The 57,671-nt window shown below is 71.6% G+C and carries 46 protein-coding genes and 1 pseudogene (1 of these 47 running past the window's edge); 31 read left to right on the top strand and 16 right to left on the bottom strand.

Going from position 1 to position 57,671, the window contains the following annotated elements:
• Positions 1-55: 55 nt before the first annotated feature.
• Both RM704_RS32270 and holA read left to right on the top strand, forming a co-directional pair.
• Positions 56-301, top strand: coding sequence for a hypothetical protein (locus tag RM704_RS32270; RefSeq protein WP_033525845.1), 246 nt, complete (start codon positions 56-58; stop codon positions 299-301).
• A gap of 84 nt (positions 302-385) precedes the next feature.
• Positions 386-1,372, top strand: a complete 987-nt coding sequence (gene holA / locus RM704_RS32275) for a DNA polymerase III subunit delta (protein WP_192829594.1) — start codon at positions 386-388, stop codon at positions 1,370-1,372.
• Between the two features lie 367 nt (positions 1,373-1,739).
• On the opposite strand, the gene rpsT is transcribed toward holA, so the two are convergent.
• Complete coding sequence (gene rpsT, locus RM704_RS32280; RefSeq protein ID WP_033525839.1) at positions 1,740-2,006, bottom strand: 30S ribosomal protein S20; 267 nt, start codon at positions 2,004-2,006, stop codon at positions 1,740-1,742.
• 214 nt (positions 2,007-2,220) lie between these two features.
• Between rpsT and lepA the strand changes: the two genes are divergently transcribed.
• Positions 2,221-4,089: a translation elongation factor 4 gene (gene lepA, locus RM704_RS32285; protein ID WP_033525840.1), complete on the top strand. Its 1,869-nt coding sequence runs from the start codon at positions 2,221-2,223 to the stop codon at positions 4,087-4,089.
• 299 nt (positions 4,090-4,388) lie between these two features.
• The gene (locus RM704_RS32290; RefSeq protein WP_033525841.1) at positions 4,389-6,266 is read left to right on the top strand and encodes an AMP-dependent synthetase/ligase; all 1,878 of its coding nucleotides are present in this window, start codon (positions 4,389-4,391) and stop codon (positions 6,264-6,266) included.
• 84 nt (positions 6,267-6,350) lie between these two features.
• Here RM704_RS32290 and RM704_RS32295 read toward each other — a convergent pair whose 3' ends face one another.
• Complete coding sequence (locus tag RM704_RS32295; protein WP_033525842.1) at positions 6,351-6,923, bottom strand: response regulator; 573 nt, start codon at positions 6,921-6,923, stop codon at positions 6,351-6,353.
• Entirely contained in the window at positions 6,920-10,990 is a 4,071-nt protein-coding gene (locus tag RM704_RS32300; RefSeq protein ID WP_311591624.1) for a HAMP domain-containing protein, read from the bottom strand. Before RM704_RS32300 ends, RM704_RS32295 begins: the two co-directional genes overlap by 4 nt.
• 206 nt (positions 10,991-11,196) lie before the next feature.
• Between RM704_RS32300 and RM704_RS32305 the strand changes: the two genes are divergently transcribed.
• From RM704_RS32305 to RM704_RS32315, 3 genes are all read left to right on the top strand, one after another.
• Positions 11,197-14,073 carry a SpoIIE family protein phosphatase gene (locus RM704_RS32305; protein WP_037658051.1) on the top strand — a complete coding sequence of 959 codons (2,877 nt, stop codon included), beginning with the start codon at positions 11,197-11,199 and terminating at the stop codon, positions 14,071-14,073.
• 74 nt (positions 14,074-14,147) lie between these two features.
• Positions 14,148-15,380, top strand: coding sequence for a radical SAM family heme chaperone HemW (gene hemW / locus RM704_RS32310; protein ID WP_033530044.1), 1,233 nt, complete (start codon positions 14,148-14,150; stop codon positions 15,378-15,380).
• A 100-nt stretch (positions 15,381-15,480) separates the two neighbouring features.
• Positions 15,481-16,059, top strand: a complete 579-nt coding sequence (locus tag RM704_RS32315; protein ID WP_078937299.1) for a Uma2 family endonuclease — start codon at positions 15,481-15,483, stop codon at positions 16,057-16,059.
• Here RM704_RS32315 and RM704_RS32320 read toward each other — a convergent pair.
• Positions 16,028-16,852: a DUF3097 domain-containing protein gene (locus RM704_RS32320; protein ID WP_033530046.1), complete on the bottom strand. Its 825-nt coding sequence runs from the start codon at positions 16,850-16,852 to the stop codon at positions 16,028-16,030. The genes RM704_RS32315 and RM704_RS32320 overlap by 32 nt on opposite strands.
• 41 nt (positions 16,853-16,893) lie before the next feature.
• Positions 16,894-17,649 (bottom strand): MBL fold metallo-hydrolase, encoded by a 756-nt coding sequence (locus RM704_RS32325; protein WP_033530047.1) that lies wholly within the window; start codon positions 17,647-17,649, stop codon positions 16,894-16,896.
• A gap of 388 nt (positions 17,650-18,037) precedes the next feature.
• Between RM704_RS32325 and hrcA the strand changes: the two genes are divergently transcribed.
• The 10 genes from hrcA (at position 18,038) to RM704_RS32375 (ending at position 29,195) form a co-directional block, all read left to right on the top strand.
• Positions 18,038-19,054 (top strand): heat-inducible transcriptional repressor HrcA, encoded by a 1,017-nt coding sequence (hrcA, locus tag RM704_RS32330; RefSeq protein ID WP_033530048.1) that lies wholly within the window; start codon positions 18,038-18,040, stop codon positions 19,052-19,054.
• Positions 19,055-20,191 (top strand): molecular chaperone DnaJ, encoded by a 1,137-nt coding sequence (dnaJ, locus tag RM704_RS32335; protein ID WP_033530049.1) that lies wholly within the window; start codon positions 19,055-19,057, stop codon positions 20,189-20,191.
• A 173-nt stretch (positions 20,192-20,364) separates the two neighbouring features.
• On the top strand, positions 20,365-21,531 hold the full coding sequence (locus RM704_RS32340; protein ID WP_033530050.1) for a nitronate monooxygenase: 1,167 nt from the start codon (positions 20,365-20,367) through the stop codon (positions 21,529-21,531).
• Positions 21,528-22,277 (top strand): 16S rRNA (uracil(1498)-N(3))-methyltransferase, encoded by a 750-nt coding sequence (locus tag RM704_RS32345; RefSeq protein WP_033530051.1) that lies wholly within the window; start codon positions 21,528-21,530, stop codon positions 22,275-22,277. The genes RM704_RS32340 and RM704_RS32345 overlap by 4 nt, the downstream gene beginning before the upstream one ends.
• Before the next feature lie 46 nt (positions 22,278-22,323).
• Positions 22,324-22,716 carry a VOC family protein gene (locus RM704_RS32350; protein WP_033530052.1) on the top strand — a complete coding sequence of 131 codons (393 nt, stop codon included), beginning with the start codon at positions 22,324-22,326 and terminating at the stop codon, positions 22,714-22,716.
• A gap of 85 nt (positions 22,717-22,801) precedes the next feature.
• Positions 22,802-23,374, top strand: coding sequence for a hypothetical protein (locus RM704_RS32355; RefSeq protein ID WP_311591633.1), 573 nt, complete (start codon positions 22,802-22,804; stop codon positions 23,372-23,374).
• A gap of 84 nt (positions 23,375-23,458) precedes the next feature.
• The gene (locus tag RM704_RS32360; protein WP_033530053.1) at positions 23,459-26,686 is read left to right on the top strand and encodes a S41 family peptidase; all 3,228 of its coding nucleotides are present in this window, start codon (positions 23,459-23,461) and stop codon (positions 26,684-26,686) included.
• Between the two features lie 227 nt (positions 26,687-26,913).
• Positions 26,914-27,267, top strand: coding sequence for an HIT domain-containing protein (locus RM704_RS32365; protein WP_033530054.1), 354 nt, complete (start codon positions 26,914-26,916; stop codon positions 27,265-27,267).
• Between the two features lie 6 nt (positions 27,268-27,273).
• A complete protein-coding gene (locus tag RM704_RS32370; protein WP_033530055.1) occupies positions 27,274-28,182 on the top strand; it encodes a ribonuclease Z in 909 nt (302 codons plus the stop codon).
• 20 nt (positions 28,183-28,202) lie between these two features.
• A complete protein-coding gene (locus RM704_RS32375) occupies positions 28,203-29,195 on the top strand; it encodes an adenosine deaminase (RefSeq protein WP_033530056.1) in 993 nt (330 codons plus the stop codon).
• Positions 29,196-29,216: 21 nt separating this feature from the next.
• Here the strand turns inward: RM704_RS32375 and RM704_RS32380 are convergent, their stop codons facing one another.
• From RM704_RS32380 to RM704_RS32390, 3 genes are all read right to left on the bottom strand, one after another.
• Entirely contained in the window at positions 29,217-30,410 is a 1,194-nt protein-coding gene (locus RM704_RS32380) for an MFS transporter (protein WP_033530057.1), read from the bottom strand.
• A gap of 384 nt (positions 30,411-30,794) precedes the next feature.
• Positions 30,795-31,904: a carbohydrate kinase family protein gene (locus RM704_RS32385; protein ID WP_033530058.1), complete on the bottom strand. Its 1,110-nt coding sequence runs from the start codon at positions 31,902-31,904 to the stop codon at positions 30,795-30,797.
• 138 nt (positions 31,905-32,042) lie between these two features.
• Positions 32,043-33,374 (bottom strand): glucarate dehydratase family protein, encoded by a 1,332-nt coding sequence (locus RM704_RS32390; protein WP_052146289.1) that lies wholly within the window; start codon positions 33,372-33,374, stop codon positions 32,043-32,045.
• A gap of 111 nt (positions 33,375-33,485) precedes the next feature.
• On the opposite strand from RM704_RS32390, the pseudogene RM704_RS32395 reads away from it, so the two are divergent.
• The 6 genes and pseudogenes from RM704_RS32395 to RM704_RS32420 all read left to right on the top strand — a co-directional run bounded on the left by RM704_RS32395 (position 33,486) and on the right by RM704_RS32420 (position 37,989).
• Positions 33,486-34,132, top strand: a pseudogene (locus RM704_RS32395) (IclR family transcriptional regulator).
• Positions 34,133-34,337: 205 nt separating this feature from the next.
• Entirely contained in the window at positions 34,338-35,408 is a 1,071-nt protein-coding gene (locus RM704_RS32400; RefSeq protein WP_033530059.1) for a PhoH family protein, read from the top strand.
• 14 nt (positions 35,409-35,422) lie between these two features.
• Positions 35,423-35,920, top strand: a complete 498-nt coding sequence (gene ybeY, locus RM704_RS32405; protein WP_033530060.1) for an rRNA maturation RNase YbeY — start codon at positions 35,423-35,425, stop codon at positions 35,918-35,920.
• Complete coding sequence (locus tag RM704_RS32410) at positions 35,917-37,224, top strand: hemolysin family protein (RefSeq protein WP_033530061.1); 1,308 nt, start codon at positions 35,917-35,919, stop codon at positions 37,222-37,224. The genes ybeY and RM704_RS32410 overlap by 4 nt, the downstream gene beginning before the upstream one ends.
• The gene (locus RM704_RS32415) at positions 37,221-37,580 is read left to right on the top strand and encodes an MmcQ/YjbR family DNA-binding protein (RefSeq protein WP_033530062.1); all 360 of its coding nucleotides are present in this window, start codon (positions 37,221-37,223) and stop codon (positions 37,578-37,580) included. Before RM704_RS32410 ends, RM704_RS32415 begins: the two co-directional genes overlap by 4 nt.
• Positions 37,581-37,629: 49 nt before the next feature.
• On the top strand, positions 37,630-37,989 hold the full coding sequence (locus tag RM704_RS32420; protein ID WP_033530063.1) for a cytidine deaminase-like protein: 360 nt from the start codon (positions 37,630-37,632) through the stop codon (positions 37,987-37,989).
• Positions 37,990-38,014: 25 nt separating this feature from the next.
• Here RM704_RS32420 and RM704_RS32425 read toward each other — a convergent pair whose 3' ends face one another.
• Positions 38,015-39,589, bottom strand: coding sequence for a hypothetical protein (locus tag RM704_RS32425; protein ID WP_033530064.1), 1,575 nt, complete (start codon positions 39,587-39,589; stop codon positions 38,015-38,017).
• 427 nt (positions 39,590-40,016) lie between these two features.
• Between RM704_RS32425 and RM704_RS32430 the strand changes: the two genes are divergently transcribed.
• Entirely contained in the window at positions 40,017-40,493 is a 477-nt protein-coding gene (locus RM704_RS32430; RefSeq protein ID WP_033530065.1) for a hypothetical protein, read from the top strand.
• A 73-nt stretch (positions 40,494-40,566) separates the two neighbouring features.
• Here the strand turns inward: RM704_RS32430 and RM704_RS32435 are convergent, their stop codons facing one another.
• Together RM704_RS32435 and RM704_RS32440 are read right to left on the bottom strand one after the other, a co-directional pair.
• Positions 40,567-40,905: a P-II family nitrogen regulator gene (locus RM704_RS32435; protein ID WP_033530066.1), complete on the bottom strand. Its 339-nt coding sequence runs from the start codon at positions 40,903-40,905 to the stop codon at positions 40,567-40,569.
• Between the two features lie 3 nt (positions 40,906-40,908).
• On the bottom strand, positions 40,909-42,240 hold the full coding sequence (locus RM704_RS32440) for an ammonium transporter (RefSeq protein ID WP_033530123.1): 1,332 nt from the start codon (positions 42,238-42,240) through the stop codon (positions 40,909-40,911).
• Positions 42,241-42,394: 154 nt separating this feature from the next.
• Here RM704_RS32440 and era point away from each other — a divergent pair, with 154 nt between their 5' ends.
• Together era and RM704_RS32450 are read left to right on the top strand one after the other, a co-directional pair.
• The gene (gene era / locus RM704_RS32445) at positions 42,395-43,357 is read left to right on the top strand and encodes a GTPase Era (RefSeq protein WP_107072386.1); all 963 of its coding nucleotides are present in this window, start codon (positions 42,395-42,397) and stop codon (positions 43,355-43,357) included.
• A gap of 76 nt (positions 43,358-43,433) precedes the next feature.
• On the top strand, positions 43,434-44,159 hold the full coding sequence (locus tag RM704_RS32450; protein WP_033530068.1) for a bleomycin resistance protein: 726 nt from the start codon (positions 43,434-43,436) through the stop codon (positions 44,157-44,159).
• Positions 44,160-44,228: 69 nt separating this feature from the next.
• On the opposite strand, the gene RM704_RS32455 is transcribed toward RM704_RS32450, so the two are convergent.
• The 5 genes from RM704_RS32455 to RM704_RS32475 form a co-directional block, all read right to left on the bottom strand.
• Positions 44,229-46,169 (bottom strand): protein-arginine deiminase domain-containing protein, encoded by a 1,941-nt coding sequence (locus RM704_RS32455; RefSeq protein WP_033530069.1) that lies wholly within the window; start codon positions 46,167-46,169, stop codon positions 44,229-44,231.
• 212 nt (positions 46,170-46,381) lie between these two features.
• Positions 46,382-47,635 carry an MFS transporter gene (locus RM704_RS32460; RefSeq protein ID WP_033530070.1) on the bottom strand — a complete coding sequence of 418 codons (1,254 nt, stop codon included), beginning with the start codon at positions 47,633-47,635 and terminating at the stop codon, positions 46,382-46,384.
• Complete coding sequence (locus RM704_RS32465) at positions 47,632-48,966, bottom strand: GH1 family beta-glucosidase (RefSeq protein ID WP_033530071.1); 1,335 nt, start codon at positions 48,964-48,966, stop codon at positions 47,632-47,634. Before RM704_RS32465 ends, RM704_RS32460 begins: the two co-directional genes overlap by 4 nt.
• 88 nt (positions 48,967-49,054) lie before the next feature.
• Positions 49,055-49,321, bottom strand: a complete 267-nt coding sequence (locus RM704_RS32470) for a protealysin inhibitor emfourin (protein ID WP_033530072.1) — start codon at positions 49,319-49,321, stop codon at positions 49,055-49,057.
• A gap of 54 nt (positions 49,322-49,375) precedes the next feature.
• Positions 49,376-50,446: a M4 family metallopeptidase gene (locus tag RM704_RS32475; RefSeq protein ID WP_033530073.1), complete on the bottom strand. Its 1,071-nt coding sequence runs from the start codon at positions 50,444-50,446 to the stop codon at positions 49,376-49,378.
• Positions 50,447-50,833: 387 nt separating this feature from the next.
• Here RM704_RS32475 and leuA point away from each other — a divergent pair, with 387 nt between their 5' ends.
• The 5 genes from leuA to RM704_RS32500 form a co-directional block, all read left to right on the top strand.
• Entirely contained in the window at positions 50,834-52,555 is a 1,722-nt protein-coding gene (leuA, locus tag RM704_RS32480; protein ID WP_033530074.1) for a 2-isopropylmalate synthase, read from the top strand.
• A gap of 219 nt (positions 52,556-52,774) precedes the next feature.
• Positions 52,775-53,506 carry a tellurite resistance TerB family protein gene (locus RM704_RS32485; RefSeq protein ID WP_033530075.1) on the top strand — a complete coding sequence of 244 codons (732 nt, stop codon included), beginning with the start codon at positions 52,775-52,777 and terminating at the stop codon, positions 53,504-53,506.
• A 347-nt stretch (positions 53,507-53,853) separates the two neighbouring features.
• On the top strand, positions 53,854-55,947 hold the full coding sequence (locus RM704_RS32490; RefSeq protein WP_107072387.1) for an MMPL family transporter: 2,094 nt from the start codon (positions 53,854-53,856) through the stop codon (positions 55,945-55,947).
• Positions 55,948-56,015: 68 nt separating this feature from the next.
• Positions 56,016-57,383: a sensor histidine kinase gene (locus RM704_RS32495; RefSeq protein ID WP_063774505.1), complete on the top strand. Its 1,368-nt coding sequence runs from the start codon at positions 56,016-56,018 to the stop codon at positions 57,381-57,383.
• Positions 57,380-57,671 carry the 5' portion of a response regulator gene (locus RM704_RS32500; protein ID WP_033530077.1) on the top strand. The gene runs 389 nt beyond the window's last position, so only the first 292 of its 681 coding nucleotides appear in the window; its start codon is at positions 57,380-57,382; its stop codon lies off the right edge, out of view. Before RM704_RS32495 ends, RM704_RS32500 begins: the two co-directional genes overlap by 4 nt.

Genomic DNA, 57,671 nt, shown 5'->3' on the forward strand with positions numbered 1-57,671 from the left:
GAGGGGAGGGGGGAGGGGGGAGGGGGAGGAGACAGAGGTGACGGAAGATGGGGGCGTGAGTGATGTGAGGCATGTGTTGGTGTTGCCGGATCGCGACGCGGCCGAGGAGGTTGTCGACGCGTTGCGGGAGCGGTTCGGGCTGGATGAGGAGCCGCAGCTGGTGCGGGACGCGCTGGCCGGGGAGGACGACGCCGAGGACGCGCAGTGGCTGGTGGTGCTGCGGGACGAGCGGGAGCGGCTCGATCCGGGGGCGTTGGACGAGTTCGCGGGGGAGTGGGAGGGGTGGAGGGAGGAGCCGTAGGGCTGCCGCTCGGGGGTTCCATGTGCTGTGGGGGGCGGTCGGTGCGCGGTCGGGTTGTCAGTGGGCCGTGGGATGCTGTCCTGGATGGCCAAGAAGACTGTGAACGATGATCCCCTCGCCCCCGTGACGTTGGCCGTGGGGCAGGAGGAGTTGCTGCTCGATCGGGCTGTGCAGGTGGTGGTGGCCGCGGCGAAGGCCGCGGACGCCGACACGGATGTGCGGGATCTGGCGTCGGACCAGTTGCAGCCGGGCACGCTCGCCGAGCTGACGAGCCCCTCGCTCTTCGCCGAGCGCAAGGTCGTGGTCGTACGCAACGCGCAGGATCTGTCGGCCGACACGGTCAAGGACGTGAAGGCGTATCTGGGGGCTCCCGCCGAGGAGATCACCCTGGTGCTGCTGCACGCGGGCGGCGCCAAGGGCAAGGGGCTGCTGGACGCTGCGCGCAAGGCGGGGGCGCGGGAGGTGGCGTGCCCCAAGATGACGAAGCCGGGGGATCGGCTGGCGTTCGTGCGGGGTGAGTTCCGGACGCTCGGGCGGTCCGCGACGCCGGAGGCGTGCCAGGCGCTCGTCGACGCGATCGGGAGTGATCTGCGGGAGCTGGCGTCCGCGGCGTCGCAGTTGGTGGCGGACGTCGAGGGGACGATCGACGAGGCGGTGGTCGGGCGGTACTACACCGGGCGGGCCGAGGCGTCGAGCTTCGAGGTGGCCGATCGGGCCGTCGAGGGGCGGGCGGCGGAGGCGTTGGAGGCGCTGCGGTGGTCGCTGGCCACGGGGGTGGCGCCGGTGCTGATCACCAGTGCGCTCGCCCAGGGAGTGCGGGCGATCGGGAAGTTGTCGTCGGCGCGGGGCGGGCGGCCGGGGGATCTCGCGCGGGAGTTGGGGATGCCGCCGTGGAAGATCGATCGGGTGCGGCAGCAGATGCGGGGGTGGACGCCGGACGGGGTGGCCGTGGCGTTGCGGGCGGTCGCCGAGGCCGATGCCGGGGTTAAGGGCGGGGGGGACGATCCTGAGTACGCGTTGGAGAAGGCGGTTGTGGTGATCGCGCGGGCGGCTCGGTCGCGTCGGGGTTGAGAGGGTTGAGAAGGGTTGAGAGGGCGGGGCCGGTCGTGAGTGGGTCCATGCCGGAGCGTCGGGGCTGGTCGCGCCGTTCCCCGCGCCCCTGAAAGCGCGGTCGCCCCGAGCCGTGAGCGGCCCGCCTTCCGAGGCCACCCCCGAAAGCCCACTCCACCCCACTACACCCGGAAGCCCACCCTTCCCCACGCCGAAAGCCCCGCCGGTCGCCCCGGGGAAGGGGTGGGTGGCGGGGCTTTCGGGTCACGATGGGAGATCCGCACCCGCGTGGCGAACGCAGGCCGCGTGCGGATCCAGGGTGTCGGGTGGGAGCGGATGAGAGAGGGCCCGCTCTGGGTCCAGCCGACGATCAGATCAAAGGTGAAGCTCAGCCCTTGAGGGAAGCGACCTTGGAAGCAAGCGCCGACTTCTTGTTGGCGGCCTGGTTCTTGTGGATGACGCCCTTCGAGACGGCCTTGTCGAGCTGACGCGCGGCAGCGCGCTGGTACTCGGTGGCCTTCTCGACGTCACCCGCGGCAGCGGCCTCACGGGCCTTGCGGATCGCGGTCTTGAGCGACGACTTGACGGCCTTGTTGCGCAGGCGCGCCTTCTCGTTCGTCTTGTTCCGCTTGATCTGGGACTTGATGTTCGCCACGAATGAGCCTTTTCAGCTTGGTTTTCCTTGGGATGTGCCTCCTGCAGAGAGGGCATGAGACACAGCGGCCCACGTTACCAGCAGCTCTCGCGTGGGCCCAAACCGGTCGCAGCCCTCCACCCGTGGGACCATGGTGCCTACGTACAGCCCCGCCAGACCCGATCCGACCCGAGACCGCAGACGGCTGCGGACGCCTCAAGAATCAGGACCCTGCGTGCCCGCGATCCCTAGCCATGTGCCCGAGCCGAGCCGTACCGACCCGGCTCTGATCCGCAATTTCTGCATCATCGCGCACATCGACCACGGCAAGTCCACGCTCGCCGACCGGATGCTTCAGCTCACCGGTGTCGTCGAACAGCGGCAGATGCGTGCTCAGTACCTCGACCGCATGGACATCGAGCGTGAGCGCGGCATCACGATCAAGTCCCAGGCGGTGCGGCTGCCCTGGGCGCCGACCGACGATCCGGGCAACACGCACATCCTCAACATGATCGACACCCCCGGGCACGTCGACTTCACGTATGAGGTGTCGCGGTCGCTGGCGGCCTGTGAGGGGACCGTCCTCCTCGTCGACGCGGCGCAGGGGATCGAGGCCCAGACCCTCGCCAACCTGTACCTGGCGATGGAGAACGACCTGAAGATCATCCCCGTTCTGAACAAGATCGACCTGCCGGCCGCCCAGCCGGAGAAGTTCTCCGAGGAACTGGCGAACCTCATCGGCTGCGATCCCCAGGACGTGCTGAAGGTCTCCGCCAAGACGGGTGTGGGCGTCGACGCGCTGCTCGACAGGGTCGTGGCGGAGGTTCCGGCGCCCGTCGGGGTCAAGGACGCGCCCGCCCGCGCGATGATCTTCGACTCGGTGTACGACTCGTACCGGGGCGTGGTCACGTACGTCCGTGTGATCGACGGGCAGCTCAACAAGCGCGAGCGGATCCGGATGATGTCCACCGGTGCCACGCACGAGCTGCTGGAGATCGGGACCAACTCGCCCGAGATGCTGCCCGCCGACGGGCTGGCCGTCGGTGAGGTGGGTTACCTCATCACCGGGGTGAAGGACGTCCGGCAGTCCAAGGTCGGTGACACGATCACCAGCCAGGCCAAGGGGGCGACCGAGGCGCTCGGGGGATACAAGGACCCCAAGCCGATGGTCTTCTCCGGGTTGTATCCGCTGGACGGGTCCGACTATCCCGAGCTGCGTGACGCGCTCGACAAGCTCCAGCTCAACGACGCCGCGCTCGTGTACGAGCCGGAGACGTCCGCCGCGCTGGGCTTCGGTTTCCGCGTCGGCTTCCTCGGGTTGCTGCACCTCGATGTGATCCGGGAGCGGCTGGAGCGCGAGTTCGGGCTCGACCTGATCGCCACCGCGCCGAACGTCGTGTACCGCGTCGTCATGGAGGACGGCACGGAGCACACGGTCACCAACCCGAGCGAGTTCCCCGAGGGCAAGATCAACGAGGTGTACGAGCCCGTCGTACGCGCCACGATCCTCGCCCCGACCGAGTTCATCGGCTCGATCATGGAGCTGTGCCAGACCCGGCGCGGCACCCTGCTCGGCATGGACTACCTGTCGGAGGACCGGGTCGAGATCCGGTACACGCTGCCGCTCGCGGAGATCGTCTTCGACTTCTTCGACCAGCTGAAGTCGAAGACGCGCGGTTATGCGTCGCTGGACTACGAGCCCACGGGTGAGCAGACCTCCAGCCTCGTCAAGGTCGACATCCTGCTGCACGGCGACAAGGTGGACGCCTTCTCGGCGATCACGCACAAGGACGCGGCGTACGCGTACGGGGTGCGGCTCGTCGCGAAGCTGCGGGAGCTCATCCCGCGGCAGGCCTTCGAGGTGCCCATCCAGGCCGCCATCGGCTCGCGTGTCATCGCCCGCGAGACCATCCGCGCCATCCGCAAGGACGTCCTCGCCAAGTGCTACGGCGGTGACATCTCCCGTAAGCGGAAGCTGCTGGAGAAGCAGAAGGAAGGCAAGAAGCGGATGAAGATGGTGGGCTCTGTGGAGGTTCCGCAGGAGGCCTTCATCGCCGTTCTGTCCAGTGACGACAGCGCCGGCGGGGGCAAGGGCAAGAAGTAGCCAACGGCGACTCCGGTCGCCGACCGCGGGGTAGCCACTGTTACCCCCGGAAACTCGGGCAGAATGCGGGCCCGTCGCGTTTCGGCGCGGCGGGCCCGTAGGTCTTCCGGGAGGCGTCGGTGCGTGGTCGTACGGTCGTTCTCGGTGGAAAGTGACTGCCCGCCGCCCCTTACCAACCGGCCGACCTCGCTCTACCCTGATCACCACTCGATGGTTACTCGCGAGTTAAACAACAGCCGCTTTGAGCCAGCCGCACAGTCCGTGAGCCAGCTGTACTGTCGCGTGCCCCGGAGGATGTCGTGAGCGACACACAGACCCTGATCGAGAACCGTCCGCCCTCGGTGGCGGCCCTCTTCCTCGAGCGCGTGGCGGCCACGCCCGACGGCGAGGCCTACCGGTACCCGGTGCCACCGGCCTCCGGGGAGGGGCCCTCCGACTGGAAGTCGCTGAGCTGGGCACAGTCGGCCGAACGGGTCTACGCCGTCGCGGCCGGACTGATCGAGCTGGGTGTGCAGCCGGAGCAGCGGGTCGCCCTCGCCTCGTCGACGCGCATCGAGTGGATCCTCGCCGACCTCGGCATCATGTGCGCGGGCGCCGCCACCACGACCGTCTATCCGCAGACCAACGCCGAGGAGTCCGCGTACATCCTCTCGGACTCCTCCAGTCGGGTCCTCATCGCCGAGGACGCGGCACAGCTCGCCAAGGCCCGGGAGAAGAAGGCCGAGCTGCCCGAGCTGACGCACGTCGTCGTCATCGACACCGAGGGCGCGGACCTGTCGGAGGACTGGGTCCTCTCCCTGGCCGAGCTGGAGAAGCGCGGCGCCGCGTACCTGGAGAAGAAGCCCGACCTGATCACGGAGAAGGTCGGCGCGATCACCAAGGACCAGCTCGCCACGCTGATCTACACCTCCGGCACCACCGGCCGCCCCAAGGGGGTCCGGCTGCCGCACGACAACTGGGCGTACATGGCGAAGGCGATCGCCGCGACCGGGCTGATCAGTGCCGACGACGTGCAGTACCTGTGGCTGCCGCTCGCGCACGTGTTCGGCAAGGTGCTCACCAGCGGTCAGATCGAGGTCGGGCACGTCACCGCCGTCGACGGCCGGATCGACAAGATCATCGAGAACCTTCCGGTGGTGCAGCCGACGTACATGGCGGCCGTGCCGCGCATCTTCGAGAAGGTCTACAACGGCGTCGTCGCCAAGGCCCGCGCGGGCGGCCCGGCCAAGTACAAGATCTTCCAGTGGGCGGCCGGCGTCTCCCGCGAGTACGCCAAGGTCAGCCAGGACAACTTCCGCCGCACCGGCACCGCCTCGGTGCCGTTCGCGCTCGGCGCGAAGCACAAGGTCGCCGACGCGCTGGTGTACGCCAAGCTCCGCGAGGCGTTCGGCGGCCGGCTGCGGGCGTGTGTCTCCGGGTCGGTCGCGCTGGCGCCCGAGATCGGGTTCTTCTTCGCCGGTGCCGGCATCCACATCCTGGAGGGCTACGGCCTCACGGAGACCTCGGCCGCGTCCTTCGTGAACCCCGGCGAGGCCTACCGCACCGGTACGGTCGGCAAGCCGCTGCCCGGCTGCGAGGTGCGGATCGCCGACGACGGCGAGATCCTGCTGCGCGGGCCCGGTGTGATGGAGGGCTACCACGGCCTGCCGGAGAAGACGGCGGAGGTACTGGAGGCCGACGGGTGGTTCCACACCGGTGACATCGGGGAGCTGTCGCCCGACGGGTACCTGCGGATCACCGACCGGAAGAAGGACCTGTTCAAGACGTCCGGCGGCAAGTACATCGCGCCGACCGAGATCGAGGGGCGGTTCAAGTCGCTGTGCCCCTTCACCTCGAACGTCATGGTGATCGGCGCGGACCGGAACTTCTGCACGGCGCTCATCGCCCTCGACGAGCCGTCCCTCCAGGGGTGGGCCGCGGAGAACGGGCTGGCCGGGAAGTCGTACGAGGAGATCATCGCGGCGCCCGCGACGGTGGAGATGGTCGACGGGTACGTCAAGCAGCTCAACGAGGGGTTGCAGCGGTGGCAGACGATCAAGAAGTTCCGGTTGCTGCCGCGGGATCTCGATGTCGAGCACGGTGAGCTCACGCCGAGCCTGAAGTTGAAGCGGCCGGTGGTGGAGAAGGAGTACCAGCACCTCATCGACGAGATGTACGCCGGTGCGCGCGAGGCCTAGCACCTGACGCAGGGGACGGCGGGGACCGCTCGGCGGCCGCGGGATCGTCGTGGCGCGTCGCGCGGCTCCCCGGCGCCCCTGAGGTCAGCTGCTGCGCTCCCTCGTCACCAGGGCTCGGAGGTCCTGCAGCTGTATTCGGACCTCCGGCAGGTCCGGGGTCGCCTGGGTCAGTTGTTTCTCCAAAGCGGCCAGACGGGCGTCGACCTGCTCCGCGTGCTCCCGCCGGCTCGTCAGCAGGGTCTCCAGCTGCCGGGTCTTGCGGTGCAGGTCCAGGAAGACGCTCACCTTCGCCCGTAACACCCAGGGGTCGAAGGGTTTGGTGAGGTAGTCGGCGGCGCCGGTGGCGTAGCCGCGGAAGGCGTAGCCGGCGTCGGCGTCCGTGCCGGTGAGGAAGATGATCGGGACGTCCTTGGTCTGGTCGAGTCGCTTGATGTGGGCGGCGGTCTCGAAGCCGTCCATGCCGGGCATCCGGATGTCGAGGAGGACGACCGCGAAGCGGTGCCGCAGCAGGGCCTTCATCGCCTCCTCGCCCGAACGGGCGCGGACCAGCGGCTCGTTGAGGGATGCCAGGACGGCCTCCAGGGCGAGCAGGTTGTCCTCCATGTCGTCGACGAGGAGGATGCCCGCGCCCGCGTCGGTCCGGTCCTGAGGGGTCATGGTGAGGGTGCCTCGTTCTCTTCGGTGCGTTTCTCGGGGGACGGCTCGGCGCTCTCCGGGGCCTTGGGGGTCTCCGGGTCCAGGACCGCGCAGACGACCGTGAGCAACTGGTCGACGTCCACCGGCTTCGGTACGTAGTCGTTGGCGCCGCGGGCGATGGACTTCTCGCGGTCGCCGGGCATCGCCTTGGCGGTGAGGGCGACGATCGGCAGGCCCGCCCAGCGGGGCGTGCGGCGGATCGCGGAGATCGTCTCGTAGCCGTCCATCTCCGGCATCATGATGTCCATCAGGACGAGTTCGACGTCCGGGTTGCGCTCCAGGGTCTCGATGCCCTCGCGGCCGTTCTCCGCGTACAGCACGGGCATGCCGACCCGGCCCAGGACATGGGTGAGCGCGAAGACGTTGCGGATGTCGTCGTCGACGATCAGCACCCGGCGGCCCGGCAGGACCTGGCCCGCGCGGCCCACCTTCCACGCCTCCAGCTTGGTGGGCGCCGGCCAGGAGTCGTCGCTGTCGTGCGCGTCGCCGTCGTAGGCGGCCGGGTACGGCTCGGTGGCCAGCTGCTCGGGGACGAGGCTGCCGCGTTCCTCGACCACCGGGCCCGTCACCCCGTGGCCCGGGCTGAAGACCGGGACGTACAGCGTGAAGGTCGAGCCCTTGCCGGGGACGCTCTCCGCGACGATGCGGCCGCCGAGCAGGCCGGCGATCTCGCGGCTGATGGACAGGCCGAGGCCGGTGCCGCCGTACTTGCGGTTGGTGGTGCCGTCGGCCTGCTGGAACGCCTCGAAGATCACCGGGAGTTTCTCGGGCGCGATGCCGATGCCGGTGTCCGAGACGGCGAAGGCGATCACCTCGTCGTGGTCCTCGCGGGTGTGACGGTGGTCGGGGTCCTTGACGCGGCTGACGGTCAGCTCGACCCGGCCGGACGCGGTGAACTTGATCGCGTTCGACAGCAGATTGCGCAGGATCTGCTGGAGGCGCTGCTCGTCCGAGTACATCTCGCGGGGGACGTCCTCGCCGACCGTGACGTCGAAGGCGAGGCCCCGGTCGAGCGTGAGGGGCCGGAACGTGGCGTGGACGTAGTCCAGGAGCTTGATCAGCGGGAGGCGCTTCGGGCGTACGTCCATCCGGCCGGCCTCGATCTTCGAGAGGTCGAGGATGTCGTTGATCAGCTGCAGCAGATCCGACCCCGAGCGGTGGATCGTCGCCGCGAACTGCACCTCCTGGTCGGTGAGATGGCCGTCCGGGTTGTCGGAGAGCAGCCGCGCCAGGATCAGCAGGGAGTTCAGTGGGGTGCGCAGTTCATGGGACATGTTCGCCAGGAACTCCGACTTGTACTGCGAGGAGGTGGCCAACAGAGCCGCCTTCTCCTCCAGTTCGGCGTTCGAGCGCTGCAACTCCGCCTGCTGCATCTGCAGTTCGTCGGAGCGCTCCTGGAGTTGCCTGGCCAGGCGCTGGGACTCGCCGAGGAGGGACTCCGTACGGGAGTTGGCGATGATGGTGTTGATGGCGACGCCGATGGTGTTCACGAACTGGTCGAAGAACGCCAGGTGGACGTCGGAGAACCGGGAGAAGGACGCCAGCTCGATCACACCGAGGAGCTTGTCCTCGAAGAGGATCGGGATGATCACCACACTGGACGGCGAGGCCTCACCGAGGCCACTGTTGATCTTGATGTAGCCCGGTGGGGCCTCCTCCACCAGGATCCGTTTCTTCTCGCGGGCGGCCTGCGCGACCAGACCGTGCACGGGCAGACCACCGGTCTCGACGGTCGCGCCCTGCGCCGCGCCGTAGCCCGCGATGAAGGCGAGGCCCTTGGTGGGCGCCACCGGGAGCGGGGCCGTGCCGTCCTCGTCGGGGTCGGCCAGGTAGAAGGCGCCGTACTGGGCGTTCACCAGCGGGGTCAGCTCGCGCAGGATCAGGTCGGCGACCTCCATCAGGTCGCGGTGGCCCTGCATCAGGGCGGCGAGCCGGGCGAGGTTGGACTCCAGCCAGTCCTTCGCGCGGGTGGTCTCGCGGAGGTTGGCCACCATCAGGTTGATGTTGTCCTTCAGCTCGGCGACCTCGCCGCGCGCCTCCACCGTGATCGACCGGGACATGTCGCCCTGGGCCACGGCCGAGGCGACCTCGGCGATCGCGCGGACCTGGGTGGTCAGGTTCAGGGCGAGTTCGTTGACGTTCGTGGTCAGGCGCTTCCAGGTGCCGTAGACGCCCTCGACCCGTGCCTGGCCGCCGAGTTGCCCCTCGGAGCCGACCTCGCGGGCGACCCGGGTGACCTCGGACGAGAAGGAGGAGAGGGTGTCGACCATCGTGTTGATGGCGGTCTTCAGCTCCAGGATCTCGCCGCGCGCGTCCACGTCGATCTTCTTGGAGAGGTCGCCGTTCGCCACCGCCGTGGTCACCTGGGCGATGTTCCTGACCTGGGACGTCAGGTTGTCCGCCATGTAGTTGACGTTGTCCGTGAGGTCCCGCCACACACCGGACACGCCCAGCACCTGGGCCCGGCCGCCGAGCGCGCCGTCGGTGCCCACCTCGCGGGCCACCCTCGTCACCTCGTCGGCGAAGGCCCGCAGCTGCTCCACCATCGTGTTGACGGTGTCCTTCAGTTCGAGGATCTCGCCGCGCGCGTCGACGGTGATCTTCTTGGAGAGGTCGCCGTTGGCGACGGCGGTGGTGACCTGCGCGATGTTGCGGACCTGCGACGTCAGGTTCAGGGCCATGAAGTTGACGTTGTCGGTGAGGTCCTTCCAGACGCCGGAGACGCCCCGCACCTGCGCCTGGCCACCGAGGTTGCCTTCGGTGCCGACCTCGCGGGCGACGCGGGTGACCTCGTCGGCGAAGGCGGAGAGCTGGTCGACCATCGTGTTGATCGTGGACTTGAGCTCCAGGATCTCACCCTTGGCCTCGACCGTGATCTTCTTGCCGAGGTCTCCCTGCGCGACGGCCGTGGAGACGAGGGCGATGTTCCTGACCTGGGACGTCAGGTTGTCCGCCATGAAGTTGACGTTGTCGGTGAGGTCCTTCCAGACGCCGGAGACGCCCCGCACCTGGGCCCGGCCGCCGAGGTTGCCTTCGGTGCCGACCTCGCGGGCGACGCGGGTGACCTCGTCGGCGAAGGCGGAGAGCTGGTCGACCATCGTGTTGATCGTGGACTTGAGCTCCAGGATCTCGCCCTGCGCGTCGACGGTGATCTTCTGGCTGAGGTCGCCGTTGGCGACGGCGGTGGTGACCTGGGCGATGTTGCGGACCTGGGAGGTCAGGTTCGACGCCATGAAGTTGACGTTGTCGGTGAGGTCCTTCCAGACCCCGGAGACGCCCCGCACCTGGGCCCGGCCGCCGAGCTGCCCTTCGGTGCCGACCTCGCGGGCCACCCGGGTCACCTCGTCGGCGAAGGCGGACAGTTGATCGACCATCGTGTTCACGGTGAGCTTCAGTTCGAGCAACTCGCCGGTCGCCTCGACCGTCACCGTACGGGTGAGGTCGCCGCGCGCCACCGACGTGGTCACCAGGGCGATGTCCCGCACCTGCGCGGTCAGTCGGGAGGCCATGGTGTTGACCGCCTCGGTCACGTCCCGCCAACTCCCGGACAGGCCCCTGACCTTGGCCCGGCCGCCGAGCCGCCCCTCGGTGCCGACCTCGCGGGCCACCCGGGTCACCTCGCCGGTGAACAGGGACAGCTGGTCGACCATCTTGTTCACCGCGCGGCCCAACCGCCTCAGGTCGCCCCGGAGTTGGCGGTTGCCGTCGTGCAGGTCGACCCGCTGGGTGAGGTCGCCGCCGGCCACCGCGTCCAGGACCCGCGTGGCGTTGGCGGCCGGGGCGACCAGGGCGTCCAGTGTCTGGTTCACCTCGTCGACCCGGGTCGCCCAGGCGCCCTGGCCCGGGCTGGCCGACAGCCGCTCGTCGAGGCGCCCGTGCCGGACCAACTCGCGCCGCACACGCTGCACTTCGCTGCCGAAGTGGGTGCTGCGGTCGATGATCTGGTTGAAGAGGGCGCACAGCTCCGCCACCGGGGCGGGGCCCGACTCCGGGACCTTCGTGAAGCTGCCGTCGCGGGCGGCGGTCATGGCCGCGGTCAGCGCGCGGAGATCGGATGCCCGGATCAGAACGTCCGTTTGGCTGTCTTTCTGACCGTCTCGGAGCACCCGCGTAGCACTGTTCTCACTCATGGTGGCCCACTTCGGTAACTCGGCGCTTATGGGCGGGGTCAGTCTGTCACTCTGTCCGTGCCGCCTGAGGCCTATTCGTCCGAACTTTCTCAGGGAGCCGCTCAGTGGGGGCCATTCCGACGCAACGGGAGACCGTGTCCTGTGCGCCCGGTGCGCCCGCGCACGCCGGGGCCGACTCGCTGTCTGCCGGATCCGCGTACGCGGGCGCGGACCGGCGCGCGGTGGCGCATGTGTCGCTACCTGGGGGACCGCTCGCGCCGGGAGCCGCCCGGCGCTTCCTCGGTACCGCGCTCGCGGAGTGGGCCGAGCTCGGTCTCCCGGGCGCCACGGCGCTCTCCGCCCGCCTGGAGGAGGACGCCCTCGTGGTGGTCAGTGAACTGGTCACCAACGCGGTCGTCCACGCGGGAACGGACGTCGAGCTGATGTGCCGCCTGGAGCGCGACGACCCGACCTCCGCCGGATGGCTGCTCGTGGAGGTCTCGGACCACCACCCCTCCAGGGCGGTACGCGACGAGGGCACCGAACGCCCCTACCTCGTCGAACGGCCTTACGGGGCCGCCGAGTACGGACGCGGCCTGCGCCTCGTCGCGGCGCTCTCGGAAGCCTGGGGGATCACCTACCGGACCGGCACGAAGACCGTCTGGGCCCGGCTGTCGGTCGACGGGGCGATGACGGTGGAGGACGCGTTCGGGGCGTACGGCGGTGACGTGGCCGGCGTAGGGGTCGCGGGGGCCGTCGGAGCTGAGGGAGGCGCAGGAGGCGAGGCGGTCGAGGAGGTTGAAGGGGTTGAGGGGGTTGAGGGGGTTGAGGGGGGTGCGGACTGGCGTGCGCTGGCGTACGTCGGCGACGAGGAGGTGCGGGGAGTCCGTGGTGCGCCGGCGTACGCCGGGGTGGAAGAGGCGCAGGTATCCGGGGGTGCGCGGGCGTACGCCGGTCGCGTCGGATACGGCGACGCCGGCGTCCCCGAGCAGGGCACGGACCCGGTCGATCTGGTCGCGCCCGTGCCCCGGCGCTGTGGGGAGCGCGACCGGGAGTGGTTGAACCGGGGCGCGCTGTCCTTCCTCGCCGAGGCGTCCGATCTGCTCGCCGGCCAGCTCGACGAGGACCTGGTCGCCGCGCTCGCCGGTCAGCTGCTGGTGCCGAGGCTGGCCGACTGGTGCGCGGTGTGGCTGGAGGACGAGGGGCTGGGCTGGCGCGGCGGCGACGGTTCGCTCGGCCCGGCACCACGGCTCGCCCGCGTCTGGCACGGCAGCGAGAACCGCATCGAGGCACTGCGCCGGGCCCTGGAGAAGAACCCACCACGACTGCCCGAGTCGGTGCGGTCGAGGGCGGTACCTGTGCCGTGGCCGGAGCCGGAGCCGGAGCCGGAGCCGGACGAGGAGGACCGCCCGGGCGGAACGGGTGACGGTGGGTCGGGCTGGGACGGCAGGTCGGTACGGGACGGCCGATCGGCCCGGGACAGCGGGTTGTCCCGGGACGGCGGGTCGGCCCGGGACAGTGCGTCGGTCCGGGACAGTGCGTCGGTCCGGGACAGCGTCGGCGCGTCGGCGGAGTCGGGCGTGGGCGGGCCGGTGGAGGTGGACAGCGGCCCATCGACGGGGAGCCACGGCAGCGGGCCTGGGGGGATGGACGGCGGCCTCCGGACGCGGGAGCGCGGCGGTGGCCCAGTCGGGGAGCGTGGCGGTGGCCCGGTCCGGGAGCGTGACGGTGGTCCGGTCGGGGAGCGTGGCGGTGGCCCGGTCCGGGAGCGTGACGGTGGTCCGGTCGGGGAGCGTGGCGGTGGCCCGGTCCGGGAGCGTGACGGTGGTCCGGTCGGGGAGAGTGACGGCGGCCCGGTCCGGAAGCGCGGCAGCGGTTCGGACGGGGAGCGTGACGGCGAGGCGTCCCGGGAGTCCGCAGGCTGGACGGCGGGGGACCGAGAAGGCGGGACGGCCCGGGAGTCCGAAGGCGGGGCGGCGGGGGAGCGAGCAGGCGGGGCGGCCGGGGAGCGAGCAGGCGGTGCGGCCCGGGAAAGTGAAGGCGGCGCCGCGCTTGCCTATCGGCTGATCGCCGGGGGGCGCCCGCTCGGGACGCTCGTCATCGGGCGGGCCGGGCTGCTCCGGTTCCCGGACGAGGTGACCGGGCTGGTGGAGGACCTGAGCCGGCGCATCGCGCTGTCGATCGGCGCGGCCCGCCAGTACGCCCGCCAGGCGACCATCAGCCGCGTGCTCCAGCGCGGCCTGCTGCCGGGCGCGGTCGCCGAGATCCCCGGCGTATCGAGCGCACTGGTGTACGAGCCCTGTGACAAGGGCGGACCCAGCGGCGACTTCTACGACCTGTTCCCCGCCGGCCGGGGCCGCTGGTGCTTCGCGATCGGCGACGTCCAGGGCAAGGGCCCCGAGGCGGCCGTGGTCATCGGTCTGGCCCGGCCCTGGCTGCGGCTGCTCGCCCGCGAGGGCTACGGCGTGGCGGACGTGCTCGACCGCCTCAACCAGCTCCTCCTCGACGACGCGACCGAGGCCGCCGACGCCGCCGCCCGCGCCCTGGTCACCGCAGGCGACCCCGCTCTCATCGACCCCGAAGGCCCCCAGACCCGCTTCCTCTCCCTCCTCTACGGCGAACTCGTCCCCGTCCCCGGCGGCGTCCGCTGCACCCTCGCCTCCGCCGGCCACCCGCTGCCCCTGCTCCTCGGCCCCGACGGCGCCGTCCGGACCGTGGCCGAGCCGCAGACGCTGCTCGGGGTGATCGAGGACACCGAGTACGTCTCGGAGACGTTCGAGCTGCGCTGCGGCGACACCCTGCTCTGTGTGACCGACGGGGTCACCGAGCGACGCAGCGGCCCGCGCATGTTCGACGACGGCGACGGCCTCGCCACCGCGCTCTCCGGCTGCGCCGGCCTCGACGCCCAGCTGATCGCCGAACGCATCCGCCGACTCGTCCACGAGTTCGGGGAAGGGCCACCCGACGACGATCTGGCGCTGCTGGTGCTGCGGGCGGAGTAGGGGCGGACCGCGGGCGGAGCAGGGGCCGGCCGAGGCGGAACGAGGACCGGCGCCGTTGCTGGACAATGGAAGGCATGCCTTCCGCACTCCCCGACGGTGAGCCCGTCCCCGACGACGGGGCGCTGCCCGCGCACGCCCTGGCCGACGCGGCCGAGCGTCCCCTCGGGTTCTATCTCCACGTCCCGTACTGCGCGACCCGCTGCGGCTACTGCGACTTCAACACCTACACCGCCACCGAGCTGCGCGGCACCGGCGGCGTCCTCGCCTCCCGCGACAACTACGCGGACACGGTCGTCGACGAGATCCGCCTCGCCCGCAAGGTCCTCGGCGACGACCCGCGCCCCGTCCGCACGGTCTTCGTCGGCGGCGGGACACCGACCCTGCTGGCCGCCGACGACCTCGTACGGATGCTGGGGGCGATCCGGGAGGAGTTCGGTCTCGCGGACGACGCCGAGGTGACGACCGAGGCGAACCCGGAGTCGGTCGACCCCGCCTACCTGGAGACGCTGCGCGCGGGTGGCTTCAACCGACTGTCGTTCGGGATGCAGAGCGCCCGGCAGCACGTGTTGAAGATCCTCGACCGTACGCACACGCCGGGGCGCCCCGAGCGTTGCGTCGCGGAGGCGCGCGCCGCCGGCTTCGCCCACGTCAACCTCGACCTGATCTACGGCACGCCCGGCGAGTCGGACGACGACTGGCGGGCCTCCCTGGACGCCGCGCTCGGCGCCGGGCCGGACCACATCTCGGCCTACGCGCTGATCGTCGAGGAGGGCACCCAGTTGGCGCGGCGCATCCGCCGGGGCGAGGTGCCGATGACCGACGACGACGTGCACGCCGACCGCTACCTGATCGCCGAGGAGACGCTCTCGGCCGCCGGGTTCGACTGGTACGAGGTCTCCAACTGGGCCACGTCCGACGCCGGGCGCTGCCTGCACAACGAGCTGTACTGGCGGGGCGCCGACTGGTGGGGTGCGGGACCGGGCGCCCACAGCCACGTCGGCGGCGTGCGCTGGTGGAACGTCAAGCACCCCGGCGCGTACGCGGGCGCGCTGGCCGCGGGGAAGTCGCCGGGCGCCGGACGTGAGCTCCTGTCGGACGAGGACCGCCGCGTCGAGCGCATCCTGCTGGAGCTGCGGCTGCGGGAGGGGTGCCCGCTGTCCTTGCTGCGCGAGGCAGGCCTCGCGGCCGCCGAGCGCGCGCTCTCCGACGGACTGCTGCAGCCGGGCCCGTACGACGAGGGGCGCGCGGTGCTGACGCTGCGGGGGCGGTTGCTGGCGGACGCGGTGGTGCGGGATCTGGTGGACTGATCACTCGGGTGGGTGAATCCCTGCGAAACAGGGATTCGGTACCTAACCTGGTTCGTAGGCTGCCGCGAAAAGTACGCGGCGGATGTGGAGGGCCACGGAGATGACCGCTGTGGACGAGCGTGGAATGACCAAGTACTTCGAGGAGCTTGAGCCTCCCGAGGGCGTCAAGGTCGAGCTCCTCCGCGGGGAAATCGTGATGACGGCTGCTCCCGATCTGGTGCACAACCGGATCGTGACGGACGTGCAGGACCAGATTCCGCGTAAGCGCTGGGAACGGCTCCAGACGACGGATGTCGACATCATCGGCGAAGCCAGCGAGCCCATTCCGGACCTGCTGGTGCTGGAACGCGGCGTGGCTCCGGCCTCGGGGAATCTGGTTCCCTCTCGGTTGGCCAGCCTGGTGGTCGAGGTGGTCTCGAAAACGAGTGTCGACCGGGACTACGGCGTCAAGCGATCTATCTACGCGGCAGGCAAGATCCCCGCTTATCTGATCGTCGACCCCATTGTGGCGCACTGCGTTCTCTTGACGGACCCGGTGGGAGAGGGGGACCAAGCTGACTACCGTGGACAGTGGATCACCAAGTTCGGTGATCCGGTGGTGCTCGAATCGCTCGATCTGAAGCTGGACACGAGCGAGTTCGGGACGGTCACCGGGGTGAGGCTTCACCGGCTGCCGTGACGAAGTCGATCAACTCCTCCACCCTCCCCAGCAACTCCGGCTCCAGATCCCTGTAGGAGCCGACCCGCGCCAGAATCGCCTGCCACACCGCCCCCGTGTTCTCCGCGGGCCACCCCAGCGCCCGGCAGACCCCCGTCTTCCAGTCCTGCCCGCGCGGCACGCGCGGCCACGCCGTGATGCCCACCGACGACGGCTTCACCGCCTCCCAGATGTCGATGTACGGGTGCCCCACGACCAGTGCGTGTTCGCTCGTCACCGACTGCGCGATACGGGACTCCTTGCTGCCCGGGACCAGATGGTCGACCAGGACCCCGAGGCGCGCGTCCGGCCCCGGTGCGAAGTCCGCGACGATCGCGGGCAGGTCGTCCACGCCCTCCAGGTACTCCACCACCACGCCCTCGATGCGCAGATCGTCGCCCCAGACCTTCTCGACGAGTTCGGCGTCGTGGCGGCCCTCGACGTAGATGCGGCCGGCCCGGGCCACGCGCGCGCGGGCGCCCGGCACGGCCACCGAGCCGGAAGCCGTGCGGGACGGGCGGGTGGGGGACGACGACGCGGGGCGGACCAGCGTCACCACCCGGCCCTCCAGCAGGAAGCCCCGGGGTTCCAGCGGGAAGACACGGTGTTTGCCGAAGCGGTCCTCCAGCGTCACCGTGCCCGCCTCGCAGCGGACGACCGCGCCGCAGAAGCCGGTGGTGGGCTCCTCGACGACCAGTCCGGGGTCGGCCGGGACCTCGGGGACCGGCTTGGGCTTCTTCCAGGGAGGGGTCAGGTCGGGTGAGTACTGGCGCATTCGGATGACGATAGGAGAAGCGGCGCCCGGATGCTCCGTACTCAGCCCGACACGCCGAAGCGCCGGGCCAGCGCGTCGCGTTGGGCCCGCACGAAGGCCGCGTCCACCACCGCCCCGTGACCGGGCACGTACAGCGCGTCCTCGCCGCCGAGGGCCAGCAGACGGTCCAGCGCGTCCGGCCAGCGGGACGGGACGGCGTCGGGGCCGGCCTGGGGTTCCCCGGACTCCTCGACCAGGTCTCCGCAGAAGACGACCTCCGGAGAACCGGCAGAGTCTCCGGTCCCCGGCGTGCCCGGGACGAGGACCACCAGATCGTGTGCGGTGTGCCCCGGTCCCACGTTCGCCAGCAGCACCTGACGGCCGCCGCCCAGGTCGAGCGTCCACTCGCCGGAGACCTGGTGTCGGGGAAGGACGAGGAGGTCGGCGGCCTCGGTGGCGTCCGCCGGGGGCAGGCCGTGGTGCACGGCGTCCGCGCGGAGGGCGTCGCGGTCACGGGTCAGGACGCCGTCGACGCCCACCGCGCCGAAGACCTCCACCCCGGCGAACGCCGCCGCCCCGAAGACATGGTCGAAGTGGGGGTGGGTGAGCGCGAGATGCGTCACACGGGCGCCACCGAGCAGCTGCCACGCCTCGGCCCGCAACCGCGCGCCCTCCCGCAGGCTGGAACCCGCGTCGATCATGAGGGCCGCACCGTCCCCGGCCACCAGTCCGACCGTGCAGTCCCAGCCGGGAAGGCGGCACCGTCCGACGCGTGGCGTCAATCCCTGCCACCCGCACTCTTCCCAAGTCACCGTCATGCCCCGACGCTAGCTGTAGCTCGGCGTCAGCCGGTGCGGGAGGGGGTGGGGCAGGCCGCGAAGAGGGCCTGTCGTGAAAGCTTCCGGGGTCGCCATGGGCGGGCCGCGGGGCGGTGCGGCCGCCCGTGTGCTCGCCGGTCGGCGGACCCGGGCCGACCGCGCCCGTCGTCGCGTACCCGTCGGTAGGAAGCGCGCCGCCAGGGGACCCGGCGACGGTCGGGCAGGGGCCCGACATCGCCGGACAGGTCGGTACACGTCGGCATGACATGGCTGGACCGGCCTTGCCGGGGGCGTACCCCACCGCCGTACACTGGGCGGGGAGTGTTGGCACTCGCCCGGGGTGAGTGCCAAGGGGGAGTCACGGAAGAGCGAGCTGGAGGTGTGCGCGATGCTCAGTGAACGCAGGCTCCAGGTGCTGCGCGCCATCGTCCAGGACTACGTGGGCACCGAGGAGCCGGTCGGTTCCAAGGCGCTCACGGAGCGGCACAACCTCGGGGTCTCCCCGGCGACCGTCCGCAACGACATGGCGGCGCTGGAGGACGAGGGCTTCATCGCCCAGCCCCACACCAGCGCGGGCCGCATCCCCACCGACAAGGGGTACCGGCTCTTCGTCGACAAGCTGGCGGGCGTCAAGCCGATGACCCCGCCCGAGCGGCGCGCCATCCAGAACTTCCTGGACGGCGCGGTCGACCTCGACGACGTGGTGGCGCGCACCGTGCGGCTGCTGGCGCAGCTCACGCGGCAGGTCGCCGTCGTGCAGTACCCGTCGCTCACACGGTCGACGGTGCGGCACGTGGAGCTGCTGTCGCTGGCCCCCGCCCGGCTGATGCTCGTGCTGATCACGGACACCGGACGGGTGGAGCAGCGGCTGGTGGACTGCCCGGCGCCCTTCGGAGAAACGTCAGTCGCGGATCTGCGCGCCCGCCTCAACAGCAAGGTCGCGGGCCGCCGGTTCACCGATGTCCCGAAGCTGGTCGAGGACCTGCCGGAGGCGTTCGACGTCGAGGACCGGGGCACGGTCGCCACGGTGCTCTCCACCCTGCTGGAGGCACTCGTCGAGGAGAGCGAGGAGCGGCTGATGATCGGCGGTACCGCCAATCTCACCCGCTTCGGACATGACTTCCCCCTCACCATCCGGCCCGTTCTGGAAGCCTTGGAGGAGCAGGTCGTCCTCCTCAAGTTGCTTGGCGAGGCCGGGGATTCGGGCATGACCGTACGCATCGGTCATGAGAACGCGTATGAGGGACTCAACTCCACGTCCGTCGTCTCCGTCGGTTACGGTTCGGGCGGCGAGGCAGTAGCGAAGCTGGGCGTGGTCGGACCTACGCGCATGGACTATCCGGGAACGATGGGAGCGGTACGAGCGGTGGCACGGTACGTCGGACAGATCCTGGCGGAGTCTTAAGTGGCCACGGACTACTACGCCGTGCTCGGCGTGCGCCGCGACGCGTCTCAGGACGAGATCAAGAAGGCGTTCCGGAGGCTCGCGCGCGAGCTGCACCCGGACGTCAATCCCGATCCGAAGACCCAGGAGCGGTTCAAGGAGATCAACGCCGCCTACGAGGTGTTGTCGGACCCGCAGAAGAAGCAGGTCTACGACCTCGGCGGCGACCCGCTGTCCCAGGCGGGCGGCGGCGGCGCGGGCGGCTTCGGCGCCGGTGGCTTCGGGAACTTCTCGGACATCATGGACGCGTTCTTCGGCACGGCGTCCCAGCGCGGCCCCCGGTCGCGTACGCGCCGGGGTCAGGACGCGATGATCCGGCTGGAGATCGACCTCGACGAGGCGGCCTTCGGCACGACGAAGGACATCCAGGTCGACACCGCCATCGTCTGCGTGACGTGCAGCGGCGAGGGCGCGGCCCCGGGCACCACCGCCCAGACCTGCGACATGTGTCGCGGTCGTGGTGAGGTCTCCCAGGTCACGCGGTCCTTCCTCGGCCAGGTCATGACCTCCCGGCCCTGCCCCCAGTGCCAGGGATTCGGCACGATCGTCCCCAACCCCTGCCCCGAGTGCGCGGGCGACGGACGGGTGCGGTCGCGGCGGACGCTGACGGTCAAGATCCCGGCCGGTGTCGACAACGGCACGCGCATCCAGCTCGCCGGTGAGGGCGAGGTCGGGCCCGGCGGCGGTCCCGCCGGTGACCTCTACGTCGAGATCCACGAGCTGCCGCACTCGATGTTCCAGCGGCGCGGCGACGATCTGCACTGCACGGTGACGATCCCGATGACGGCGGCGTCGCTCGGTACCAAGGTGCCGCTGGAGACGCTGGACGGGCTGGAGGAGGTCGACATCCGGCCCGGGACGCAGTCCGGGCAGTCGATCCCGCTGCACGGGCGCGGTGTCACGCATCTGCGGGGCGGCGGACGGGGCGACCTGATCGTCCACGTCGAGGTCCAGACGCCGACGAAGCTGGACCCCGAGCAGGAGGGGCTGCTGCGGCAGCTCGCCGCGCTGCGGGGTGAGGAGCGGCCCACCGGGCAGTTCCAGCCCGGACAGCAGGGCCTGTTCTCCCGGTTGAAGGACGCGTTCAACGGACGCTGAGCGGACGCGGGTCGGGTGCGGCTGCGTGGGGCCTCTCGCGGGGTCCCCGCCGCCGCTGAGAAGCAGGGGGCCGCGCCCCTCGCTTCCCCGGCCCGCCCCCGCCCACCCGCACCCGACGAGCGGCCGTCCGTCCCCGATTCGGCTGGACCCGGAGGACATGGCACCATGCCGTCATGTCCTCCGCACTGACCGATCTCGTCCCGCTCCCGATCGTGCAGGCCCCGATGGCGGGCGGCGTGTCCGTGCCGCGGCTGGCCGCCGCCGTGTCCGAGGCCGGCGGGCTGGGGTTCCTGGCCGCCGGGTACAAGACGGCCGACGGGATGTACCAGGAGATCAAGGCGCTCCGGGCGCTCACCTCACGCCCCTTCGGCGTGAACCTCTTCATGCCGCAGCCGGAGCACCCCGGCGCGAGCACCGGCTCCACCGGAGTGGCTGACCCCGCGCCCCCCGCTGCCGCCGCCGTCGAGGTCTACGCGGAGCAGCTCGCGGGTGAGGCCACCTGGTACGACGCCGAGCTGGGCGACCCGGACAGCGGACGCGACGACGGTTACGAGGCCAAGCTCGCCGTACTGCTCGACAACCCGGTCCCCGTGGTGTCGTTCCACTTCGGGTGCCCGACGCCCGAGGTCGTCGACGCCCTCGCCCGCAAGGGCACGCTCACCCTGGTCACCGCGACCTCGGCGGAGGAGGCGCAGGCCGTGGAGCGGTCCGGGGCCCACGCCGTGATCGTGCAGGGCGTCGAGGCCGGCGGCCACCAGGGCACCCACCGGGACGACCCCGAGCGGGACCGCGCCGGCATCGGTCTGCTCTCGCTCGTGGCCCAGGTCCGCGAGGCCGTGGCGCTGCCGATGGTCGCGGCCGGCGGCATCATGCGCGGCAGCCAGATCGCCGCGCTCCTCACGGCGGGGGTGAGCGCGGCCCAGCTCGGCACGGCGTTCCTCGCGACCGCCGAGTCCGGCGCGCACGCCGTGCACAAGCAGGCCCTCACCGACCCCCTCTTCGTCCGCACCGAGCTGACCCGAGCCTTCTCCGGCCGTCCGGCCCGGGGCCTGGTCAACCGGTTCCTGCGCGAGCACGGCCCGTACGCGCCCGTCGCCTACCCGGAGGTCCACCACCTCACCTCCCCGCTGCGCAAGGCCGCCGCGAAGGCCGGGGACGCGCAGGGCATGGCGCTCTGGGCCGGGCAGGGGCACCGGATGGCCCGGGACATGCCGGCCGGGGAACTGGTCGAGGTGCTGGCCGCCGAGATCGCCGCCGCACAGGCCGAGCAGGCCGCCGCGCGGGTCGGCAGCCCGGCGGCGGGGCTGGGCGGCGTACAGACCGGGAACGAGGGGCGATGACCGCACCGGTGTTCGTGGTCGACTCGCTGGACCTGCCGGACGGCTGCGGCGGCGAGCTCGTCCTCGACGGACCCGAGGGCCGGCACGCCGTCTCCGTGAAGCGGCTGCGGGCCGGTGAGGACGTCGTCCTCACGGACGGGCGCGGCCGCTGGGCCGAGGGCATCGTCAAGGCCGCCGAGGGCAAGGACCGGCTCGTGGTCATGGACCTGGAGACCGTGCACGAGGAGCCCGCGGCGCAGCCCCGGATCACCGTCGTCCAGGCGCTGCCCAAGGGTGACCGGGGCGAGCTGGCCGTCGAGACCATGACCGAGGTCGGTATCGACGCGATCGTTCCCTGGGCCGCCTCCCGCTGCATCACCCAGTGGAAGGGCGAGCGGGGGCAGAAGGCCCTCGCCAAGTGGCGGGCCACCGCCCGCGAGGCGGGCAAGCAGTCCCGCCGGACGCGATTCCCCGAGGTCGCGGACGCGGCCACGGGCAAGCAGGTCGCGGAGCTGCTGGCGAAGGCCGACTTCGCCGCGGTCCTGCACGAGAGCGGCGACGACACACTGGCCACGGCGCAGCTGCCGACGGCCGGGGAGATCGTGCTCGTCGTGGGGCCCGAGGGGGGCGTGTCGCCGGAGGAGCTGGCGCTCTTCGGCGAGGCGGGCGCGGGGGCGTACCGACTCGGGCCCAGTGTGCTGCGTACGTCGACCGCCGGGACGGCGGCCGGGGCGTTGCTGCTGGGCCGGACCGGACGCTGGTCCTGACCGCCACCCGGTCCCGACCGGCGTCCCCGACCCCCAAGGGAGCATCGTGGAACTCGCCCAAGTAAGGCTGCTCGTCTCCGACTTCACCGTCTGCTACCGCTTCTACGCCGATGTGCTCGGGCTGAAGCCGCAGTCCGGGGCGGTCGACGGGCCGTACGAGAAGTTCAGCCCGGCCGTCGGGTCCGCGGGGATCGCCCTCCAGGACCGGGCGATGATGGCCGAGGTGCTCGGGGAACTGGCCGACGCGGCGAACGGGCACCGGTCACTGGTCGTCCTGCGGGTCGACGACCTCGACGCGTACTGCGAGCGGATCACCTCGTTCGGCGTGCGGCTCCTGCACGGGCCCGCACGTATGACCGACCGTATGCGGGTGGCCCATCTCAAGGATCCCGAGGGGAACTTGGTCGAGCTGCAGGAATGGCTGCTGATGAGCGGCTGACGTCCCCGCCCCGTGTCCCCCGGTCCCGGCGGCTTGGCCGCATGCGGTCTTCCGTGCCGCCGCGGGCGGTGGCAGGCTGCCAGGCATGGGGGCATGGAGGCGTGTCAAGGCGTACCGGACGGGCGGGCGTCGGCTCCTGCTGGGAGCCGGGCTCGGCATCTGCGCGGTCGCCGCTCTGGTGGCCTGCGAGGGCGGCGGGCTCAACACCGGCGCGGTCGCGTTCACCACCGACCAGCTCGCCACCAAGGAGCTGGAGCGGGAGGGCCTCGACGTCCAGTGGCTCAACTGCACGGCGTCGTACGACAGCGACGGCGGGGGCGGGCAGGGTGACGACAGGAAGTCCGGCGCGCCGTCCGCGTCCGCGAACACCGTCGCGGACGTCGACTGCACCGGTGAGGACAAGGAAGGCCGGGACATCGAGGTCACCGGGAAGGTGACCAAAGAGGTCAACGGCAGGTGCGTACGCGGGGACCTGACCGCGAAGGTCGACGGCAAGGAGTGGTTCCACGTCGACGTGCTCGGCAACTGCGACGCCCCGGCCCCGACGCCGAGCGCCGGACAGCCGGACCCCGACCGGCCGGGGCCGACCGCGACGGTCACCGTCACCCAGACCATCTGGTGCCAGAAGGACCCGGCGTGCGTGCCCGAGGGCAAGTGAGGCCCGGCCCGAGGCGCGGTCCCGGGGCGAGGGACATGATCCAAACCCCTCCCCATCAGACCGAACGCTGCATAAAGTAACTGGGTGACTCAGCTCGCGTATTTCCGGTATCCGCATCTGCACGGCGACCTGGTCGCCTTCACCGCCGAGGACGACGTGTGGGTCGCGCCTCTGGACGGCGGCCGTGCCTGGCGGGTCAGCGCGGACAACGTACCCGTGAACCATCCGCGGATCTCCCCGGACGGCACCACCGTCGCGTGGACCTCCACCCGGGACGGCGCACCCGAGGTGCATATCGCGCCCGTCGACGGTGGATCGGCCAAGCGCCTGACGTACTGGGGGAGTTGGCGCACCCAGGTGCGCGGCTGGACCCCCGACGGTCAGGTCCTCGCGCTCAGCACCCACGGGCAGGCCAGCCTCCGGCGGAGCTGGGCGCGCGCCGTGCCGCTCGACGGCGGACCGGCCACCACCCTCCCCTACGGGCCGGTCGGCGACGTCGCCCACGGCCCCGCCACCGTGCTGCTGTCCGCGCCGATGGGCCGCGAGGCCGCCTGGTGGAAGCGGTACCGGGGCGGCACGGCGGGCAAGCTGTGGATCGACCGGGCCGACGAGAGTGCGGAGGGCGCCGGGGAATTCGTGCGCCTGCACACCGAGTTGGACGGCAACCTCGAATACCCGATGTGGGTCGGGGACCGGATCGCGTTCCTCTCCGACCACGAGGGCGTCGGGGCGCTCTACTCCTCCCTCGCCGACGGCTCCGACCTGCGCCGGCACACCCCAGTCGACGGTTTCTACGCCCGGCACGCGGCCACCGACGGCACCCGGGTCGTGTACGCGTCCGCCGGGGAGCTGTGGCTGCTGGACGACCTGGACGGCGCCGAGCCGCGCAGGCTCGACATCCGGCTGGGCGGACAGCGCGTGGACCTCCAGCCGTTCCCGGTGAACGCCTCCCGCTGGTTCGGGTCCGCCTCGCCCGACCACACCGCCCGGGGCAGCGCCGTCTCCGTGCGCGGCTCGATCCACTGGATCACCCACCGCTCCGGCCCCGCCCGCGCGCTCGCCGCCGAGGACGGCGTACGGGCCCGGCTGCCCCGCACCTTCCGGGTGGAGGGCGAGGAGTGGGTCGTGTGGGTGACGGACGCGGAGGGCGACGACGCGCTGGAGTTCGCCCCGGCGACCGGCGTCGGTCCCGGCGCCACCCCGCGCCGCCTCGCCGCCGGGCAGCTGGGCCGTGTCCTCGGACTCGCCGTGGCCCCCGACGGCAGCCGGGTCGCCGTCGCCGCCGACGACGGCCGCGTGCTGCTCGTCGAGCGGGAGACCGGCGAGGTGCGCGAGGTCGACCGCAGCGAGGACGGCGAGGTGACCGGGCTGGTCTTCTCGCCCGACTCGGCCTGGCTCGCCTGGTCGCACCCCGGCCCGCGCCCGCTGCGCCAGCTCAAGCTCGCCAACACCGCCGACCTGTCCGTCACCGAGGCGACCCCACTGCGCTTCCAGGACTTCTCGCCGACGTTCACGCTCGACGGCAAACACCTCGCCTTCCTCTCCGCCCGCGCCTTCGACCCGGTCTACGACGAACACGTTTTCGACCTGCACTTCGTCAGCGGCGCCCGCCCGCACCTCATCACGCTCGCTGCGACCACCCCGTCCCCCTTCGGACCGCAGCGCCACGGCCGGCCGTTCGAGGCGCCCGACAAGGACGAGACCCCCGACAGCGAGGGCACCCCGACCACCCGCATCGACCTCGAAGGGCTCGCCGACCGGATCGTGCCCTTCCCGGTCGAGGCCGCCCGCTACTCCACGCTCCGCGCCGCGAAGGACGGCGTGCTGTGGCTGCGCCACCCCGTCACCGGCGTCCTCGGCCATCTGCGGGCCACGCCCGACGACCCCGACCCGAAGACCTCCCTGGAGCGGTACGACCTCGCCCAGCGGCGCCTGGAGTATCTGGCGTCCGACGCCGACCACTTCGCCGTCAGCGGCGACGGCAAACGGGTCCTGCTGTGGACCGACGGCAAGCTCAAGGTCGTCCCCAGCGACCGGCGTGCCTCCGGCGACGACGACAGCGACACCAACGTCACGGTCGACCTCTCGCGCATCCGGCGGACCGTCGACCCGGCCGCCGAGTGGCGCCAGATGTTCGACGAGACCGGCCGCCTGATGCGGGACAACTTCTGGCGGCCCGACCTGGGCGGAGTCGACTGGTCCGGCGTCCTGGACCGCTACCGCCCCGTCCTTCAGCGGGTGGCCACCCACGACGACCTCGTGGACCTGCTCTGGGAGGTCCAGGGCGAGTTGGGCACCTCCCACGCGTACGTCACCCCGCGCGGCCGGGGCGGCTCCGGCGACCGGCGGCAGGGGCTGCTCGGCGCGGACATCTCCCGGCACGAGGACGGTCCCCAGGGCACCCCGCTGTGGCGCATCGACCGGGTGCTGCCGTCGGAGACCTCCGACCCGGACGCGCACTCGCCGCTCGCCGCGCCCGGCGTGGCCGTGCGGGCCGGGGACGCGATCATCGCCGTCGGCGGGCAGCCGGTGGATCCGCTGGCCGGCCCGGGACCGCTGCTGGTCGGCACCGCGGGCAAGGCGGTCGAGCTGACCGTGCTGCCGTCGGGCGGCGGGGATCCGCGGCACCCCGTGGTGGTGCCCATCTCCGACGAGGAGCCCCTGCGGTACCACGCGTGGGTGGCGGACCGGCGGGCGTACGTGCACGAGAAGTCCGGTGGCCGGCTCGGGTATCTCCACGTGCCCGACATGGTGGGTTCCGGCTGGGCCCAGCTCCACCGCGATCTGCGCATCGAGGTCGCGCGGGAGGGGCTGGTCGTGGACGTCCGGGAGAACCGGGGCGGGCACACCTCCCAGCTCGTGGTGGAGAAGCTGGCCCGGCGGATCGTCGGGTGGGACCTGCCGCGGGGGATGCGGGCGAGCAGCTATCCCGACGACGCGCCCCGGGGGCCCGTCGTCGCCGTCGCCAACGAGTTCTCCGGGTCGGACGGGGACATCGTCAACGCGGCGATCAAGGCGCTCGGGATCGGGCCGGTGGTCGGTACCCGGACCTGGGGCGGGGTCGTCGGGATCGACAGCCGGTACCGGCTGGTGGACGGGACGCTGGTGACCCAGCCGAAGTACGCGTTCTGGCTGGAGGGGTACGGGTGGGGGGTCGAGAACCACGGGGTCGATCCCGACGTGGAGGTGGTGCAGGCGCCGCAGGACCACGCCGCCGGGCGTGACCCTCAGCTCGACGAGGCGATCCGGATCGCGCTGGAGGGGTTGGAAGCGACGCCGGCGAAGGTGGCACCCGCGCTGCCCGAGTCTTAGCGGCCGGGGGGTGCGTCTCGGGTGCGGGTCCGGTGGGGCTTCTCGCGCAGTTCCCCGCGCCCCTTAAGGGCCTCCGGCCCTCTCGGGCCGAAAAAGCACGGGGCGTAGCCCCTGCTTTTTCAGGGGCGCGGGGAACTGCGCGACCAGCCCCACCGGACCCGCACCCGAGACGCACCCTGGCGATAGCATGCCCCCGTAGGCGATCACCGGTGGCTGGGAGGCAACGTATGGCTGGGGAGCCGCAGGACGACTGTCTGTTCTGCAAGATCGTGGCGGGACACGTACCCGCGACGATCGTCAGGGAGACGGACACCACGGTCGCGTTCCGGGACATCAACCCCCAGGCGCCGACCCACGTCCTGGTCATCCCGAAGGCGCACTACACGGACGCCGCGACACTCGCCGCCGCCGCCCCCGACCTGGCCGCGGACGTCCTCCGCGAGACACAGGCCGTCGCGGACGAGGACAAGCTGGAGAGCTACCGCATCGTCTTCAACACCGGCACCGGCGCCGGCCAGACCGTCTTCCACGCGCACGCCCACGTCGTCGGCGGTCGTGGCCTGCAGTGGCCCCCCGGGTGACGAGCCGTGTCCGTACGTGAACTGGTGGTCCTGGGCACCGCCAGCCAGGTCCCGACCCGGCACCGCAACCACAACGGCTATCTGCTCCGCTGGGGCACCGAGGGGCTCCTCTTCGACCCCGGCGAGGGTACCCAGCGGCAGATGCTGCGCGCCGGGGTCGCCGCACACGACCTGAACCGCATCTGCGTCACCCATTTCCACGGGGACCACTCCCTGGGGCTCGCCGGTGTGATCCAGCGGATCAACCTCGACAGGGTCCCGCACGACGTCACGGCGCACTACCCGCGCTCCGGCCAGCGGTTCTTCGACCGACTGCGGTACGCCACCGCCTACCGGGAGACGGTCCAGTTGATCGAGGCGCCGGTCGAGGGCGAGGGCGGAGTGCTGGCCGCCACCCCCGCCTACACGCTCGACGCGCGGAAGCTCTCGCACCCCGTCGAGTCGTACGGGTACCGCCTCGTCGAGCCCGACGGACGCCGGATGCTGCCCGAGCGGCTCGCCGCGCACGGGATCGAGGGGCCGGACATCGGGCGGATCCAGCGGGAGGGCGCGATCGGCGGCGTCCGCCTGGAGGACGTCAGCGAACTGCGGCGCGGACAGCGGTTCGCGTTCGTCATGGACACCCGGTTGTGCGACGGGGTCTACGCCCTCGCCGACGCGGCCGACATGCTCGTCATCGAGTCCACCTTCCTGAACGAGGACATCGAACTCGCCGTCGACCACGGTCATCTGACGGCTGGTCAGGCGGCTTCCATCGCCCGCGACTGCGGTGTACGGCATCTCGTCCTCACCCACTTCAGCCAGCGGTACACCGAGCCCGAGGAGTTCGAACGGCAGGCGCGGGCCGCCGGGTTCGAGGGAGAGCTGACCGTGGCGCACGACCTGCTGAGGGTGGCGCTTCCGAAACGGCGTTGAAGCGGCCGTACGATGCTTTGATGTCCCTCCCCAAAGCTGAATTGCACCTGCACATCGAAGGAACCCTGGAGCCGGAGCTGGCCTTCGCGCTGGCCGCCCGAAACGGGGTCGCGCTGCCGTACGCGGACACCGAAGCGCTGCGCAAGGCCTACGAGTTCGAGGACCTGCAGTCCTTTCTGAACCTGTACTACGAGCTGATGACGGTCCTGCGCACCGAGCAGGACTTCGCGGACCTGGCCGACGCCTATCTCGCCCGCGCCGCCGCCCAGGGCGTACGCCACGCCGAGATCTTCTTCGACCCGCAGGCCCACGTGACGCGGGGCGTGGGGATGGGCACGGTCGTCGAAGGGCTGTGGCGGGCGCTGGGGGGGAGCGAGGAGACGCACGGGATCTCCACCCAGCTGATCCTCTGCTTCCTGCGGGACGAGTCCGCCGAGTCGGCGCTCGACACGCTGAAGGCCGCCGAGCCGTATCTCGACCGGATCGCCGGGGTCGGACTGGACTCGGCCGAGGTCGGGCATCCGCCGGTCAAGTTCCGTGAGGTGTACGAGGCGGCCGCCGCGCTCGGTCTGCGACGCGTGGCGCACGCGGGGGAGGAGGGCCCGCCGGAGTACATCACCGAGGCCCTCGACGTCCTCGGGGTCGAGCGGGTCGACCACGGGCTGCGCTGCATGGAGGACCCGGCCCTCGTCGAGCGGCTGGTGCGCGAGCGGATCCCGCTGACGCTCTGCCCGCTCTCCAACGTCCGGCTGCGCGCCGTCGACACCCTCGCCGACCACCCCCTGCCCGCCATGCTCGACGCGGGCCTGCTCTGCACGGTCAACTCGGACGACCCGGCCTACTTCGGCGGGTACGCCGGCGACAACTTCGACGCCGTGCGCCGCACCCTCGGTCTGAGCGAGGACCGGCTGCGGGAGCTGGCCCGCAACTCCTTCACCGCGTCCTTCCTGGAGCACGACGAGGAGCGGCGGGCCCGGTATCTCGCCGAGGTGGACGCGTACGAGTTCGGGTGACGGGGCGGGTGCGGAGGACCCTCAGGCCGCCGGGCGGTACTCCGGTCGCCCGGCGGTCGCCTGCTCCTCGTAGCGGGCGCGTTCCGTCGTGGGTGTGGCGGTGAGCAGGGCCACCCAGGTCATGGGGGCCGTGATCAGGAGCAGGCCCACGGCCAGGATCGCGCCCATCGCCGGATAGCCGACGTGGGCGGAGAGCAGGCTGCCGACGAGGGGCCCGGCGGCCGTGCCGAGTGAGGACGCGGAGCCGATCAGGACCGCCCAGCGGCCACGCGGGTCGAGGGAGGCGGCGAGGCCGATGAGGTACGACAGGACGACCGGGTAGAGCGCGTTCCAGGCGATCTCGCCCGTGGCGAAGGACGTCAGGTCGGTCGCGGTGGCGCTGAGCGCGATACAGCCGGAGATGAGCGCGGTGCCGACGCCGATGGGCAGCGCGCGGCCGAAGCGCACGCCCAGTGCGCTCGCCCCGATCACCCCCAGCAGGCCCGCGCCGAGCGCCGCCGCGAAGACGGCGCCGACGGTGACCTCGGAGAGCCCGGCCTGGGTGGTGCCGATCCGGCCGCTGACGCCCCAGAGGGAGTTCTGCGCCAGGGACCACAGCAGGAGCGTGACGGCGAGGGTCAGACCATGGCGGGGGTGGGGGAGCGGGCCCCGTTCCCGGGCGACCTGGGCGGTGGCCACCGGGGCGGCGAGCCGGGCGGTGGCCGGGAGGGTGAGCAGGGCCGTGAGGGCGAGGGCGGCGAGGGGAAGGCCGTGACCGGGGCCCAGGCGGGGGAGCGTCAGATACAGCGCGCCCGCCAGCGCCGAGACGCTCAACAGGCCCGTCGTCGACACCCGGTGCGGGTCGCGCTGCGCGGCGATCCCGGTCGCGGCCACGGCGGTCGCCGTACCGGAGCCGAAGCCGCCGAGGACCGCGCCGGCGACCACCGCGGGGAGGGCGGTGGTGAGAGCGGCGGTGCCGTAGCCGGCGGCGGCGAGCAGCAGGCCCGCCCGGGCGAGGCGACGGGGGCCGAGGCGGGCCACGTGGGCGGCGAGCGTGAAGCCGGCCGTGGCCGAACCCAGCAGCAGCGCACTGCCGACGGCGCCGGCCTCGGTGGTGGTGAGGGGGAGTGCCGCGTCGAGCCTGCCCACGGTGGTCGGCAGGAGGTACGCGGCGAGATACCCGGCCGTGAAAAGGGCGACGAGGGGCCAGGGCGGGGTGGTGGTGCGGGGGGACACGGGCGTTCCTGGACGTGCGAAGGTGCGGCTCGATGAGGGGGGTTGGGCGGCTGGCTGTCGACGGACAGGGACGCGCGGAGAATTTGTATCACGGCGCGTTTGGGGTGGGGATTGGTGGGTAGGCGCAGCAGTTTTGGGGGCGCCTAGTAGCTCGCGGGGCCGGGGGTGCGTCGGCGGGTGCGGGTGCGTGGGGGTTGCTCGCGCAGTTCCCCGCGCCCCTGAAAGATCAGGCCCTGCGGGCCTGAAAGACCATGGCCCTGCGGGCCAGAAAAGCCCGGGGCGCAGCCCCCGCTTTTCCGGGGGCGCGGGGAACTGCGCGAGAAGCCCCACCGGGGTCGCACCCGCCGAGGAAACCCGCACCCCCGAGCTATGACGCGCCCGGTCTCAAGCCGAGCGGCGGAAGCCGATCGTCGGTACCGCTCGTCGCAGCGGCCACGGGCTGACGTGGTCCTTCGGGAGGAATTCCTCCAGGAAGGCGTACCGGCGCAGGGCGGCGGGATCCTGACGGTCCACCGACTGCACCCGCCGCCACCACGCGGCGATCTCGGCCCAGCCGGGCGCGGACAGCGACCCGCCGAACTCCTGCACCGACAGCGCCGCGGTGAGCCCCGCGAAGGCCAGCCGGTCCGCAAGCGGCCAGTGGGCCAGCGTGCCGGTGACGAACCCGGCGACGAACACATCGCCCGCGCCCGTGGGGTCCAGCGCCTCCACGGCGATGGCCGGCACCTCCGCCGTCTCACCGGTCCGCCCGTCCACGGCGTACGCACCCTCCGCGCCCAGCGTCACCACGGCCACCGGGACGTGCTCGGTGAGGGCGCGGGCGGCGGCCCGAGGGCACTCGGCGCGGGTGTACCGCATCGCCTCGGCCGCGTTGGGCAGGAACGCCTCGCAGTGGGCGAGGTCGGGGAGCGCCGCGAGGTCCCAGGCGCCGGTCTCGTCCCAGCCGACGTCCGCGAAGATCCGGGTGCCCTTGCTCGCGGCCTGGGCGATCCAGGGGGCGCGCACGCCGGGGGTGAGGGAGGCGACGGCGGCGCGCGCGTGGGGCGGGCACTTGGGCGCGGACTCCTCCGGGGGCGCCTCGTGGCCGTGGGAGACCATCGTGCGCTCGCCCTCGTACGCCATGGAGACCGTGACCGGGGAGTGCCAGCCGAGGACCGTGCGGGAGGTGGAGAGGTCGATGCCCTCGCCCTGTTCCAGGGCGTCCCAGCAGTACTCGCCGTAGTGGTCGTCGCCGAAGGCCGCCGCGAGGGAGGTCTTCAGGCCGAGCCGGGCCAGGGCCGTGGCCATGTTCGCCACACCGCCGGGGCTCGACCCCATCCCGCGTGCCCAGGACTCGGTTCCGCGCACCGGGGCGGAGTCGAGCCCGGTGAAGATGATGTCGAGGAAGACGGTGCCCGTCAGATAGACGTCCCAGGGCGGGTCATCCGGTGCGCGCAGGGCCCTCAGCGGGTCTACCTGGGGCCGGTGCGGTCGCTCTCCCTTGAACGCGGTCACGATGTGCTCCCTGGCGTGGTGCGGATCCAGCCAGTCTGCACCAAACGCTCCGCCGGGGGGTGCGGGTCACGCCGGTGTGGGGCACGGCTGCGTTGCCGGGTGCGGGCGTGTGGGGCTTCTCGCGCACGAAGACCGGCGTCACCAGCGAGGCACCGTCGGCGTCACCCACCCCGGCTCCGCCACCCGCATCGCCGCCGCGTCGTCGCGGTCCCTCAGTGAACCGTCGTCGTCCACCCACCGCCGGTGCAGGAACTCCAGCCTGTCCCGGTCCAGTTCGACCCCGAGGCCCGGCGCGTCCGACACCCGTACCGCCCCGTCCTCGAAGGTGAGCCGCGAGGTGAGGACGTCCTCGGACTGCCAGGGGTAGTGGGAGTCGCAGGCATGGTGGAGGCCGGGGACCGTGGACGCCACGTGCGTCATCGCCGCGAGGCTGATCCCCAGGTGGGTGTTGGAGTGCATGGACACCCCGACCCCGAACGTCCGGCAGATCGCGGCCAGTTCACGCGTGTTGCGCAGCCCGCCCCAGTAGTGGTGGTCGGAGAGGACCACCTGCACGGCCCCCTGCCCGAACGCCTCCTCGATCTCCGCGAAGGTCGTCACGCACATGTTGGTGGCCAGCGGTACCGACGTCCGCGCCGCCACCTCGGCCATCGCGGGCGTCCCGAGCGTCGGGTCCTCCAGGTATTCGAGCACGTCCCCCAACGCGTCCGCGACCTTCAGCGAAGTCGCAACGGACCAGGCCCCGTTCGGGTCCAGCCGCAGCGGATGCCCGGGGAACGCCCCGGCCAGCGCACGGATCGCCGCGATCTCCTCGTCCGGCGGGAAGACGCCCCCCTTGAGCTTGAACGACGTGAACCCGTACCGCTCCTTGAACCTCCGGGCCTGCTCCACGACCCCGGCCGGGTCCATGGCGGCACCCCAGTCGTCCCGCTCGCTCACGACGCCCTCGGGGTGGTCGGCCCACTTGTAGAAGAGGTACGCGCTGTACTCCACGGTGTCCCGCACCTTCCCGCCGAGCAGCGCGTGCACGGGCAGCCCCAGCGCCTTGCCGAGCGCGTCGAGACAGGCGACCTCGAACCCCGACACCACCGACAGGCGCAGCTTGTCGGCCGTCTGGACGCCGCGCAGCCCGCCCACGTCGACCTGCCCGGAGACCCGCGACCCGTCGACGGCCACCTCGTCGGCGAGCACGAAGAGCCCGTTCAGATCGCTGACCCGCCGGCCCACCAGCTTCCGCGCGAAGGGCCGGGCCAGCTCCAGGTACTTGGTGTCGCCGTACGTCTCGCCCACCCCCGTCGTCCCGTCGGCGGTCACCACCTCCACGATCAGCCGGGGGGTGTACGGCTGGTGCACCCCCTGGGTGTTCAGCAGCGGCGGGTCGGCCACCAGGATCGGGGTCAGCCGGACCTCGGTGATGGTCAGGTCGCGGATCTCGGTCACGGAGCGGCTCCTGCGTGCGGTCGTCGTCATGCGGACGCGGTCATCGGCATGAGACATCGAGGTCGTCTACGTATAGAGATGGAGGTTAGATAGGTGAACACGCCTGGTCAATGGCGCCGCGTCGTCTCCCGCGATCGGCGCATGTCGGAAACAGACGGCGGCGTCCGAGAGGTGAAGTCGGCGGCGCGCACGGTCGACCTGCTGGAACGGCCGGCCGCGCGCGGCGACCGGCCCGCCCGCCTCCAGGAGCCGGCGGACGAGCTCCGGGTCCCGCGCAGCTCCGGTTCCCTCTACGGCATCGGCATCCGCGCCCTGCTCACCGGCACGGCTACCTGGACTCCGACCCCCGCGTACGCGCCGTACGGCCCTGTCTCGACGAGGCGTCCGAGGCGCTCGGCGAGACGATCCACCTCGCCCGTCTCGACGGCATGGACGTCGCGTACCTGGCGACCCGCGAGTCCCACGAGTACCTGCGGACCGTCAGCCGCGTGGGCCGCCGCCTCCCCGCCCACACCCGCACCACCTGCGCCTCCCTCGCCGAGGGCCTCGCCGCCGTCCGCGTCCGCGGCTACGCCGTCGACCGCGAGGAGGGCGTCCCCGGCATCGTCGGCTTCGGCTTCGCCCTGCGCACCGACACCCCCGCCGCGGACGCCATCAGCTGCTCGGTCCCGGTCGCCCGCCTCACCCCCGAGCAGGAGGAACGGATCGTGACGGTGATGAGAGAAATCCGAACCAAGATCGAGGTGACGACCCCGGGAGCGGCCGGGGGTGCGCCGGCCTGGCGCTGAAGGGCCAGGGGCGCAGCCCCGGCCCTTCAGGGGCGCGGGGAACTGCGCGAGAAGCCCCACCGGGCCGCAGACCGCGACGTACCCGCGGCCCCGAGCTCCCCCCGGTAAAAGCCCTACGGCACTGTCACCGCCGCGTCGTACCCTGGGAAAGGGCAACACGAGCCCCACGGTCAAGAGGAGGACCCGCGGCCTACAGAGCCGGCCCATGACTCAGACACGCACAGCACACACCCCCGCGCAGGGCAAGGCGAGAGCGCAGTTCACCGTCCCCGCGGCGCACCCCATGGTGACCGTGCTGGGTTCCGGCGACTCCCTCCTGCGCGTGATCGAGAAGGCCTTCCCGGCGGTCGACATCCATGTCCGGGGCAATGAGATCAGCGCGGTCGGCGACGCCCCCGAAGTCGCTCTCGTCCAGCGCCTGTTCGACGAGATGATGCTGGTGCTCCGCACCGGACAGCCGATGACGGAGGACGCAGTGGAACGCTCGATCGCCATGCTGAGAGCGAGCGAGAACGGGCAGAGCGAAGGCCAGGAGACCCCGGCCGAGGTGCTCACACAGAACATCCTGTCCTCGCGTGGCCGCACGATCCGCCCCAAGACGCTCAACCAGAAGCGGTACGTCGACGCCATCGACAAGCACACGATCGTCTTCGGCATCGGCCCGGCCGGCACCGGCAAGACGTATCTCGCCATGGCCAAGGCCGTCCAGGCCCTGCAGTCCAAGCAGGTCAACCGCATCATCCTGACCCGCCCGGCGGTCGAGGCCGGCGAACGCCTCGGCTTCCTCCCCGGCACCCTCTACGAGAAGATCGACCCCTACCTGCGTCCGCTGTACGACGCGCTGCACGACATGCTCGACCCCGACTCGATCCCCAGGCTGATGGCCGCCGGGACCATCGAGGTCGCGCCGCTGGCGTACATGCGTGGCCGCACGCTCAACGACGCCTTCATCATCCTCGACGAGGCCCAGAACACCTCGCCCGAGCAGATGAAGATGTTCCTCACCCGCCTCGGCTTCGACTCGAAGATCGTGATCACGGGTGACGTGACGCAGGTCGACCTGCCCAACGGCACGAAGTCCGGTCTGCGCCAGGTGCAGGACATCCTGGAGGGCCTGGACGACGTGCACTTCTCCCGGCTGTCGTCCCAGGATGTCGTCCGGCACAAGCTCGTCGGCCGTATCGTCGACGCGTACGAGAAGTACGACACCACGCACGGCACGGAGAACGGCACGCACAAGGGCGGCCGGGGCAAGGCCGGGCACAAGGGGAAGTAGACAAGCACAGCACCATGTCGATCGACGTCAACAACGAGTCCGGAACCGAGGTCGACGAGCAGGCGATCCTCGACATCGCCCGCTACGCGCTGACGCGGATGCGCATCCACCCCCTCTCCGAACTGTCGGTGATCGTGGTGGACGCCGACGCCATGGAGCAGCTGCACATCCAGTGGATGGACCTGCCAGGACCGACGGATGTCATGTCCTTCCCGATGGACGAGCTGCGGCCGCCGTCGAAGGACGACGACGAGCCGCCGCAGGGCCTGCTCGGCGACATCGTGCTGTGCCCGGAGGTCGCCGAGAAGCAGGGCAAGGAAGCGGACACGCAGCACTCCATGGACGAGGAGCTCCAGCTCCTCACCGTCCACGGGGTGCTGCACCTGCTCGGTTACGACCACGAGGAGCCGGACGAGAAGGCCGAGATGTTCGGCCTGCAGGCCGCCATCGTGGACGGCTGGCGCGCGGAGAAGGGCTTCACCGGCCCCTCCCCGGCGCCGACCGTGTCATGAGCGCGTCTCTCATCGGTGGTGCCGTCGCCCTGGTCGTCGTCGCCTGGCTCGCCGCCTGCGCGGAGGCGGGCCTCGCGCGCGTCTCCAGCTTCCGCGCCGAGGAGGCCGTACGGGCCGGGCGGCGCGGCAGCGCGGGGCTCGCCCAGATCTCGGCGGACCCGACCCGCTATCTGAACGTCGCGCTGCTGGTGCGCGTGGCCTGCGAGATGGCCGCCGCCGCACTCGTGACCTACGCCTGCCTGAAGGAGTTCGACGCGACCTGGGAGGCCCTGGTCGTCGCCATCGGGGTGATGGTCCTCGTCAGCTACGTGGCCGTCGGCGTCTCCCCGCGCACCATCGGCCGCCAGCACCCCCTGAACACGGCCACGGCGGCGGCGTACGTCCTGCTGCCGCTGGCGCGGATCATGGGCCCGATCCCGAACCTCCTGATCCTCATCGGCAACGCGCTGACGCCCGGCAAGGGTTTCCGCCGGGGCCCGTTCGCGTCCGAGGCCGAGCTGCGCGCCATGGTGGACCTCGCCGAGAAGGAGTCGCTGATCGAGGCCGAGGAGCGCCGCATGGTGCACTCGGTCTTCGAGCTGGGCGACACCCTCGTCCGCGAGGTGATGGTCCCGCGCACCGACCTGGTCGCCATCGAGCGCTACAAGACCATCCGGCAGGCCCTCACCCTCGCCCTGCGCTCCGGTTTCTCACGCATACCGGTCACGGGGGAGAACGAGGACGACATCGTCGGGATCGTGTATCTGAAGGACCTCGCCCGCAAGACGCACATCAGCCGGGACGCCGAGAGCGAACTGGTGTCCACCGCCATGCGGCCGGCCGTCTTCGTCCCCGACACCAAGAACGCCGGTGACCTGCTGCGCGAGATGCAGCAGGAGCGCAACCACGTCGCCGTCGTCATCGACGAGTACGGCGGCACCGCCGGCATCGTCACCATCGAGGACATCCTGGAGGAGATCGTCGGCGAGATCACCGACGAGTACGACCGTGAGCTGCCGCCGGTGGAGGAGCTGGGCGACGACCGCTACCGCGTCACCGCCCGCCTCGACATCACCGACCTCGGCGAGCTGTACGGGCTCGACGCCTACGACGACGAGGACGTGGAGACCGTGGGCGGCCTCCTCGCCAAGGCCCTGGGGCGCGTCCCCATCGCCGGTGCCTCCTCCGTCGTCGCCCTGCCGGACGAGCGCGAACTGCGGCTCACGGCGGAGGCCGCCGCCGGCCGCCGGAACAAGATCGTCACGGTGCTGGTGGAGCCGATCGGTCCCGCCGGGCCGCCGGAGGAGGAGACGAAGTCCGAGTGACGCCACAGGAGTTGCGTGCCTTCTGCCTCTCCTTCGAGGAGGCCGTCGAGGACTTCCCCTTCCGCCCCGAGATCTCCGTCTTCAAGGTCCTCGGCAAGATGTTCGCCCTGAGCTGGACGGACCAGCGGCCCCTGAAGGTCAACCTCAAGTGCGACCCCGAGGACGCGGTCCGGCTCCGCGCCGAACACCCCGGCCTCGTCACTCCCGGCTACCACATGAACAAGCGCCACTGGAACACCGTCGCCCTCGACGCGGGGCTCCCGGACCGCCTGGTCGAGGAGTTGATCGAGGACTCGTACGACCTGGTGGTGGCGGGTCTGCCCCGCGCGGAGCGCCTGCGTCTGGACCGGGCGTGACCGCACCCCTGGGCGGTGCGGGCCGACCGGGTCTCCGTATGCTCGGCTCATGACCGACAGCAGCGCGCTCGACCTCGACCCCGAGGACCGGAAGATCGTCACCCTGGCCCGTTCCGCGCGGGCCCGCAACGGGGTGCCCGAGGGGGCGGCCGTCCGTGACGAGACGGGCCGGACGTATGTCGCCGGGACCGTGGCCCTCGACTCCCTGCGGCTCAGCGCGCTGCGCACGGCCGTCGCCATGGCGGTGGCCTCCGGCGCGAAGTCCCTGGAGGCGGCGGCCGTGGTGACTGCCGAGGAGACCGTCTCCGACGAGGACCGGGCCGCCGTGCGGGACCTCGGCGGGCCCGGGACCCCGGTACTGCTGGCGGGGCCGGACGGGTCGGTGCGCGCCACGGTGACGGCGGGCTGAACGCCGCGCCCGCCGGGACGTCCCGCTAGTTCTTCTGCAGGGTGCGGGTCACTCCCGCGATGACGGCCGTCGTGAGGATCCAGCCGAGGGCGATCAGGGCGTAGGCCAGCCACTGGAGGGTGCCGTCCGTCCAGTACCAGGCAGTGCGCTGGCCCAGGCCGCCGATGGGGACCAGCAGGTCGAGGGTGTAGACGAGCGGCTGAAAGGGCGCGCTCTCGCCGCGTTTCACCGGGGTGGGCGTGCTGGTGTCGAACGCCGTCGTCCCCAGCAGGACCAGCGCGAGCAGCCAGACGCCGGCCAGCCAGGGGCGGTAGCCGTAGCCGACGGTCGCGTCGAGGAGGTGGCCCCAGACGCGGGCAACCGGCGAGAGCGTGCTTCGCCGGTGCCGTTGTTTGGCCAGCAGCACCCGGCGGGCGTCGTCGTCGTGCCCGACCTTGCGGTACCAGGCCGCGAGTTGCTCGTACGGCTGCGGGCTGTAGCCCGGGCTGCGGCGTATCCACTCCACGCGGCGCTTCACGGCCGCCGGACCGCCCACCGTCTCCCGTCGCTCGCCGTCCGTCTCCGCGGTCTTGATCGAGCCGTAGACGAAGCCGTCCAGCTCCACGACCTCAGGCCAGCTGTGCGCGCTCTCGTGGAGGTACGACACCTGGGCGCCCCGCAGATCCACCGCGCCCGTCGGCCGCCGGGCCAGGGCGAAGTCGAAGTCGGCGGCCTGCACGAGCATGGCCACCAGGGCCGGGCCGGTGCCCGCGCCGTCGCTGGGCGGCCCGTTCAGGACGGCGCCCTCGAAGGTCAGGTTGTCCGTGATCTGGGCGCCCCGCAGGCGGATGGTGCCGTGGGAGACGAATCCGTCGGAGCAGTCGACCGTCTGGGCGACGGCGTTGTCCAGGGCGAGGGTCACCCCGTGCGGGCCGGGCCGTTCCAGGCGGGCCCCCTGGAAGAACAGTCCGCCGGGCAACTGGGCGCCCAGCAGCCGGATCTCGCCGTCCGCGACGAAGCCGCGCCGGCAGAAGAGGCCTCCCTCGACGATCAGGCCACCGGCGGCCATCGCCCATCCGCCGGGCGCGATCAGCCGGGCCTTGTTCAGCATGATGCCGCCCGCCACATGGGCGTTGACCAGCGACAGGGCGGTGCTCGCGCGGTGGAAGGGGGAGGAGGGCGGCCCCGCCTCCACCTGGGTGCTGTGCAGGTCGAGCCGTCCGCCGATCCGGCTCGCCCCGGCCTCCAGCCGGGGCACCCGGCTGCCCATGATCGCGACCGTCCGGGTCTCGGCCCCGTACAGGTTCACCTCCTGCTCGAACCAGCAGCCCTCCAGCCAGAGGGGATGCTCGATCCGGGCACCGGCCAGGTCGACATGGCCGGAGATCCGCGCGCCGGCGAGAGAGAGCGAGCCGACCGCGCCGGGCCGCTGGGCGGCGTTGGCCCCCAGCAGCAGCGCCACGATCACCGCCGCCCGTACCGTGCGCTCGGGTCCCCAGCCCGCGCCGCCGGCGACCCGGTCCTCCTCGGGCACGCCGGTCCTGAGGTCGACCCGCCGTCCTTCCGGAAACGCGTCCCACAGCTCACGTTCCGGCCCCGTCAACTCCTCGTAGGTGAGCACCCGTACAGGGTAGTGATCTTCGGGTCCCGGGGGGATCGGCGGGCGCTCGCGGCATAGTGTTACGGCCGGTAACAGCCCGCCGAGCTGCGTGAAAATCTTGCGCGGGCGAGTGGACACCCGGCCCGCGCTACCGGTGAAACCGTGCGGCGCGGGACAGATCGGTGCCCGCCGCCACCTCGGCGCAGAGCCGACCGGCAGCGTCGGCGAACGGGTTCGGCCACTTTCGCCGACCCTTGCCGCAACCACCAGAGCATGTCTTGCAATCTCGGCCCGCGCACGTCTCAATGGAGCCGTTCTCCTGGCGGACCGTCACATTCCGCCGCGCGGCCGCGCATTGCACGCCCCCACATGGCAACGCCCGTACCGGGACGTACGGGGCTTCCCCAGGCCCCGTGCACCTCCCGTACCAGGGAAGGGAATTCGCACGATGAGACGCATACGACTCGGAGTCGGCTCGGCGCTCGCGGCAGGGACGCTGGCCGTCACCGGACTCGCGTTCGCGCCGACCGCCCTCGCGGTCACTCCCGAGACCGCGACCATCAACGCCAGCTGCACCATCGGCGGCGCCGGCGCGGCCACGCTTACGGCCACGCAGAGCGGTACGACCGCCACGGTCACCCTCACCTCTGAGGAGATCACCGCACCGATCGCCCTCGCCGAGGACTCCATCCAGTCCACGCTCACCTTCGTCAAGGCGGGCGGCGGCACGACGGCTTTCACCGGCACCGAGAACCCGGCCCTGGCCGCCGGTGACGGCATGGTGGTGGGCCCGCTCACCGGCACCGTCGCCCCCGGCGACAGCCTGGAGGCGTACGGCGGCTCCCTACAGATGGTGGTCTTCGGCATCACCGTGACCTGCACGGCGAGCGGACCGCAGTCGCCGGGTCCGTTCGTCTTCGACTGATCCCCGCCGCACCCGAGTGAACGCGTGAGGGGTGGTACCGCAACCGGCGGTACCACCCCTCACCCCGCGAGTCTCACAGCGCGTCGGGACCCCGCTCGCCCGTCCGCACACGTACGACCGTCTCCACCGGCAGGGCCCACACCTTGCCGTCGCCGATCTTGCCGGTCTGGGCGGCCTTCACGATCGTCTCGATCACGGCGTCCGAGTCGGCGTCCTCGACGACGATCTCGATCCGCACCTTGGGGACGAGGTCGACCTGGTACTCGGCACCCCGGTACACCTCGGTGTGGCCGCGCTGCCGGCCGTAACCGCTGGCCTCGCTGACGGTCAGACCGTCCACACCCATCTCCTGGAGTGCGGTCTTGACCGCGTCGAGGCGGTACGGCTTGACGATCGCGGTGATGAGCTTCATGCCTTAAGCCTTGGCCTTCTGCGTGGGGGACGTGGACGGAACGGACGCGCTGACCGGGGCTCCGTGGCCCAGGACGCCGTGATCGTATGCCGTCTCGGCGTGCACCGTAAGGTCGAGTCCGGTGTGCTCGTGCTCCTCGTCGGCGCGGAAGCCCAGCACCTTGTCGATCAGCTTCCCGATGCCGTACGTCACGAGGAACGCGTACGCCCCGACCGCGACCACCGCCACCACTTGCTTGCCGAGCTGGGCGAGACCGCCGCCGTACAGCAGCCCCTCGGCGCCGCCGGTCATCGACCGGGCGGCGAAGACACCGATCAGGACCGTGCCGATGACACCGCCGACCAGGTGGACACCGACCACGTCGAGCGAGTCGTCGTAGTTCAGCCTGAACTTCCAGCCCACGGCGTAGGAGCAGACGACACCGGCGGCCAGGCCGATGACCAGCGCGCCGAGCAGCGAGACGGAGCCGCAGGACGGGGTGATGGCGACCAGACCCGCGACCGCGCCGGAGGCCGCGCCCAGCGTCGTCGGGTGGCCGTCGCGCTTCTGCTCGACGAACAGCCAGCCGAGCAGACCGGTGCAGCCGGCGGCGAGGGTGTTGAGGAACGCGGCGGCGGCCAGGCCGTTGGCGCCGAGCGCGGAGCCGGCGTTGAAGCCGAACCAGCCGAACCAGAGCAGACCCGCGCCCAGCATGACCATCGGCAGGTTGTGCGGGCGCATCGCGTCCTTCTTGAAGCCCAGGCGGGGGCCGAGGACCAGGCAGAGGGCCAGTCCGGAGGCGCCCGAGGTCACCTCCACCGGCAGACCACCCGCGAAGTCCAGGGCACCCAGGTCGTCGAGGATCCAGCCGCCCGGCCCCCACACCCAGTGGGCGACCGGAACGTATACGAGCAGCGCCCACACCGGCACGAAGACCAGCCACGCCCCGAACTTCGCGCGGTCGGCGATCGCACCACTGATCAGCGCGGCCGTGATGATCGCGAAGGTCAGCTGGAAGGTGGCGAACAGGACGGTGGGGACGGTGCCGTGGACGCTCGCGGGACCGATCCCGCTCATCCCGAGGTGGTCGAGGCCGCCGATGAGCCCGCCGAAGGCGTCGTCGCCGAACGCGAGCGAGTATCCGGCGGCCAGCCACACCACGGTGACCAGCGCGATCGAGACGAAGCTCATCATCAGCATGTTGAGGACGCTCTTCGTGCGGACCATGCCGCCGTAGAAGAGGGCGAGGCCCGGGGTCATCAGCAGGACCAGGGCGGTGGCGGCGAGCAGCCAGGCGGTGTCGCCGGTGTCGACGGCCGGTGCGGCGAGAGGCGCGGCCAGGGGCACGGTGGGCACGGTGGACTCCAACGGGTGCGGGGGCTCGTCAGAGGGTGATCGGCGTGCGTTTCCGGACGCGTACAGGTGTGTTTCCGTGACGTTTCGTTGCGTGAGGGTTTCGGAAAGCTCACGGTCCGTGCTGGGTGCGGCGGGGGTCCGGGGATCAGGGAGAATGGGCGCCATGAGCGTCCGTACCCAGTCATCCGAGCAGCCGGCCGAGGCCGCCCACCGTGCCGGCTTCGCCTGCTTCGTGGGCCGCCCCAACGCGGGCAAGTCCACCCTCACGAACGCTCTGGTCGGCCAGAAGGTGGCGATCACGGCGAACCAGCCGCAGACCACGCGGCACACGGTCCGGGGCATCGTGCACCGGCCGGACGCGCAGCTGATCCTGGTCGACACCCCGGGGCTGCACAAACCGCGCACGCTGTTGGGCGAGCGTCTCAACGACGTGGTCCGCACGACGTGGGCCGAGGTGGACGTCATCGGCTTCTGCCTGCCCGCGAACGAGAAGCTCGGTCCGGGTGACCGCTTCATCGCGAAGGAACTGGCGTCCATCAAGAAGACGCCGAAGATCGCGATCGTCACCAAGACCGACCTGGTGGACAGCAAGACGCTCGCCGAGCAGCTGATCGCCATCGACCAGCTGGGCAAGGAGCTCGGCTTCGAGTGGGCGGAGATCGTGCCTGTCTCGGCGGTCGCCGACCAGCAGGTGGGCCTGCTGGCCGACCTTCTCGTCCCTCTCCTCCCGGAGGGCCCGGCCCTCTACCCCGAGGGCGATCTGACCGACGAGCCCGAGCAGGTCATGATCGCCGAGCTGATCCGCGAGGCGGCCCTGGAGGGCGTGCGCGACGAGCTGCCGCACTCCATCGCGGTCGTCGTCGAGGAGATGCTCCCCCGTGAGGACCGTCCCGCCGACCGGCCCCTCCTCGACATCCACGCCTTCGTCTACATCGAGCGCCCCAGCCAGAAGGGCATCATCATCGGCCCCAAGGGCAAGCGCCTGAAGGAGGTCGGCATCAAGTCGCGGAAGCAGATCGAGGCGCTGCTGGGCACGCCGGTCTTCCTCGACCTCCATGTGAAGGTGGCGAAGGACTGGCAGCGTGATCCGCGACAGCTGCGGAAGCTGGGGTTCTGAGGGCGGCGGGGTTCTGTGCGGAGGGTGGCCGTTTAAACGGTCGCGCCATCTGGTCAAGTTTGACTAGCTTCGGGGTATGAGCGAGAAGACGATTCCGATCCTTCCGTGTCAGACCCTCCCCCCGCTCCTCGACTTCTATACGGCCCTCGGCTTCGAGGTCACCTTCCACCAGCGCAGCCCCAACCCGTACGCCGTCGTGGAACGAGGCGGCATCGAACTGCAGTTCTTCGGGCTGAAGGGGTACGACCCGGCCGCCTCGGTCAGCACCTGCTACGTGCTCACGGACGACGTCGACGGCCTGTACGCCGCGTTCCGGGCCGGGCTCAAGCGGGCGTACGGGCGGGTGCCGACGCGGGGGCTGCCACGCATCGGGCCGCTGAAGGACATGTCGTACGGCGTGCGGCAGTTCCTGATGAGCGATCCCGGCGGCAACTGCGTGCGGGTGGGGCAGCCGACGAGCGAGGATCAGCGCCACCGTCCCGCCCCCCGGGAGACCTACGCGCGGGCCCTGCACCACGCCTCCCTGCTGGCGGATTCCCGGGACGATCCGGCGGCCGCGGCGAAGGTCGTCGACCGGGTGCTCCGGCCGGGGGAGGGCGAACCGGGCCCCACGGCGTCACAGCTGGTGCGGCTGCTCGTGCTGCGTGCCGATGTCGCCGTGCGGACGGGCGACGAGGAGACGGCGGCGGACGCGATCCGGCGCGCCGAGGCGGTGCCGCTCACCGACGAGGAGCGGGAAGAGGTCCGGGACAGCCTCGTACGGCTGGAGGATCTGCGGGGCCGGGGCCCGGGGAGGGCGTGAGAAAAGCCGCCGCCCCGGTTCTCCGGGGCGGCGGCCGTCAGGTCGTGCGGGGTCCGGCGGTGGCCGGTGTCAGCTCGTCCACCAGGCCGCGGAGGTGCTCCGCAGGGTGTTCGTGCCGCAGTGGATCTCGCCCATGCCGAGGTGGTACGTCTCCCAGTCGTCCAGGTACGACACCTTCATGCCGGCACCCGTGTAGGCGGCCGTCACCGCCTCGGTGAAGATGTCCTTTCCGCCGATGACCGGGCCCCACTGGCGCGGCGCCAGGTAGTGCGTGCGGCTGAGGACGATGCCGTTGACCGCGCCGGGGACGTACGCGCTGGTCATCACCGGGGGCGCGGGCGCCGCGGGGGAGGCGGCGCCGAAGCCCTCGCGGCCCTTGGAACCCTCGTCCGCCGTGGTCTCGTCGAGCCGGCGCTGCTGGCCGTAGTCCCGTGCCACGTCCGGGAGTTCGGAGCCGGCGCCGAGACGGGTCAGACGGGGGAGGCGGGTCTTGTCGTCGCCGCCCGACTGCGTCTCGCCGACCATCTCCGTGCCCTGGGTGTAGAGGGCCGGGACCCGGACGACCTCGGCGTCCGTGACGCCCGTCTCGCGCTGGAGCACCGCGAGGTTGGCCTCGATCCGGCGGGTGGCGAGGTTGTTGTCGGAGACCAGGGTCTTGGAGGCGAGCGCCTTGGCGATGGTCTCCGTGGGGCCGAGCTTCAGGGAGAACATCTTCGTCGAGCCGTGACCGGCGGCCTTCGCGTCGCGCAGCAGCTTGAGCCCCGCCTCGGGGTCGGCGACCGCGATCTTCCAGCCGCGCGGGGTGTCCGCGGGCAGGAACTGCACGAACTCGTCGACATGGCCCACGTGCAGCCAGGACGTGTCGAGGAACAGCGGGTCCTGCATGCCCTGGGACTTCAGGAACGTCCGCATCACCTTCGCGGGCTTGGAGCCGACGTCAGGGCGCTGCCCCATGATGATCCGGCCGGCCGGGAAGGAGCGGTCGCCGTGGGCGTACGGCGGAATGGTCTCCAGGTTGCCCATGGAGTTGAGCGTCCACTCCTCCGACTCCTTGGCGCCCGTCACCTGCACGGCACCGGTGTTCGGGCCGCGCATCTTCTCGAACAGCTCCCGGCCGGAGTCCCGGTCCATCTGGGCGGAGCGCAGCATCACGCGCATGGCCTGCCGCTTGCCGTTCGCGCCGGTCATGCTGACGTACGCGGGCTCGACGAAGTCCTGCGCCCAGATGTCCCCGTACTTGGTGAAGTTCACCGTCGGCTGGGTGATGCCGGCGTCCTTGGCCGCCTTGTCCAGACCCTTGCGGAAGGCGGCGTTGAGCTTGCCGTAGTTGCCGCCGGAGATCTTGGTGACCAGCAACTGCTGGGCGTTCTGCAGGTGGTGGTGGGTGAGGAGCGGGGCCACGCGCAGGGTGACGGAGTCGGCGGTGGTGCCCTTGGAGGACTTCACGGTCAGCCGGACCCGGGCCGTCCCGTCCCACTTCGCGGTGTCCCGGATGACGTCGCGGGCCTCGACGCCGAACTCGACGCCCGCCTTCAACTCGGCGCGTGACAGGCGGGTCTTGCTGGTGACGGGCTCCCACTTCTTGCCCCGCTTGACGAACACGCGGCTCTGCGCGGCGCCCGCCGTGACCTTCACGGTGCCCTGCGCCCCGGCGGGGACGCTCGCCATCGGCACGGAGCGGACGCGGGCCAGGTCGGCGGCGTCGGCCGTGCCGTTCACCTTGGTGTCGGAGGCGTCGTTGCAGGCGGCCAGCTTGGCGTCCGAGAGCGGCTTGCCCTTGGGGCCGGTGGCCGGGCAACGACGGGTGTCGTCGTCGATGTTGGGCAGCATCAGGGCGCCACGGGCGACGGTCCAGCCGTTCTCACCGGAGGTGTCGGTCGTGCCGGTGACGTCGACCTTGCCGTCGCGGTTGGTGTCCACGCGCAGATCGGTCGGGGGCGCCCCGGCCGCGAACGCCGAGGGCACCGCCAGCGAGGGCGTCGCGAGAAGCGTGCCGGACACCACCAGCACGGCTATCGCCTGCCGTGCGGGGCGGGTTCGGGATGGTCTGGTTGAACGCGTAGGCACAGTGCGTCCCTTCGGGGGCGAGCGTGGTCAGCATGGAAGACGGGTGCGAGCGTGGATTCGTTGTCTGTGGGTCCGCTGTGAAACGCGTGATCTGCCGCACGTCGGAGCGGGGCCGACGCCGGGGGGGGGCAGCGCCGGGGGACCGGCCCCCGGGCCTACTCCACGCCTCGTATCCGCCCCACGAACACCGCCCCCGCCAGTCCGATCACCGCCGCCACCAGGTACAGCACCCGGTAGCCGCCGAGATGCGTCACGATCGGCGCCGCCAGCGCCGGAGCGGCCACCTGGGGCAGGGAGTTGGCCACGTTGATGACGCCCAGGTCCTTGCCCCGGTCGAGGGCCTTCGGCAGGACATCGGTCATGAGGGCGAAGTCGACGGAGGTGAACACCCCGAAGCCGAGGCCGAGCAGGGCCGAGGCGACGATCGTGCCGGGCCAGGTCGGCCAGAGGGCGATGACGCCGGTCGCGCCGGCCATCACCATCCCCGACCAGTACACGAACGGCTTGCGCCGTCCCACCCGGTCCGACCACACCCCGGAGACCACCACCGTCGCCAGCAGCGTCGACGCGTTCACCACCGTGAGGATCAGCACGCCCTCCTCCGGATCGGGATACCCGACGCGGTCCCGCAGGTAGAACAGCAGGTAGAGAAGGCCGATGCTGTTGCTCAGATTGATCAGGAAACGCGTGAGCCACGCCCACGCGAAGTCCGGATGGCGCCGCGGGCTCAACCAGAAGCCCGCCAGGAACCGCCGCCACGACCACGGAGGGCGGGCCACCACCGGCAACGGCGGATCCCGGTGTGCCAGCACGTACGGCAACACGCCCACCAGGGTGAACACCGCGCACGCCGCGTACCCCGCGCCGACACCCCCGCCCAGCGTCGCCAGCCCGGTGCCGCCGACCACGCCCAGGATCTGTGCCGCCCCCAACCAGCCGCCCACGGAGCCCCGTTGCAGTCGGGGCACCTGATCGGGGACGGCCGCGGTGACCGCCGCCCAGGACGCGTTCAGGGTGAGCTGCACCAAACACCAGCCGGCCACCATGGTCCACAGCCCGCCCGCGCCCGCGAGCAGCAACAGCGACAGCGCCCCGCCCGCCGACCCCGCCACGATCCACGGCGTACGACGGCCCCGGCGGGACGTCGTCCGGTCCGACAGCGCCCCGAACAGCGGCGTGGCCAGCAGCGAGACGACCGCCCCGGCGCCGGTCACCCACGCCAGCATCGTCTCCTTCGACATCCCCGCGCCGGGCGCGAAGTCCTCCGCCTGGGAGGCCAGCAGGATCTGCAGCGGGCCGTACCAGCCCACCCAGATCGCCCCGTTGGCCAGCGCCAGGGCTGAGGTCCAGCCCCCGCCGACCCGCGCCACGGGCTCGGCGAGGGCGTCCGTCGGCCGCGCCGTCGTCATCCTCGGCTCTGGGCCCGCAGCAGGTCCCGGTACCAGGCGTACGACGCCTTCGGGGTCCGCTCCAGCGTCTCGAAGTCCACGTGGACCAGGCCGAACCGCCGTGCGTACCCCTCGGCCCACTCGAAGTTGTCGAGCAGGGACCACACGAAGTAGCCGCGGATGTCGACACCCGCCTCCGCCGCCTCGTGCAGCGCGCGGACATGGCCGTCCAGGTAGGCGATGCGCTCCTGGTCGTCGACGCCCTCGTAGGAGCAGCCGTTCTCGGTGATGACGACCGGGGGCAGCCGGTCGCCGTAGCGCTCGCGGAACGTGGTGAGGAGTTCGGTGAGGCCCGCGGGGACGACCGGCCAGCCGAAGTCGGTCGTGGGCACCCCCTCGATCTCCTTGACCGTGAAGGGCAGTTCGGCCGGGATCGTGATGCCGCCGAACTCGATGTCCGCGCCCTCGGGGGCGCCTACACGGGTGGGGGCGTAGTAGTTGACGCCGTACCAGTCGATCGGCTCGGAGATGGTCTTCAGGTCGGAGTCGATGTCGGTGCCCGGCATCAACTCGCCTATTCCCTCCGGGTATTCGCCCAGCAGAACCGGCTCCGCGAACAGGCGGTTGAGGAGCAGGTCGTAGAAGCCGGCCGCCTCCACGTCCGCCTGCTCCTGCGACGCGGCCCAGGTGGGCCCGTGCGAGTTGGCGATGCCGATGTCGGTGACTCCCGCCGCGCGCAGGGCACGTACGGCCAGACCGTGGCCCAGCAGCTGGTGGTGCGCGGCCGGGAGCGCGTCGAACATCAGCTGCTTGCCGGGCGCGTGGGTCCCGAGCGCGTGGCCCAGCAGCGTGTGCTCGGCGGGCTCGTTGAGGGTGATCCACTTGCTGACGCGGTCGCCGAGCCGGGCCGCCACGACGGTGACGTACTCGGCGAACCGCTCGGCCGTGTCCCGGTTCAGCCAGCCGCCGGTCTCGGCCAGCGACGACGGCAGGTCCCAGTGGAACAGGGTCGGGACGGGGCGTACGCCGGCGCCCACCAGCTCGTCCACCAGTCGGTCGTAGAAGTCCAGGCCGTTCGGGGTGTTCACCCGGGGCCAGGAGATCGAGAAGCGGTACGCGTCCACGCCCAGCTCGCGCAGGAGGGCCACGTCCTCCGGGTAGCGGTGGAAGTGGTCGCAGGCCACCGCCGCCGTCGAGCCGTCCTTGATCCGGCCCGGCTCGGCCGTGAAGGCGTCCCACACGGACGGCTCACGCTCGCCCGCGGCCCCCTCGATCTGATGCGCGGAGGTCGAGACGCCCCACAGGAAGCCTGCCGGGAACTGGGGGATCGGGTTGGTCGCGTTCGTCGCCATGGGCGGATCATCCGTACCACGGGTAACGGAAGTCAACGCCCAAGGGTGAAGTGCCCGTTACGCGCCCCCAGCGCCCCTGCGGGGCTGCTCACGCCCCCTCCTTGAGCACCCTTCTGATCAGCTCCCGCTGCGCCTCGGACAGCCGGGGGTCCGCGCAGTGCACGGTCCTGCCGTCCACCGTGATCTCGTACGAGAAGCCGTCCGGCACCCCGAGCGGGGGTGAGCCCCGGCCGGCGGCGAGGGCCCGCTCGGTCAGGGTGTGCCAGTCCTGGGCATCGGGCCGCCCGGCGGTGTCCACCACCGCGTGCCGCTCGATGCCCGCGAAACCGCCCGTGCGCCGCACTTCAATCCGCATGGGTCCTGTCTAGTACGGATCGGTGCCGGAGCGCAGCACCGCCGCCGTCCGCCCCTACAGCGTCCGTACGCCCACCTGCTCCCAGGCCTTCAGCACCGCCGTCAGTTCGTCACCCTGCCCGTAGCGGTCCTTCGCGGCCTTGACCGTCAGCGTGGCGAAGTCGACGAAGAGGGCCTGCTTGTCCAGTTCGCCGCCGGTGAGGACGTCGTACCAGATCTGCCCGGCCCGCTCCCAGGCGTAGCCGCCGAGCGCGGTGGCCACGAGGTAGAACGCGTGGTTGGGGATACCGGAGTTGATGTGCACGCCGCCGTTGTCGCGGCCCGTGCGGACGAAGTCGTCCATGGTCGCCGGCTGCGGGTCCTTGCCGAGGACGTCGTCGTCGTACGCCGTGCCCGGGGCCTTCATCGAGCGGAGCGCGACCCCCGTGACGCGGGGCGCCAGCAGACCGGCGCCGATCAGCCAGTCCGCCTCCGCGGCGGTCTGGCCGAGCGTGTACTGCTTGATGAGGGCGCCGAAGACGTCCGACATCGACTCGTTGAGCGCGCCCGGCTGACCGAAGTACGTGAGGTTCGCCGTGTACTGGGTGACGCCGTGGCTGAGTTCGTGGCCGATGACGTCGATCGGGATGGTGAAGTCGAGGAAGATCTCGCCGTCCCCGTCGCCGAACACCATCTGTTCGCCGTTCCAGAAGGCGTTGTTGTAGTCGCGCTCGTAGTGCACGGTGGCGTTCAGCGGCAGCCCGGCGCCGTCGATCGAGTCGCGTGCGAAGGACTTCCAGAACAGTTCGTAGGTGGCGCCCAGGCCCGCGTACGCGCGGTTGACCGTGGCGTCCTTGCCGGGCTCGTCGCCCTCGCCGCGCACTTTCCTGCCGGGCAGGTCCGTGCCGTGGCGGGCGTCGTGGATCGTGCGGTGCGGTGTGCCCGCCTCGGCGCCGACGGGCGCGGTGACGGCCGGGGCGCCGATGACCGTGGTCAGACGGCGGTGGGTGCGTTCGAGCGCGTCGCGTTCGAGGGTGCGGCGTGCGGCGTCGGCGAGCGTCGGGTCGTCGGCCTGGGAGAGCTTGTCGAGCACGTGTGGCGGGACGACCGTGCAGAAGATGGGCTCGTGGCCCCCGTGGGTGGTCATGTCCGCACGATCGCACTCCGTTAGGGGTGTGTCACTAGAGGCAACCATGATTGGTGAAATGTCGCCGTATGGGTTGCGTTTCGTCAGCGCGGTGTTACTCAGGGTCGAGTGCGGCGGGGGCGCTGTCGACGGCGGCACTGATCACCATGGGGCCTCCGATGTGGCCTCGCGCACCTTTTGTCCGAATAGGTTCCCTGGTCCCGCATACTGATACGACCCAGCACGGCAGAAACGGCTCGGCTAAGCTGCTCCGCATCATGCGTTTCGGGCTGCTTCTCCTTAGCTGCCGCGGCGAGGGCCTGTAGTAGAGGCCGACCCCCTCCCCGCGGTGCTTTGGCGTTGCGTCGTCGGCCGTCCTTTCCGGACCATCGAGGAGCCCACGCGATCATGGCGAACCGCCAGCAGCCCACGTCCATGCCGATCCACAAGTACGGGCAGTACGAGCAGGTCGACATCCCCGACCGCACGTGGCCGAACAACCGGATCACCGTCGCCCCCCGCTGGCTCTCCACCGACCTGCGCGACGGCAACCAGTCCCTGATCGACCCGATGTCGCCCGAGCGCAAGCGCCGGATGTTCGACCAGCTGGTCAAGATGGGCTACAAGGAGATCGAGGTCGGCTTCCCCGCGTCGGGCCAGACGGACTTCGACTTCGTACGGTCCATCATCGAGGAGCCGGGCGTCATCCCGGACGACGTCACCATCTCCGTACTGACCCAGGCCCGTGAGGACCTGATCGAGCGGACCGTGGAGTCCCTGAAGGGCGCCAAGCGGGCGACGGTCCACCTGTACAACGCCACCGCGCCCGTCTTCCGCCGCGTCGTCTTCCGCGGCTCCAAGGACGACATCAAGCAGATCGCCGTGGACGGTACGCGGCTGGTGATGGAGTACGCGGAGAAGCTGCTGGGCCCCGAGACGGAGTTCGGCTACCAGTACAGCCCCGAGATCTTCACCGACACCGAGCTGGACTTCGCGCTGGAGGTCTGCGAGGCGGTCATGGACGTCTGGCAGCCCGGTCCGGGCCGCGAGATCATCCTCAACCTGCCCGCCACGGTGGAGCGTTCGACCCCGTCCACGCACGCGGACCGCTTCGAGTGGATGGGCCGCAACATCTCCCGCCGCGAGCACGTCTGCATCTCGATCCACCCGCACAACGACCGCGGTACGGCCGTCGCCGCCGCCGAACTGGCGCTGATGGCCGGCGCCGACCGCGTCGAGGGCTGCCTGTTCGGGCAGGGCGAGCGCACCGGCAACGTCGACCTGGTCACCCTGGGCATGAACCTGTTCTCGCAGGGCGTCGACCCGCAGATCGACTTCTCCGACATCGACGAGATCCGTCGAGTGTGGGAGTACTGCAACCAGATGGAGGTCCACCCGCGCCACCCGTACGTGGGAGACCTGGTCTACACGTCCTTCTCCGGCTCCCACCAGGACGCCATCAAGAAGGGCTTCGACGCCATGGAGGCGTCCGCGAAGGAGCAGGGCAGGACGGTCGACGACATCGAGTGGGCCGTCCCGTACCTGCCGATCGACCCCAAGGACGTCGGCCGGTCCTACGAGGCCGTCATCCGGGTCAACTCGCAGTCCGGCAAGGGCGGTATCGCGTACGTCCTGAAGAACGACCACAAGCTGGACCTGCCGCGCCGGATGCAGATCGAGTTCTCGAAGCTGATCCAGGCGAAGACGGACGCCGAGGGCGGCGAGGTCACCGGCTCCGACATCTGGGCGGTCTTCCAGGACGAGTACCTGCCGAACCCCGACAACCCGTGGGGCCGGATCCAGGTCCGCAACAACCAGTCGACCACCGACAAGGACGGCGTGGACACGCTGACCGTGGAGGCCGAGGTCGACGGCGCGGAGACCACCCTGGTCGGTACCGGCAACGGCCCGATCTCGGCGTTCTTCCACGCGCTGCAGGGCATCGGGATCGACGCCCGGCTGCTCGACTACCAGGAGCACACGATGAGCGAGGGCGCCTCCGCGCAGGCCGCCTCGTACATCGAGGTCGCCATCGAGGACAAGGTCCTGTGGGGCATCGGGATCGACGCGAACACGACGCGTGCCTCGCTGAAGGCGGTCGTCTCCGCCGTCAACCGCGCGGCCCGCTGACCAGCCCGACCGGCGGTTTGAAGGTCCCGTTCGCCGAATTCCGGCGGACGGGGCCCGTCGTTTACCGGCCAAACCCTGTGCAGGTCGCGGGTAGGGCTCGTCCGGAGTACTGACTGCGCCTCACGGATGTGGCTAACATCACGCAAGCGCGGCAATGTTGCCGAGGTGGCACTTCCCGCGCCCAAGGGGCCGTGTGTGGGGGAGTTACGGAGGTGCGACGTGCTGCCAGGAAGGGACCCGATCGGCCGTGCCGCCGCGCTCGCCGGCGACGCGCGGACCAGCCGCGCCACCGGCTTCTCGCGTGTGCTGGGCACCCGGATCTCGTGGACGGGCGTCGGTGACGGCGAGTTCTTCTGCCCCGGCTGCGGAGGCGACCGCAACTACCAGCGCCTCACCGGGCGCCGCCGCTTCACCCTCCTCGGCGTCCCCGTGCTGCCCCGCGGCGAGACCGGTCCCGTGGTGGAGTGCGCGGCCTGTCGCCACCACTACGCCGTCGACGTCCTCGACCACCCGACCACCACCCGCTTCTCCGCGATGCTCCGCGACGCCGTCCACACGGTCGCCCTCGCCGTCCTCGCGGCCGGCGGCACCTGCTCCCGCACGTCGTTGACCGTCGCCGCGAGCGCCGTCCGCTCCGCCGGGTTCGACGACTGCACCGAGGACCAACTCGGCGCCCTGGTCGAGGCTCTCGCCGCCGACACGGGCCGCGTCTACGGCGAACCCTGCGGCCCCGGTCTCGCCATAGAGCTCCACGAGGCCCTGGACCCGCTGGCACCGCACCTCGCCCCGACCGGCCGCGAGGCGATCCTGCTGCAGGGCGCGCGGATCGCCCTGGCGGACGGGCCGTACACCCCGGCGGAACGGGACGCGCTGGCCACGGTGGGAGCGGCGCTCACCATCTGCGCGGACGACGTGACCCGACTGCTCGCGGCGGCCCGGACCCCGTCCTAGCCCGGCCGTTCGTACCCGTTCAGGCCTGTGCTTCGAGCGCCGTCGTGTGCGCGTGTAGGGGCCACGCGGTCGTCCTCGGCGGTCGGCGGGTACGGCCGCGGCCGGGTGGCGGCCCCGAACCGCTGCTCCGGATGACCAGGCGGCCACAAGGCGTCCGGCTGATCTTCGACCGCTGGACCGACCGGCCCCCGACGGCCCGGCGGGCGTACTCCCCGGGGAGTAGTACGGCCGCCGGGCCGCCCCCGGCAGTACCGCGCAACTCGCCCTCACGCGCGACGCATCGGCCCTCCCGCGCCGGGAGTCTGGTGACGTCCGACAACGTCCGCAGAGGGAGGGGGGACCCCGCCATGGGGCCCGCAGAGACGAAGGCGCGTACGCGGCGGCGAGCCGTGCCCTGGCTGGTGCTCGGGTTGTGGGTGGTGCTGCTCGCCGTGGTCGCGCCGTTCGCGGCGAAGCTGTCCGAGGTGCAGAGCGACCGGGCCGTGGACTACCTGCCGGCGAGCGCGGACTCGACCCGGGTGGCGAAGATCCAGGACCGCCTGCCCGGCGGCGAGACCACCGAACTGGTGCTGGTGTACCACCGCGACGGCGGGCTGACGGCCGCCGACCGGACCGCCGCCGAGCGGCAGGTCGCCGAGATCGGCGAGCGGGACCGGTTGGCGGCCGAGCCGGAGGGCGTGCCGTCGCAGGACGGGACCACCCTCATGTACCCGGTCGCGAGCAACGGGCCCGGCACCGACGAGAAGCTGCGCGACGCCTTCGTCGAGCGGGTACGCGCGGTCGCCCACAGCGAGGGAGGACTGACCGTCGAGGTGGGCGGGCCCGGGGCCCTCGCCACCGACGCGGGCAAGGTCTACGAATCGCTCGGCGGGCCACTGCTCTACACCACCGTCGCCGTCGTCGCCGTCCTGCTGATCATCATCTACCGCAGCCCCGTGCTGTGGCTGGTGCCGCTGGTCGTCGCCGGCATCGCGGACTTCATGTCGATGGGCGTCTCCTACGGGCTGAACCAGGCCTTCGGGACGACCGTCTCCGGGCAGAGCTCGGGCGTGATGACGATCCTCGTCTTCGGCGCCGGCACCGACTACGCGCTGCTGCTCGTCTCCCGCTACCGCGAGGAACTCCGGCGCGTCGAGCGGCCGTACGAGGCGATGAGGGTCGCCCTGCGCGGCTGTGGGCCCGCCGTGCTCGCCTCGTCCGGGACGGTCGCCGCCGGACTGCTCTGCCTGCTGGCCGCCGACCTCAACAGCAGCCGGGGCATGGGCCCGCTCGGGACGGTGGGCGTCCTGTGCGCCCTGCTCGCCATGCTCACCCTGCTCCCCGCCCTCCTCGTCCTGCTGGGACGGCGGGTGTTCTGGCCGCTCGTCCCGGCGTACGGCAGTGAGCCCAAGCGGCGCAGGAGCCTGTTCTCGGCGATGGGGTCCTCCGCCGGGCGGCGCCCGCTGACCGTGCTCGCGGGCGGGGCCGTCCTGCTGGGCGCGCTCGCGCTCGGCACGCTCAACCTGCCCGGATCGCTGAAGCAGGAGGACTCCTTCGTCGACACACCCGAGTCGGTCGCCGCCATGGAGACCCTCGGCACGGCGTTTCCCGGCCTGGGCACCCAGCCCGTCTCCGTGATCACCCCGACCGGCCGCGCCGACGCCACGCTCGCCGAGATCGAGGCGCACGACGGGGTCGCGACGGCCGCCCGGGGCCGCACCGGCGGCGGCTGGACCGAGATCTCCGTCGTCGCGCGGAGCGCGCCGCAGTCGGCCGCCGAGACGGCCACGATCGAGTCGCTGCGGGAGGCCCTGCCGCAGGCCTACGTCGGCGGGCCCAGCGCCGAGCAGATCGACCTGAAGGACACCAACGCCCGGGACCGGCTCGTCGTCGTGCCCATCGTCCTCGTGTCCGTGCTGCTCATCCTCGTCGCCCTGCTGCGCAGTCTGGTCGCGCCGCTGCTGCTCGTCGTCGCCGTGGTCGCGGTGTGGGCTGCCTCGCTCGGCATCGGCGGACTGCTCTTCGGGCCGGTGTTCGGGTTCGAGGGCACCGATCCGGGGCTCGGGCTGCTCTCGTTCGTCTTCCTCGTCGCCCTCGGCGTCGACTACGGCATCTTCCTCATGCACCGGATGCGCGAGGAGTCCCTGGCCGGCGCCGAACCGGCCGCCGCCGCGCTCACCGCGCTGCGCACCACCGGCGGGGTCATCGCCTCCGCCGGGCTCGTCCTGGCCGCGACCTTCGCCGTGCTGTTGAACATGGGCCTCGTCCAGCTCGTGCAACTGGGCTTCGTCATCGCGGTCGGCGTCCTCCTCGACACCTTCCTCGTCCGGACCTACCTCGTGACCAGCGCGAGCGTGGCGCTGCGACGGAAGGTGTGGTGGCCCGGACGGCTGTCCCGGGAACCGGCGCGTCCCGTGCGTCCGCCGGAGGCCCCGGACCGGGAGCGGGTGACGGTCCGCTGACAGCCGGAATCGGTGACCCGGGCGCCCCTCCCTCCCGGAGGGGCGCCCCTGTGGCGGAGGATGAGCCCGTGACGGGGAGCACGAGCACGAACGGGGTGGGCGCGGTGTGGCCGGCGTTCGTCGAACGGCTGCGTACGGCCACCGGGACCACCGCCCTGCGGTACGACGCGTATCTCGCGGCGGCACTGGCCGTCTTCGACTGGGTGACCGCCACGGCGGTCACGGGGGACGGGCGGGTGCCGGACCCACCCGGGTTCGCCCTGCTCCTCGCGGTCCATGTGCCGCTGGTCTGGCGCCGACGCCGGCCCGTGCTCGCGCTCTGGGCGCTGGTGGCCCTCGTCGCTCCGTACCACGCGCTCGACTACAACCACCCGGCCGCCGTGGCACCGGCCATGCTCGCGCTCTACACGGTCGCGGTGAGCGGCACGGCCCGCCGAACGCTCCTCAACGGCGCGGCCGTCGTGACCCTCACCCTGTGCGTCAACGCGCTGTTCACCCCTCACCAGATCCCGGAGTTCCTGCGGATCTCCGGTTGGATCGTCTCCGTCCTCGTCTTCGGCGGCTACGTCCGGGTGCACCGCCAGTACGTCGACTCCGTCGTCGAACGCGCCGAGCGGGCCGAACGCACCCGGGAGGAGGAGGCACGGCGCAGGGTCGCGGAGGAGCGGCTGCGCATCGCCCGTGACCTGCACGATCTGCTCGCCCACAGCATCACGCTCGTCGGTGTGCAGACCTCCGTCGCCGCGCACGTCCTGGCCGCCGACCCCGACCGCCTCGACCGCGCCGCCGTCGCCAGGGCCCTGGACGACATCGCCGAGACCTGCCGGACCGCCCGCGGTGAACTGCGCGGCACGCTGGAGGTGTTGCGCGAGTCCGAGTTCGCGTACACCGGTGCCGGCGCCCGAGGCCCCCTGCCGGGCCTCGACGGCCTCTCGGACCTGGTCGACGCGGCCCGTTCGGCGGGCGCCCGCGTCGAGGTCGCGGTCGCGGCGGACGGCGTGCCCCCGGGGGTGGGGGCCGCCGCCTACCGAATCGTGCAGGAGGCACTGACCAACGCCGTACGGCACGGAGGAGAGAACCTGGTGATACGGGTGGAGGTGCGGGCGGGGGGAGGGGCCCTGCGGGTGCGGGTGAGGGACGACGGGGTGGGGGGAAGGGGAGCGGTGCGGACGGGAACGGGTGGGACGGGCCCCGGTTTCGGGATCCTCGGGATGCGCGAGCGGGCCCGCAGTGTGGGCGGCACGGTGCAGGCGGGGCCACGGGCGGACAGAGGCTTCGAGGTGGAGGCGGTGCTGCCGCTGGGCGGGGCGGGAACACGGCACACGGTCGCCGGTGGTGGCGGCGGTGGCGGTGATGCCGGTGGCCGACTCGCTCCCGGCGCTCCCGGCGCTCTCGGCGACCCCGGTGCCGCCCCCGAGCCGAAGGCGGCCCGATGAGTGACCGTACGGTCCGGGTCCTGCTCGCCGACGACCAGACGCTCGTGCGTGCCGCCTTCGCCATGCTCGTGGAGTCGGCGCGGGACATGGAGGTGGTGGGGCAGGCGGGGACGGGCCGGGAGGCGGTGGAGCTGGCGCGCACCGTGCGGCCCGACCTGGTCGTCATGGACCTGCGCATGCCCGACCTCGACGGCATCGAGGCCACCCGGCTCATCGCGGCGGACCGGGACCTCGCGGGCGTGCGGGTCCTGGTGCTCACCACCTACGACACGGACGAGCACGTCGTGG

Origin of the sequence: Streptomyces gottesmaniae (assembly GCF_031845845.1) — a bacterium.
GTDB classification, from domain to species: domain Bacteria; phylum Actinomycetota; class Actinomycetes; order Streptomycetales; family Streptomycetaceae; genus Streptomyces; species Streptomyces akebiae.

What these genes read in the sequence shown, in the direction of transcription:
- holA (WP_192829594.1), top strand. Translation starts at nt 386, where the DNA reads ATGGCCAAGAAGACTGTGAACGATGATCCCCTCGCCCCCGTGACGTTG.
- RM704_RS32295 (WP_033525842.1), bottom strand. Translation starts at nt 6,923, where the DNA reads ATGACCCCTCAGGACCGGACCGACGCGGGCGCGGGCATCCTCCTCGTC.
- RM704_RS32300 (WP_311591624.1), bottom strand. Translation starts at nt 10,990, where the DNA reads ATGACCGCCGCCCGCGACGGCAGCTTCACGAAGGTCCCGGAGTCGGGC.
- hemW (WP_033530044.1), top strand. Translation starts at nt 14,148, where the DNA reads ATGCCTTCCGCACTCCCCGACGGTGAGCCCGTCCCCGACGACGGGGCG.
- RM704_RS32315 (WP_078937299.1), top strand. Translation starts at nt 15,481, where the DNA reads ATGACCGCTGTGGACGAGCGTGGAATGACCAAGTACTTCGAGGAGCTT.
- RM704_RS32320 (WP_033530046.1), bottom strand. Translation starts at nt 16,852, where the DNA reads ATGCGCCAGTACTCACCCGACCTGACCCCTCCCTGGAAGAAGCCCAAG.
- RM704_RS32325 (WP_033530047.1), bottom strand. Translation starts at nt 17,649, where the DNA reads ATGACGGTGACTTGGGAAGAGTGCGGGTGGCAGGGATTGACGCCACGC.
- hrcA (WP_033530048.1), top strand. Translation starts at nt 18,038, where the DNA reads ATGCTCAGTGAACGCAGGCTCCAGGTGCTGCGCGCCATCGTCCAGGAC.
- RM704_RS32340 (WP_033530050.1), top strand. Translation starts at nt 20,365, where the DNA reads ATGTCCTCCGCACTGACCGATCTCGTCCCGCTCCCGATCGTGCAGGCC.
- RM704_RS32345 (WP_033530051.1), top strand. Translation starts at nt 21,528, where the DNA reads ATGACCGCACCGGTGTTCGTGGTCGACTCGCTGGACCTGCCGGACGGC.
- RM704_RS32355 (WP_311591633.1), top strand. Translation starts at nt 22,802, where the DNA reads ATGGGGGCATGGAGGCGTGTCAAGGCGTACCGGACGGGCGGGCGTCGG.
- RM704_RS32365 (WP_033530054.1), top strand. Translation starts at nt 26,914, where the DNA reads ATGGCTGGGGAGCCGCAGGACGACTGTCTGTTCTGCAAGATCGTGGCG.
- RM704_RS32375 (WP_033530056.1), top strand. Translation starts at nt 28,203, where the DNA reads ATGTCCCTCCCCAAAGCTGAATTGCACCTGCACATCGAAGGAACCCTG.
- RM704_RS32390 (WP_052146289.1), bottom strand. Translation starts at nt 33,374, where the DNA reads ATGACGACGACCGCACGCAGGAGCCGCTCCGTGACCGAGATCCGCGAC.
- RM704_RS32400 (WP_033530059.1), top strand. Translation starts at nt 34,338, where the DNA reads ATGACTCAGACACGCACAGCACACACCCCCGCGCAGGGCAAGGCGAGA.
- ybeY (WP_033530060.1), top strand. Translation starts at nt 35,423, where the DNA reads ATGTCGATCGACGTCAACAACGAGTCCGGAACCGAGGTCGACGAGCAG.
- RM704_RS32410 (WP_033530061.1), top strand. Translation starts at nt 35,917, where the DNA reads ATGAGCGCGTCTCTCATCGGTGGTGCCGTCGCCCTGGTCGTCGTCGCC.
- RM704_RS32420 (WP_033530063.1), top strand. Translation starts at nt 37,630, where the DNA reads ATGACCGACAGCAGCGCGCTCGACCTCGACCCCGAGGACCGGAAGATC.
- RM704_RS32430 (WP_033530065.1), top strand. Translation starts at nt 40,017, where the DNA reads ATGAGACGCATACGACTCGGAGTCGGCTCGGCGCTCGCGGCAGGGACG.
- RM704_RS32435 (WP_033530066.1), bottom strand. Translation starts at nt 40,905, where the DNA reads ATGAAGCTCATCACCGCGATCGTCAAGCCGTACCGCCTCGACGCGGTC.
- era (WP_107072386.1), top strand. Translation starts at nt 42,395, where the DNA reads ATGGGCGCCATGAGCGTCCGTACCCAGTCATCCGAGCAGCCGGCCGAG.
- RM704_RS32450 (WP_033530068.1), top strand. Translation starts at nt 43,434, where the DNA reads ATGAGCGAGAAGACGATTCCGATCCTTCCGTGTCAGACCCTCCCCCCG.
- RM704_RS32460 (WP_033530070.1), bottom strand. Translation starts at nt 47,635, where the DNA reads ATGACGACGGCGCGGCCGACGGACGCCCTCGCCGAGCCCGTGGCGCGG.
- RM704_RS32465 (WP_033530071.1), bottom strand. Translation starts at nt 48,966, where the DNA reads ATGGCGACGAACGCGACCAACCCGATCCCCCAGTTCCCGGCAGGCTTC.
- RM704_RS32470 (WP_033530072.1), bottom strand. Translation starts at nt 49,321, where the DNA reads ATGCGGATTGAAGTGCGGCGCACGGGCGGTTTCGCGGGCATCGAGCGG.
- RM704_RS32475 (WP_033530073.1), bottom strand. Translation starts at nt 50,446, where the DNA reads ATGACCACCCACGGGGGCCACGAGCCCATCTTCTGCACGGTCGTCCCG.
- leuA (WP_033530074.1), top strand. Translation starts at nt 50,834, where the DNA reads ATGGCGAACCGCCAGCAGCCCACGTCCATGCCGATCCACAAGTACGGG.
- RM704_RS32490 (WP_107072387.1), top strand. Translation starts at nt 53,854, where the DNA reads ATGGGGCCCGCAGAGACGAAGGCGCGTACGCGGCGGCGAGCCGTGCCC.